The sequence below is a fragment of the Microbacterium sp. zg-B185 genome, assembly GCF_030246885.1.
Lineage (GTDB): Bacteria > Actinomycetota > Actinomycetes > Actinomycetales > Microbacteriaceae > Microbacterium.
The window spans coordinates 2,098,051-2,154,377 of the sequence record NZ_CP126739.1 but is presented as its reverse complement, the minus strand read 5'-3'; the positions used below and the strand labels follow the sequence as shown (position 1 = coordinate 2,154,377).

Below are 56,327 nucleotides of genomic sequence, written 5' to 3'. Positions count from 1 at the left end.
CCAGATCGGACTGCACGTGCTGCGGTGTGAAGGCGAGGAACTGGGCGATCACATCGAACCGGTCCTGGCCGACCGCGCGCTGCACCGCATCGGCATCGCGGATGTCTGCGACCAGTTCCCGCACGCCGTCGGGCACGGGTCTGCGCCCAGAGCCCCGATTCAGCACCGTGACGTCGTGGCCGAGGAGCAGGGAGCGGCGGACGCAGGCCGAGCTGATCGTGCCGGTGCCGCCGAGGAAAAGGATGCGGGTGGCTGCCATGCACTGACCCTAGCGGCCGGCTCCGGCGCTTAAGGTGGCACGCATGGCTCTGATCGATTCCGCGGTGTATGTCGGCAGTACACGCATCGGCGAAGGCGCCCCGCCCGCCGAGGCGATCCGGCAGGCACGCGCGGAGGGCGGCATGGTGTGGATCGGGCTGCGCTCACCGGATGCCGGCGAGCTGGGTGAGCTGCAGACGCTGCTGGATCTGCACCCGCTCGCCGTCAAGGACAGCCTGCGCGGGCACCAGCGTGCGAAGTTCGAACGATTCGGCCGCATGTCGTTCCTCGTGGTGCAGCCGGCCGCGTACGTCGATGAGACCGAGACCGTCGAGTTCGCGGAGGTCGACTTCTTCGTCGGGGACGACTTCATCGTCACGGTGCAGGATGACGACATCGACGTCCGAGGTGTGCGGGCGGAGCTCGAAGAGCATCCGACGATCCTCGCGAAGGGCACGTACGGCATCGTGTGGGCGCTGCTGAGCCGGGTCCTGGACGCGTACGGACCGGTCGTTGACGGCGTGGAGAACGACATCGACGAGATCGAGCAGGAGCTGTTCTCCCAGGTGCCGGACGTGTCCCGGCGCATCTTCGGACTCCAGCGGGAGGTGATCGACCTGCAGCACGCCACCTCGCCGCTACTGGACATCTTCGAGCGGTTGCAAGTGCTGTTCGCCGACGAGGCGGACGGACGCGACGCGCCCGCATTCCGGGAGCTCGGCGATCGGGCCGGGCACATCGTCGACCGCGTCGATGCTTTCCGGCACACCCTCGACAATGCCCTCACCATCCACACCAGCCTGGTGGAGCAGCAGAACAACGAGGCGATGCGGCGCATGACCGAGGCCGGGCTGCAGCAGAACGAACAGGTCAAGAAGGTCTCCGGCTGGGCAGCGATCCTGTTCGCTCCGACTCTGGTCGGCACCATCTACGGCATGAACTTCGACAACATGCCGGAGCTGCACTGGACCTTCGGCTATCCGCTGGCTCTGCTGGCGATGCTGTGCACCAGCGTGACGCTGTACGCGATCTTCAAGCGCCGCGGCTGGCTCTAGCCGTCGACACGGGTCTCGACCCGTGTCGGGCCCCTCCGGTATCGTCTGTGCGATGCGAATCGATGGGCTGATTTCTGAACTGCCCGGACGCGCTCTGGCTCCGGGGGATGACGGTTGGGAGGCGGCGCGGCACTTCCATTCCGGCGTCGGCCAGCCGGATGTGATCGTGCGCGCCGCCTCGGTCGACGACGTGGCGGCGGCGGTGCGCTGGGCCTCAGCGGAGGGCGTCCCGATCGCGGTGCGCGGCGGCGGTCACAGCGCCTGGGGCGCACTCCCCGGCGGGTTGACCCTGGACCTCGCCGCGCTGAGCGAGGTGGAGGTGGACGGCACGCTCGTGCGGGTGGGCGGCGGCGCGGTCTGGGGGCACGTCGCCGGAGTGCTCGCCCAGCACGGGCTCGGTCTCAGCTCGGGCGACACCGCTTCGGTCGGTGTCGGCGGCCTCACCCTCGGCGGAGGCATCGGCTGGATGGTGCGGTCGTGGGGCCTGGCCGCGGACCAGCTTGTCGGGGTCCAGATCGTCAGCGCAGCGGGTGCGCTGATCGAGGCGACCGATGCCTCGCATCCCGAGCTGATGTGGGCGCTGCGGGGTGGGGGAGGCAACTTCGGCGTTGTCACGCGCTTCGACTTCCGCGCGCACGAACTGCCCGCGGTCGTGTTCGCCACGCTGGCCGTGACCGGTCCGGCCGAGCCCATGCTGCGTGCCCTGCGGGAGGTCATGAAGCGGGCCCCACGGGAGCTGACGGTCACGTACATGGACGTCCCGCCGATGGATCCGAACGCTGCAGCCGGCGCGAGCGTTTCGGCATGCTGGGCGGGCGCTGACGAAGCCGCCGCCCGCGCCGCGCTCGCGCCGCTTCTCGCTCTGGACGGCGTGGAAGCGGTCGAATTCGGGGCGCGCTCCTATCCGGGCATCCTGATCGAGGCGCCGCCGGCAGAGGCCGATCAGCCGATGCCCGGCCTGATCGGAGGCAACACGCTCCTGCGTGAACTGAGCGAGGACGCCATCGGGCGGCTTGCGTCCTTCCGAGCGGCGAACCCGGCGTCGGTGCTGCTGCTGCGTTCGCTGGGCGGCGCGTATGGCGATGTCCCACAGGAGGCGACTGCGTTCCCGGCCCGCGACGCCACGTGGTTCGCCATGGCGATGGCCTTCGACATCCCCGGGATGCTCGATGACGCCGGGCGCTCGCGGATCGCTGCGGACTGGGACGCCATCGAGGCGCTCGGCGACGGGTTCTACGGCAACTTCACGATGTCCACCGAGCCCGGCCTGGTCTCGCACATGTTCTCAGCCGACACGATGGCGCGCCTTGCCGCGGTGAAGCGCGAGTGGGACCCCGCGAACGTGTTCCGCCGGAACCACAACATCAGACCGGACTGAGCGGGCGCCGCCGAACGTCAGTGCGTGTCCTCGGCCTCGATCTCGCTGCGGTCGCCGGACCAGAGCGTGTGGAAGGTGCCGGGCTTGTCGATGCGCTTGTAGGTGTGCGCCCCGAAGAAGTCGCGCTGGCCCTGGATCAAGGCCGCCGGCAGGCGCTTCGCGCGCAGCCCGTCGTAGTACGACAGCGAGGAGGAGAACGCGGGGGCGGGGATGCCGGCCGCCGCCGCGGTCGCGACGATCCGGCGCCACGAGTCCTGTGCACGCGTGAGGGCGTCCACGAAGTACGGTGCGGTGAGCAGAACCGGCAGGTCGGGCGTCTGCGCGTACGCGTCGGCGATGCGGTTGAGGAACTGCGCGCGGATGATGCAGCCGCCGCGCCAGATCTTCGAGATGGCCCCCAGGTCGATCGCCCAGTCGTACTCCGCCGCGCCGGCGCGAATCTCGTCGAAACCCTGAGAGTAGGCGACGAACTTGGACGCGTACAGGGCCAGGCGCACGTCCTCGATGAACGCGTCCTGGTCGGCGACGGACAGGGCCTCGGTCGGTCCGGGCAGGTCGGCGGACACGGCGCGCTGCTCGGGGTGGCTGGAGAGCGAACGGGCGAACACCGCTTCGGCGATTCCCGAGACCGGCACGCCGAGGTTCAGCGCGGTCTGCACCGTCCATGCCCCGGTGCCCTTGGCGCCGGCCTGGTCGAGGATGACATCGACCAGCGCCTGCCCGGTCTCCGCGTCGACCTGCCTGAGCACCTCGGCGGTGATCTCGATCAGGTACGACTCCAGTTCGCCCTCGTTCCACGCGGCGAACACCTCCGCGATCTGCGCCGGCGTCCGGCCGGTGCCGCGACGGATCAGATCGTATGCCTCGGCGATCAGCTGCATGTCCGCGTATTCGATGCCGTTGTGCACCATCTTCACGAAGTGGCCGGCGCCGTCGTGTCCGACGTGGGTCACGCACGGCTCGCCCTCGGCGATCGCGGCGATGGACTTCAGGATCGGACCCAGCGTCTGCCAGGACTCGTCCGAACCGCCGGGCATCAGCGACGGGCCCAGCAGCGCACCTTCCTCGCCGCCTGACACGCCCATGCCGACGAAGTTGATGCCGGTCTCGCGGACCGCCTTCTCGCGACGGATCGTGTCCGTGAACAGCGCGTTGCCACCGTCGACGATGATGTCGCCCGGTTCGAACACGCCCACCAGCGCGTCGATGACGGCATCCGTGGCGGCACCGGCCTTGACCATGATGATGGCCGTCCGCGGCTTCTGCAGCGACGCGGCGAACTCCTCGTAGTCGTAGGAGGGCACGAACCCGGCCTCCGGGTGCTCGGCGAGCAGCAGATCGGTCTTTCCGCGGCTGCGGTTGTGGATCGCCACGGTGTTGCCGATGCGGCTGGCGAGGTTGCGGGCGAGGTTCGAGCCCATCACCGCGAGACCGACCACACCGATGTTGGCGGGACCTACGCTCGGCACCCCGGGGCGCTGCGCGTCCCCAATCTCGAGTGGGACGTCCTCCGGCGCCGGTGCCGCGGTGTGCTGCGGCGCGGAGTCGGGGGCGTCCTCACGGTCGTGGGAAATGTTCGTCTCTGCCGACTTCTCGTTCGAGGACACGCCTACTCCTTAGGGGCCAGAGGTTTGTTGCGAAGGTGGGCAGCGGGCCACGCGCCCACCAGATCAGCATAGGGACGTCGGGCGCCCACGGGAGGTTCTCGCGCCGCCGCGACCACGCGGTCCCCGCGGCGGCAGCATCACCGCCGGATAGCATCGGAGGATGCCCGAACCGTGCCACCTCGCCCGTCTCGCGTCGGCGGTGCTCGCCGGAGCGGGCCGGCCGGCTGCCGATGCGATGAGGGAGCAGCGGTGATCCCGGAAACCCCGCTGGTCTGCGTCATGGGGGTATCGGCGGCCGGCAAGTCCACCGTCGGGGCGGCCCTCGCCCGGACGATGCGGGTCCCTTTCGTGGACGCGGACGACCTGCACTCGGACGCGAACCGGGCGAAGATGGCGGCGGGGATCCCGCTGGCCGACATCGACCGCCGGCCGTGGCTGGATGCCGTCGGCGAGCAGTTCGCCGGGCATCGGCGAACGGGTCTGGTGATGGCGTGCAGCGCGCTGCGCCGGGAGTACCGCGACCGGATCCGCGCGGTCGAGCCGACGGTGGTGTTCGTGCACCTCGACGGCTCCCGCGAGCTGCTGCGACAGCGCGCGGACGCGCGAGCCGATCACTTCATGCCGGCTGCCCTGCTGGAGTCGCAGTTCGCCACACTGGAGCCGCTGGCCCAGGACGAGACCGGCCTGCGCGCAGACGTGTCCGCACCGCCCGGGGACCTCGTCGCGGACATCGCGGCGCGGCTGCGTCAGTCCTTGCGGTAGCCGGCGCGCCCCAGCGACCAGAAGGCCAGGACGGTGCCGATCAGGCCCAGTCCGGCGATGGCGGCGACCGTGCCGACGAGGATCGAGGTGGCGAGCTGCGTGTCGAGCATGGATCCTCCGGGTGGCGAAATGGGGCGTCCTCATCGTAGCGGGGCCGCTGATAGACTGGGACCTTGAACTTCGGCGAGGGATGACTCGCGCCGGCCTGACCGGCCGGATGCGGCATCCGTGATCGACGCAGTGATGCAGGCTCACGGCTTTCCTCACGCGCTCGCGTTCGAGTCGAATGCAGACCCCCATACCCGGGCCAGTGGGCCCGACATCAGACCGGGCCGTGTGCCCGCAAGGAGAACCATGTCTACTGACACCAAAGAGATCGACTCCAAGGTTCACGCCGAGGTTCGCGAGAACTTCGGCAAGGGCTTCGCACGTCGCCTGCGCGCCGCCGGCAAGATCCCCGCCGTCATCTACGGGCACGGCACCACCCCGGTGCACGTCGCGCTTCCGGGCCACCAGGTCGCGTTGCTGATCCGTCGCGCCAACGCGTTGCTCGAGCTGGACGTCGAGGGCACGCAGCACCTCACGCTGGTCAAGGACGTGCAGAAGGACCCGGTGCACCAGATCATCGAGCACATCGACCTGCTGGTCGTGCGCAAGGGCGAGAAGATCCAGGTCGACGTGCCCATCTCGGTCATCGGCGAGTCCGCGCCCGGCACCATCGCGGCGCAGGACGCGAACACCGTGCTGCTGGAGGTGGAGGCCACCCACATCCCCGAGCGCATCGAGGTCGACGTCGAGGGCCTGGAGGAGGGCGTTCACATCACGGCGGCCGACCTGAAGCTTCCGAAGGGTGCATCGCTGGCGGTCGACCCCGAGACGCTGATCGTCGCGGTCTCGATCCCGTCGTCCACACTCGCCGCCGAGGACGAGATCGCCGAGGCGGACGCCGCCCTGGCCGCCGAGCAGTCCGAAGAGTCCGAAGAGTCCGGTTCGGCCTCCGAGTAGAACCGATTTCAGGAAGGGGGTGCGGATTCCGTGCCCCCTTTCCTGTTCTGGACGGAACTGACCGCCCGGCGCCGCCGGGCACTCACGCGGCAGGATGAGGTCATGGCAGACACGTGGCTGATCGTCGGTCTGGGCAACCCCGGACCGCGCTACGCGCCGACCCGGCACAACGTGGGGCAGATGGTCCTGGACAAGTTGGCCGCGCGTCGCGGCGAGAGCTTCCGCGTGCATAAGGCCAACGCACGCGTCGCCGAGACCTGGCTGCGCCCCGGCGGTGCGAAGCTCGTGCTGGCCAAGCCGAACACGTTCATGAACGTCTCCGGGGGACCGGTGGCGGGGCTCGCCCGGTTCTACGGTGTGGACCCCGAGCACGTCGTGGTCGTGCACGACGAGCTGGACATCCCGTTCGACGTGATCAAACTCAAGGTCGGTGGCGGACACGGCGGCCACAACGGCGTCCGCGACGTCGCCAAAGCACTCGACACCCCCGATTTCGCCCGCGTGCGCGTGGGCATCGGCCGCCCCGACGGCCGCCAGGATCCCGCGGAGTGGGTGCTGGACCCGTTCGGCGCCGCGGAGCGCAAGAACCTGCCGATCCTGCTGGCGGACGCCGCCGATGCCGTCGAGCAGCTGGTCGATGAGGGATTGCTGGCGGCGCAGCAGAAGCACCACGCGCCGCGCACGTAGCCCCGGGCCGGGGTCAGGACAGCGACGCGCCGGTGGCGAACCCCGCCGCGAGGAGGCCCTGGACGCCGATGCTGAACGCGACCGGGCCGATCGCGGCGATCACGATCGCGGCGATGGCCCATCCTCGTCCGCGGTTCTTGACGGTCGCGACGATGCCCTGCACGAGCGCCCAGATGCCCAGCACCGTGCCGGCCCAGAACGCGAGCTCGCCGATGAGCACCCATTCGCGCACCGGGGTGAGGATGGACCAGTCGAAGTCGATGTCACCGGGACTGAGCGCGAGGTCCCGGCCGGTGCCGAGCCCGATGTTGTAGGCCGCGACGGCGCCGAGCGCGGTCGCCCCCAGGGCCGCGGTCATGGCCAGCCAGAAGGCGACGGTGCCGAGCCAGCGGCGCCCTGCTAGGCGGCGGGGCGCGGGCGGCGCGTACGGGCCGTACCCCTGGAGCGGTGCGGCATAGCCGGGGGGTGGCGCGAAACCTTGCGGCGGCCCGGACACGTGCTCGGGGGCCGCATAGGGCGGGGTGTACGGGCCAGCCGTGGGCGGCAGCGACGGCGCACCGGGGTAGGACGGCGCGTGCGGGATCGGTCGGCTGGGCGTCGCAGGGTCGCTCACGGCACTCATCCTATGAGCCCCGCGCCTTCGATCCGGGCGCTGGCGCCGCCGGGCGGCCCTGTCGCGTCCGCGGGTCGGGGCGGGCCGGATGCCCGGGTCGGCCCGGTGGGCGGCCCCGCGGAAGGCACGGTGTCCGTCATCGGCCGTAGACTCGTCCGGTGACAGTTCCCGGGATCGTGCGCGCCCTCGAGCAGGCGGAGTCGTTCCGGGATGCGGTTGCCGCGGCATCCGTGGATGCCGACTTCTCGCTCGTCGAGGGGCTCGGCGCACCGCTGCTCGCGTCGCTGCTCGAGAAGCGGCGAGCGGGCGGCCGCGTCGGCGCCCTGTTCGTCGTCGCGCCCACCGGCCGCAGGGCGGAATCGCTCGGTCCCGCCCTGGAGGCGCTGCTTCCCGGTGCCGAAGTGCTGCACTTCCCGGCGTGGGAGACATTGCCGCACGAGCGACTGAGCCCCAGCCCGGAGACGGTCGGCCGGCGCCTGGATGTCCTGCGGCGGATCGCGCGCTGGGACGGGAAGACGCCGCTGGTGGTCACCTCGTCCGTGCGCGGGGCATTGCAGCCCCTCGCCGCCGGTCTGGCCGACGCCGGGGAGGTGCACCTGGCCGTCGGCGAGCGCGGGCACGACCTGACCGATGTCTCGGCGCGTCTGGTCGAGCTGGCCTATCACCGGGTGGACATGGTCTCGCGGCGCGGCGAGTTCGCGTTGCGCGGCGGCATCCTCGATGTGTTCCCTCCGATCGCCGACCACCCCTACCGGGTCGAGTTCTTCGGCGACGAGGTCGACCAGATCCGGGCGTTCTCGGTCGCCGACCAGCGTTCGCTGCCCGGGGATGTCCCGGCCGTCGAGCTGCCGGCCAGCCGCGAGCTTCTGCTGACCCAGGCTGTGCGCGATCGCGCCCGTCAGCTCCAAGACGGCTTCCCCGGCATCCGCGGAATGCTCGAGAAGATGGCGGAGGGGATTCCGGCCGAGGGCATGGAGTCGCTGATCCCCGCCCTCGTCGATGACATCGTCACGGTGGTGGACTATCTGCCGGAAGGATCGGCCATCGCCCTGGTGGACCCGGAGCGCTCGGTCACCCGGGCGGTCACGCTGCTGGAGACGAACCGTGAGTTCTTGGAAGCCGCCTGGAGCGCGGCCACGGCCGGCGCGGCCAGCCCTGTCGATATCGGGTCGGGGGACTTCGTCAGCCTGCCGGAGCTGCGCGCCGACGCCGGCCGGCACGGCATCGTCTGGTGGACGCTGAGCGCGTTCGACTCCGGTGCCGCGGATGCCTCGGACGAGGGACTTCTGGAATCCTCCGGCGTCGGTGCCGGGGCGGAGATCCGCGTACGGGGGGCGTCGGTGCCCTCATTCCAGGGCAACGTCGACGGCGCCACCGCACACGTCGGCGCGCTCCTGGCCGATGGCTGGCGGGTCGTGGTCACGGCATCCGGCGCCGGGCTGGTCGAGCGCGCGCGTGACGTGCTGGCCGAACGCGGGATCGCGGCCCGCCGCGTCGATGACGTCCTCGAGCCACCCGAGCCCGGCGTGGCGCACGTGGTGCTGTCCACCTTGGAGCGCGGGTTCGAGTCCGCCGATGCCAACCTCGCGGTGCTGACCGAGTCCGAGTTCTACGGGCGGACCATCGGCAGCGACCAGCGCCTGGTCAAGAAGCTGGCCTCGCGTCGTCGCAATGTGGTCGATCCGCTCCAGCTGAAGGCCGGTGACTACGTCGTGCACGTGACGCACGGCATCGGCCGATTCGTCGAGCTCACCCAGCGGGAGGTCTCCAGCGGCGGACGTAATCCGGTCAAGAGCGTGCGGGAGTATCTGGTGCTCGAGTACGCGCCGGCCAAGCGAGGCTACCCCGGCGACAAGCTGTTCGTGCCGACCGATCAGCTCGATCTGCTCTCCAAATACGTCGGCGGCGAGGCGCCCACCCTGTCGAAGATGGGCGGCAGCGACTGGTCCCAGGCGAAGGGCAAAGCACGCAGGGCGGTCCGTGACATCGCCGTCGAACTCGTCAAGCTCTACTCCGCGCGCATGGCCGCGAAGGGCTACGCATTCGGTCCGGACACGCCCTGGCAGCGCGAGCTCGAGGAGGCGTTCCCGTTCGCCGAGACACCCGATCAGCTGCAGACCATCGACGAGATCAAAGCGGACATGGAAAAGCCCATCCCGATGGACCGGCTGCTGTCCGGCGACGTCGGATTCGGCAAGACGGAGGTGGCGGTCCGCGCCGCCTTCAAGGCGATCCAGGACGGCAAGCAGGTCGCGATGCTGGTGCCCACGACGCTGCTGGTCAAGCAGCACATCGAGACCTTCACCGAGCGCTTCGCCGGGTTCCCGGTGCAGGTGCGCGCACTGTCCCGATTCCAGACCGACAAGGAAGCCCGTGCCACCCTCGCCGGCATCACCGACGGCACGGTGGACATGGTCATCGGAACGCACCGGATCCTCACCGAGGGCGTGATCTTCAAAGACCTCGGGCTGCTGATCATCGACGAGGAGCAGCGGTTCGGCGTCGAGCACAAGGACAAGCTGAAGAAGCTCAAGACCAACGTCGACATCCTCGCGATGAGCGCCACCCCCATCCCGCGCACGCTCGAGATGGCGGTGACCGGCATCCGCGAGATGTCGACCCTGCAGACCCCGCCCGAGGACCGGCATCCGATCCTGACGTACGTCGGGGCGCGCAACGACAAGCAGATCGCCGCCGCGATCCGCCGCGAGCTCCTCCGCGAGGGACAGATCTTCTACGTGCACAACCGGGTCTCCTCGATCCAGCGGGTCGCCGCCCACCTGGCCGAGCTCGTCCCCGAAGCTCGCATCGCGGTGGCGCACGGTCAGATGGGGGAGCACGCCCTCGAGCAGGTCGTGGACGATTTCTGGGAGAGACGCGCCGACGTCCTGGTGTCCACCACGATCATCGAGACCGGGCTGGACATCGCCAACGCCAACACGATCATCATCGACAGGGCCGACAAGTACGGTCTGTCCCAGCTGCACCAGCTGCGCGGACGGGTCGGCCGTGCCCGCGAGCGCGCCTACGCCTACTTCCTGTACGACGAGAACAAGCCGCTGTCCGAGACGGCGGCCGACCGGCTGGAGACCATCGCCGTCAACAACGACCTCGGCAGCGGGATGCAGGTCGCCCTGAAGGATCTCGAGCTGCGCGGCGCGGGCAACCTGCTCGGCGCCGAGCAGGCCGGGCACATCGCCGGCGTCGGCTTCGACCTGTACCTGCGGATGATCGGCGAGGCCGTGGCCACGTTCCGCGGCGAGGACACCGAGGGGCCAACCGAACTGCGCCTGGAGCTGCCCGTGCAGGCCCGTATCCCGGAGTCGTACATCGACAGCGAGCGACTGCGACTGGAGGCTTACCAGAAGCTGTCGGCCGCGGCATCCGCCACCGCCAAGGAAGATGCCCTCGACGAGGTCGTCGACGAGCTGCGCGATCGCTACGGTGAGCTGCCGGCCGAGGCCGAGGGCCTGCTCGCGGTGGCCCGACTGCGACGGCGCGCCGCCCAGTCCGGACTGGCGGACATCGTCGCCATGGGCCCGAACCTGCGGATCGCACCGGCGAACCTTCCCGATTCGATGCGCGTGCGCCTGCAACGGCTGTATCCCAGCTCGAAGGTCATGGCCGGTGGCGAGGCCATCGTCATCCCGATGCCGCGCGCCGGCGGCGAGCGGGTCTCGGATGCGGATCTGATCGCCTGGGTCCGCCAGCTGCTGGACCAGCTGTTCCCGCTGCCCGCGCCCGCGCCGACCGCTGAGAGGAGCGCCGAGGCGATCCGTGGCGCGACGGCGGCCGCGGACGCTCCGGCGGACGCCTGACGCACGGGCGGTACGAGGGTCGCGCTCGCGTCGGAGCGCCTTGGGCTGCAGCGTGGAACTGCCGCTGGCTGTGACGGTCGGGCAGGCCTTAGAGTCTGCCCATGGGCCTTGGGGCGAGCCGCCGCCGGCTCCGTGAGGCCGGCTGCGCCTTCACGAGCAACTGGCGCAACCACAACCTGCGTCGCGCCCAGCTGAGTTTTCTCGGCGCGTGGACCGCGGAGTGGGCCTTCACCGTCGCGCTCGGCATCGTCGCCTACGACGACGGGGGTGCCCTCGCGCTCGGTCTGGTGGGGCTGCTGCGCATGCTCCCCTCGGCACTGCTCGCGCCGCTGCTGTCCCCATTCGCCGATCGCGGACGCCGGGAGCGGGTGCTCGTCGTGGTCTCGACGTTGCGCGGGGTCGCGACGGCTGTCGCGGCAGTCGTGGTCGCCCTGGCCGGCCCGATCCTTCTGGTCTACACGCTGGCGGTGCTCTCCACGATCGCGGCCACTCTGTTCCGCCCCGCACACTCCGCACTCCTGCCGACCCTGTGCCGCACCGGGCACGAGCTGGCCAGCGCCAACGTGGTTCGCGGGATGCTCGACTCGATCGCGACCCTGGTCGGACCCCTGCTGGCCGCGGTGCTGCTGGCGTTCACGGACGTGTCCGTCGTGTTCGCCGTGGCGGCGGCCGCTTCGTTCTGGGCGGCGCTGCTGCTGCTGCGGGTCCGCTACGACGCGCCGCCGCGCCCGGCGGCACCGCGTCGCCCGGATCTGGGTCGCGAAGCGCTCGAGGGCATCCGCGCGGCCGTGCAGAACCGCGATCTGCTGCTGATCCTGGGTCTGGCGGCGGCACAGTCCCTGACGCGGGGGGCGCTGACCGTGTTCTCCGTCGTCGTCGCGATCGAGCTGCTCGGCACCGGAGATCCGGGCGTGGGTGCGCTCATGGCCGCGGTCGGAGCGGGAGCCGTGCTCGGCTCCCTCGGGGCCTCCCTGCTCGTCGGGACGGGGCGGCTGGCCGCCTGGTTCGCAATCGGTGTCGCCCTCTGGGGACTGCCCATCGCTCTCGTGGGTGTCTTTCCGCAGGAGATCGCCGCACTGGGTCTGCTGGCCTTCGTCGGTGTCGGCAACGCCCTGATCGATGTGGCCGGGTTCACGCTGATCGCGCGGCTGGCACCCGACGCGGTGCTGGCCCGAGTGTTCGGCGTGCTGGAGAGCCTCGTCGCCGTGTCCATCGGGCTCGGGGCCATCCTCGCGCCGGCTGTGATCGGGTGGCTCGGGGTAGAAGCCGCCTTGATCGGGATCGGCCTGGTCTGCCCCGTTCTCGCGGTCGCTTCCTGGTGGCGCCTGCGACGGCTGGACCGGTCCGTCGACAACCTCGACGTGGACATCGGGCTGCTGCAGCGGGTGCCGATGCTGGCGCCGCTGCCGCTACCCGCGATCGAGCAGCTGGCGCGTGGACTCGAGACGGTCACGGTGCCCGCCGGCCAGGCGGTCCTCACGCAGGGAGAGGTCGGCGACCGCTACTACGTGATCGAGTCGGGCGAGGCCGAAGTGGTGGGCGACGGGCGGGTCGTGGCGACGCTGGGTCCGGGGGACGGGTTCGGCGAGATCGCGTTGCTGAGGCGCACGCGCCGCACGGCGAGCGTTGTGGCCGCAACCGCGCTCGAGCTGCGCGCACTGGCCGCCGACCGGTTCGTCTCGGTCGTCCTCGGCTATACGCCCAGTGCCCGGGCGGCCGAGGTGGGAGTCCAAGACCGGCTGGACCGTTTCGCTCCGAAGGAGTCGTTCGACGAACCCCCGACCACGTCCTGAATCCCCTGTTGAGATACCCGGGCGTTGATGGGATTGTGAGGCATGACATCCGAGCGCGCGGCGCTGCTGATCGCCGATATCGGCGGGTACACCCAGTACATGGGTTCGCATCGATTGACGCTTGCACACGCCGAGGTCAATACCGCTCGGATGCTGGAACGGATGATCGAGGCAGCGCGCGGCTTCGATCTGGTCGAGATCGAAGGCGACGCCGCGTTCCTCTCGCGCCCGACCGGTGCGCGCGATCCCGACACGACGATCACCGACATCCTTCACGTGGCCGTGGCCATGCATCGAGCCTTCCACCTCGAGCGGCAGTACGTCGCGGCCAACCTGTGCCCCTGCGTGGGCTGCCGCGAGGCGGCCGAACTGAAGCTCAAGTTCGTGGCGCACGTCGGCGAGGTGGCCACCCAGACGATCCGGGGGCGGATCAAACTCGTCGGCATCGACGTGATCCTCGTGCATCGTCTGCTGAAGAACTCGGTCGACATCCCCGAGTACGTTCTGATCTCCGAGGAGCTCTACCGCACGGACGAGGCGTCGTTTCCGGAGCCCGTGCGCGAGATCTCCCCGAACCTCGAAGGGATCGGAACGGTCCGCGCGTACTTCGTCGACGTCGCGGACCTGGACGGAACGCTGCCGCCGCCGCGCGCGGCGTCCTGGCGCGCGCGCCTGGGGAGCACGTTTGCGGCGGTGGGCCAGGGGATGCCGTACATGCTCGGCCTGAAGCAGCCCCGCAAGGTGCGCTGAGATTGAGAGCCGAGCGCGAGCGGGGGTCGCAGGCCGAGGTGCGGCCTGACGCATCCGCTCAGAAGGGCGGTGGGACGCCGTCGGGCGACAGCGCGAAGGCGGATTCCGGTACGAAGCTGACGGTACTCGGTGGCCGGTCGGTGTAGCGACGCAGCGTCGGGCTCGTCCACTCCAGGACGCCGCTACCGACCTGCGTGACCTTCCACTCCGAGGCGTGCTTGAGAGTGTGGTGACGGCGGCACAGGTTCGCCAGGTTCTCATGGCTGGTCACTCCGCCGCGCGCGGCATCGGTCGTGTGATCCAGATCACAGCGCCACACCGGCATCCGGCATCCGGGGAACCGGCAGTGCTCATCGCGCACGGCCAGAAACCGGCGGAGTTCGGCGCTCGGACGGTAGCGGTCGACGGCGAGCGGTATCCCCGTGTGCGGGTGGATCATCACGCGGTCCCAGCCGGGAGCGTCTGCAGCAAGTCGTCGCGCGGTCGCGGAGTCGATGGGCCCCTGACCGGCCAGGAGTGCGGGCTGGTCACTGAGGCCGGCCGCTGTCAGAACGGGGACGATCACCTGAACCCGGCCGCAGATCGCGGCGAGCGCATCCCGGTCGCCGTGGGCGGTCGGCGTCGCGGTCAGGAGGATATCGGCGAGGATGTCGGCCCGCAGCTCGCCTATCGAGCGACAGTCGAGCGGGGGTGGATTCGCGGAAGCGCCCACGGTGCACGGGTCGTCCGCGCAGATATCAGGCGCGGCGAGGCCCGGGTCGCGCACGGTGTGCGCCATCTGGGTGAGCCGGTCCCAGATCGCGTACGCCGGCACCGCCGGGAGATCCGCGATCAGGCGCGCCATGCCGTCCTCAAGACCGATCACGCGCACGTCACGACTCGCCCGCGCCACGCGGTGACGTTCATCGATGGATGCGGGGTCGATGCGTGCCGCCACCACTCGTCCGAGAACACGCAGCCGCCCGGGGCTTTCGTGTGCTGCAGCCTCGAGCATCTGACGTTCGTAACGGGCGCGTTCCGCAGCATCGGCGATCCCTGCTCCCGCGTCGCGAATCGCCGCCACGTGTCCAGCGTCGATCAGGCCGGCCCTCCCCGCATCGTGGGTCGCTCGGAAGGAGGTCAGGAGTGTGGTCGCGTCGCCGATGCGAGCCTGAACGGTTCGATCGCTCATCCGCATGGCGGCGCCGAGCTCCGCGCAGATCTCGCGAAGCGGCAGGTCGCTGTCAGTCCGCGGGCGGCCCTCGACCCGGCGCTCTTCGGTGCGGGAGATCATGAGGTCGACGGCATCTGCCAGGAGTGATGCTTCGTCGGCCTGAAGCGAAGCGATCGCGGCGCGATTCTCGACGACCCGGGTGACGAGGTCGTCGAGTTCTCTCCACGCCCCGGGTCCGTCGCTGCCGACCACGTGCCCCATGGGATCTCCACATCGGTTCTGCCGGTTCTGCGCTGTTGGGCACGTGCGCTTCGTTGCCTCCATAATAGCATAGAGATACGAAGGAATGCGGTCCGATCGGGGAGCTGGGCCTGCTCAGTATCGAACATGCAGGCGAACAGTCACGCCGCAATCCGCGGAGTCGCCGACACGTCGGCGCTACGCTGACCCTGATCGAGGAGGACACGCGTGCAGTTCGAGCATCTCGGGGCCAAGCCCCGCATCCATCCCGACGCGGTGATCGCGCCGACCGCCGTCATCAGCGGCGACGTCCAGATCGGCGCGGACTGCCAGGTGCTGCACGGCGCCGTCATCACAGCCGAGGGAGGCCCGATCACCCTCGCTGCGAACGTCATCGTGATGGAGAACGCCCTGATCCGGGCGAGCGCCACCAACGCGGTCCACATCGGCGCGCACACGCTGGTCGGCCCGATGGCGAGCATCTCGGGCGCGACGATCGGCGAGGAGGTGTTCCTGGCCACCGGCACCCGCGTCTTCAACGGCGCGCGCATCGGCGAGCGCAGCGAGGTGCGCATCAACGCCGTCGTGCATCTGCGCTCCGTGCTGCCGCCGCACAGCGTGGTTCCGATCGGGTGGGTCGCGGTGGGAGATCCGGCGCTGATCCTGCCCCCCGAACGGCACGAGGAGATCTGGGCGGCGCAGAAGGAGCTGGACTTCCCCGGCTACGTGTTCGGCCTCGACCGCGAGACCCCCGACCTGATGATCCAGCTCACCGAGCGCTACGGACGCAGCCTCGCCCGCCACGAGCGCGACATCCGGCTGGACTGACGAGCCGACGCTGCGGCGGTGTCGGATGCCGAGGGCTCAGCGCCAGCGCGATGCACAGGCTGCGCAGCTGAACTCGACATCGACGTCGCTGCTTTCCCTACGCACTTCGTCGCCGCGTTCGAGTTCCAGCACGAACCAGTCATGCTCCCGTTCACGCACCCGGGTCGATTCGCACACCGGGCACGTCTCGGTGAGCTGCGTGGCCACGCCGGTGTCGTCCCATGTCCTGGTCATGGCGCCCAAAGTACCCGCGCCGAGGGAACAGCCCGGCAGCGACGCGCCCGTCAGCCGGTGTTCTGCAGACCGGCGGAAGGATCGCGTCCGCCGCTGGGTAGCATGATGGCGATGCGTCGAGTGCTCGACGCCCGCACCTGGATCGGCGCGGCGGCGGACGAGCTCGCCTCGGACCGGACGGAGAACCATGGCACTGCTGCGGTCCGTGCGCTTTCCCGCGATCCTGTTGCTGCTGGCCGCGATCGCCGGCCTCATCGTCGCCAACTCGCCGATCGGCGCTGCGGTCATCCAGTTCTCGCTGACGCACGTCGGAATCCCCGGAACAGTCGCGGACCTCTCGCTCGCGCACTGGGTGTCGGATGGGCTGCTCGCGATCTTCTTCTTCGCCGTGTCCGTCGAGCTGCAGTACGAGCTGACACGGGGCGAGCTGCGCAGTTTCCGGCGCGCGATACAGCCGGCGATCGCCGCGGCCGGCGGAGTGCTCATTCCGATCGGCATCTATCTGGCGATCGCGGCCGGCAGCGGTGTCGAGGAGGGCTGGCCGATCCCGACGGCCACGGACATCGCCTTCGCCCTCGGCGTGCTGGCTGTCTTCGGACGCGGCCTGCCCTCGACGGTACGGGTGTTCCTGCTCGCGCTTGCAATCCTCGACGACATCGTGGGGATCGTGTTCATAGCGGTGCTGTTCGCGACGGATGTGAATTTCGGCATGCTCGCCTTGGCGCTTCTCGCGGTCGTCGCCTTCGCGATCCTGAGTCGTGTGCTCGACACCCGAGCGCGAGCGCTGGTCGTCGTGCTGCTCGTCCTCCTGGCCGCCGCCACCTGGGTGCTGGTGCTCGCCTCGGGGGTGCACGCCACGATCGCCGGAGTGCTCCTGGGGCTGGCGATGGCGCAGACGCCTGCCCTGCGGGTGCGCCACGCGATCGAGCCGTGGGTGAATGCGCTCGTGCTCCCGATCTTCGCGTTCGCGGCCGCGCTGGTGCCGATCCCGCAGGTGGCGGCCTCCCAGCTGTCCCCGGCGTTCTGGGCGATCCTGGTCGCACTGCCGCTGGGAAAGATCATCGGCATCGTCGGGGCGGGGTGGGCGGCGCAGCGGATCGGGGCGGGCGACCGCGACCAGAAGCTGCCGCTCGGCGACCTGGTCGCTGCGGGAGCGCTGGGCGGCATCGGCTTCACCGTGTCGCTGCTTCTGGCGAACCTGGCCTTCGCCGACTCGCCGCTGGTGCGCGACGAGGCGATCCTGGGCGTCCTGGCCGGGTCGATGGTCGCCCTCGTGCTCTCCGGAGTGCTCGTCTCATGGCGCGCCCGCCACTACCGGCGCCTCGCCGCCGCGACCCCGACGGAGGCTCCCGCGTGACCGATGCTTTCCCCCAGCCCACCATCCCTGAGCCCGGCCGTGGCGACCGCGCGCCGGATCCGCGCCGCGGCGGCGATCCGCTCCGCAATGCGGCGGAGACGATGCACGCGGTGCGCGACCGGTGCGTCTGGACGCAGCAGGTCGATCACCGTGCGCTCGTGCCCTACCTGGTGGAGGAGAGCGCCGAGCTGATCGATGCCGTCGAGAACGGTTCGCGCGCCGAGCTGCGCGAGGAACTGGGCGACCTGCTCTGGCAAGTTCTGTTCCACGCCGAGATCGCCGCACGTCATCCGGAGGATCCGTTCGACATCGACGACGTCGCGCGCAGCCTGACCGAGAAGATGGTGCACCGGCATCCGCATGTGTTCGCCGGCGAGGTGGCGGAGACGCCGGAGCAGGTCCTCGTGCTGTGGAACGCCGCCAAAGCGGCGGAGAAGCACGAGCGCACGAGCGTGCTGGACGGCGTCTCACAGCGGATGCCGTCGCTGGCGCTCGCCCAGAAGCTGATCGGCAAGGCGTCCGCGGTGGGGGTCGGTGTGGGCCTGACGGCAGCGGATGCCGTCGCCGCCGGTCCGCGCTCGGAGGCCGAGCTGGGTGAGGCACTGCTGGGGCTGGTCGCCGTGGCGCGCGCGAACGGGTGGGACGCCGAACGCGCGCTGCGCGAGCGTCTGCGCACGCTGCAGTCCGCGGTGCGGGACGCCGAGGCGGACCTGGGACAATAGGGGCGTGGCATCGGTCAACCCTCCTCGCGGCATGCGCGACTTCCTTCCCGCCGAGAAAGCGCGCCGCGAGCGCGTTCTCTCCGTCATCCGGGAGCGCTATCGCGCGCACGGCTTCGACGAGATCGAGACCCCGGTGATGGAGGAGTACTCCCGTCTGCACGCCGGAATCGGCGGCGATAACGAGAAGCTCGCCTACAACGTGCTCAAGCGCGGGCTGGACGCGGACGCGATCCGCGCCGCGGCCGATGACCCGGCAGCGCTGGCCGACCTCGGCCTCCGCTACGACCTGACGGTGCCGCTGGCCAGGTTCTACGCCAGCCACCGCGCCGAGCTGCCCGCCGTGTTCCGCGCCGTTCAGATCGCGCCGGTGTGGCGGGCCGAACGGCCGCAGAAGGGCCGGTATCGCCAGTTCGTCCAGTGCGACATCGACATCCTGGGCGATGCGTCACCCCGTGCCGAGGCGGAATTGATCGTCGCGACGCTCGACGCGGTCGACGCCCTGGGTCTGGACGGCGCCACCGTGCGGATCAACGACCGCCGGATGCTGGATTGGATGCTCGACGGCTTCGGGTTCACCGCCGAGGAGCGGCCGGGCGTGCTCATCACGATCGACAAGCTGGACAAGATGGGGCCGGGTGGGGTGATCGGGGAGCTCCGGGAGCGCGGCGCGACGCCCGATGCGGTGGAGGAGTTCTCCGGATTCCTGCACCGGCCCCCGCTGGTGGAGTACGACCCGTACGGAGAGCGGCCGATCCGCAGCGTCCTGCCCGACGGTGCACCCGACGCGATCGTGTCGGATCTGGTGGCCATCGGCGACGCGGTGTCGGCCGCCCGCGCGCCAGGCGACGCGCGCATCCCGCTCGTGTTCGATCCTTTCCTCGTGCGCGGGATGGGGTACTACACCGGCACGATCTTCGAGCTCGCGCACCCGTCGGTGGACTATTCGCTCGGCGGGGGCGGGCGCTACGACGGCATGATCGGCCGGTTCCTCGGTCAGGACGTTCCGGCGGTCGGCTTCTCGATCGGCTTCGAGCGGATCGTGGACCTCCTCCAGACCGCCGATGACGCCGCCGGAGTATCCGTCGTGCTCGTCCACGACCGTGACGTGCCCCCGCCGGAGCTGCTCGCCCACAAGGCCGCGCTCGTCGCCGGGGGAGCGCGGGTGCGTCTGGAGCACCGGACCAAGAACCTCAAGGCACTCCTGGACCGCGCGGCATCCGACGGCTACTCCGCCTTCGCGACGGTGCCTGCCGGGGCAGAGGTGGGCACGCTGGAGATCAAACCCCTGACGTGACTCTCACCCCTGACCTTTCACCGCGGCCGCGCCTCACCTATGAGGGCTGCGACCGCCGTATGCCCGCTGGGCGGGGCGTCGGGCTTGGTCGGGACAGGTTGGTAAGCGAACCCGAATGACCCGCGAGGACGCCCCGGGGCGGCTCGCCCCAGATGGTGAAAGACGTGAGGGATGCCGTAGGGAGCGTGGGTGCGGGCTCGCGTACGCCATCCCGTACGGGACCCCTCCCGGGGCGGTTGTCAATCGAAGGTTGACAGCAGGGGATTGTCAAGCGTACCTTGACAACCATGACGGATAACGGAAACCAGAAGTCGGCTGTCTTCGGCCGCATCGTCGTCTGGGCGATCGCGGCGATCATCGCGGGCGCCGCCCTCCTCCTCGTGGCCATAGTGCTCGAGTGGAGCGGATTCTGGGGAGGGCTCGTGCAGGGCGCCGGCATCGGACTGATGGCCGTCGGCGCGTACTTCTGGGGCTTCGGCAACGGCATCCGTCGTGCCGGTCCTCGCGCGTCCTGGCTGCCCAGCCAGGACGCCCACCGATGAGCGAACTCGCGGATGCCGTGGGCCGGGCGATTCTCACCGCCGCGCAGGTCGATGACGAGGGCACGCTGCGCGTAGCGGACCACCTGGCGCTCATCGCGGCGAGCGCTCGCGCCGAGGAGGAGGCGCGGACGCTGCTGCAGCGCTCGGTCAGCGCCGCGCGCGCCGGAGGGGCGAGCTGGGCGCTGATCGGTGCAGAGCTCGGCATGACGCGGCAGGCCGCGCAACAGCGCTTCGGCGCGCAGAGCGAATCGGCGGTCACCGGCGAGACGGAGCGCTGGCTCGGTCCGATCACCGCGTTCGACGAGATGGCTGAGCTCGAGATCGCCGGCCGGACCGGATGGCACACCGTCGAAGCGGGCATGCTGTCGCATCGCATGGTCTTCACCGGCACGCAGTGGGAGCATCGCCGCATCCTGTGGCGCACGTCTCTGGCGGCGGATGAGGCTGCGGGCTGGCAGGTCGGATGCCGGGCATTCCCGTGGATCTACCTCGTCCGCGACACGGGGCTTCCGGTCGAGGGCTGACGCAGCGTGGCGCGACCCGTCATGCAGCCTGGGTGACGCGCTTCTTCTCGCGCACGTAGACCTGGCGCCGTACGCGCGCGACGACATCGCCCGAGGCATCCGTGATCTCGGTCTCGAACCACTCCAGCACCTTGGCGCCGCCCCGCGCGCGCTCGCGCAGCTCGGCGGCCTTGCCCGGTGGCACTCCGAAGTGCGCCGTCAGCACCCCGCGCCCGGGCTTCACGAACTCGATCTCACCACGGCTGTCCCAGACGACGTACTCGCGCCCTAGCTGGTGCATCACGAGCATGAAGAAGTACGGGTCGGTCATCGCCGACATCGAGCCGCCGAAGGCCGTCTTGACGTAGTTGCGGGTCAGGACGTTCACGTGAAGCTCTACGGTGGCGCTCGTCCAGTCGTCGGCGAAGCGCTTGACGCGGATGCCCGAGAACAGGTTCGGCGCCCACAGGCTCATGCCCCAGGCCAGGCGGCGGGGAGTGACTCGCATAGGTGGCAGTGTGCCGGAATTCCGCGCTCCGCCAGCCATCGGCTGTGCGTTCTCTACAACTGTTCTAGTTGTTATAGAATCAGAGCATGCTGCTGAGAGTGGACCCGTCAAGCGAGGAACCCCTGTTCGCGCAGGTCGCCGCGTCTGTCCGAGCGGATGCTGCGGCCGGACGTCTGCTCCCCGGCGACCGCCTGCCCTCTGCTCGGGATGTCGCGGACGCGCTGGGTGTCAACCTCCACACCGTCCTGCACGCATACCAGGATCTGCGCGACGAAGGACTCGTCGATATGCGACGCGGCAGGGGAGCGGTCGTGACCGCCGCCGCCGCCCCGCTCGCGCAGCTCCACGACGACATCGCCTCCCTCGTCGACCGCGCCCGTGCGCTCGGCCTCTCGACCGACACTCTTGCCTCTCTTGTGAAGGAGATCGCCCGTGACCGCTGACGCTGTCCCTGCCATCCGCCGCTTCGTGATCGTCGCGCTCATCGTTCCGGGGGCGATCGCCCTGGTCGGCGTGGTGATTCAGCTGGCGTTGCTTCCGGTGATGCCCGCGACGATCGCGATGCACTGGAACGGCGCAGGCGAGGCCGACGGCTTCGCCCCGGTCTGGACGCAGCCCTTGGTGACGGTCGGATTCGGCATCGGCGTCTCCGCGCTGATCGGCCTGACGACCCTGCCCGGCCTGCGCAGTGGGGGCCGAGGCGCCACCTACCGGCTGATGGGCGCGGTTGCCGCAGGGACATCGGCCTTGGTGGTCACCGCCGCCACCTGGACCTTCGCCATGCAGGCGGGGCCTGCGGGCGGCGCGGAGCCGCCCACCATGGGCTGGAGCATGATCGGGTCCGTCGCCGCAGGAGTCCTCGTGGGTGTGGTCGCGTGGTTCGCACAGCCCGCACAGAGTGACACCCGCGCGGCGGATGAGCCCGCGGCGGCGTTGCCGCTCGAGCAAGATGAGCGCGCGGTGTGGCTGCGGACGACGAGCGTGGCGCCCGGTGTGGTGATCGCCCTCGCCATAGCCGTGGGGGCGGTCGGCGTGAGCGCGCTCGTGGCATGGATCACCGGTGCGTCAGCGGCCACCTGCTGGACGCTGACGATGGTCACGGTGCTGGTGTTCGCGCTCACGGCCGCGAATGTCGCGTTCCGCGTGCGGGTCGACGCGACCGGACTTCGCGTGGACTCGGTGCTCGGCCTCCCAAGGCTGCGCGTGCCGATCCACGAGGTGGCGTCCGTCTCGTGCGTGTTCGTCGATCCGATGGGGGAGTTCGGCGGCTGGGGGCTGCGGCTGAGCCCCGATCGCCGTTTCGGCGTCGTGCAGCGGCGAGGGGCAGCCATCGAGGTCACGCGCCGCAACGGCAAGCGGTTCGTCGTCACGGTCGACGACGCCGAGACAGGGGCGCGATTGCTGCAGGCGCTGGTCGGACGCGTCCATAGCTGACCCGCGCGGACGCCCTTGACGTGCCCGCGGCGGCCAGCGAAAGTGGAGCGGTGTCTGAACCCACTCCCGCCGTCTGGCGGCGCCTGGATGCCTACTTGACCGAGACACTCGTCGGGCGCGACCCAGACCTGGAGGCGGCGATCGCGGAGCAGGAGGCGGCGGGGCTGCCGCCCATCGAGGTGGCGCCGGTCAACGGCAAACTCCTCCACCTGCTCGCGCGAATCGCCGGGGCACGGCGGGTGCTCGAGATCGGCACCCTGGGCGCGTATTCGACGATCTGGCTGGCGCGCGGCATCCCCGATGACGGCCGGGTGGTCACGATCGAGGCCGAGCCCCGGAACGCGGCGATCGCGCGGGCGAATCTGGACCGTGCCGGCGTCGGTCACAAGGTCGACATCCGGATCGGCCGCGGCGAACACGTGCTCCCGATGCTGGACGGCGAGGAGCCGTTCGATCTGGTCTTCATCGACGCCGACAAGGAGTCCAACACGATCTACCTGGACTGGGCGGCACGCCTCGGACACCCCGGCACCGTGGTGGTGGTGGACAACATCGGCCGCGCAGGCGAGGTCGCCGATCCGGCGACCACCAGTTCGCAGGTCATCGGCACCCAGCGCGGGCTGGAGATGCTCGGCCGTGACCCGCGCTTCGATGCGACGGCCATTCAGACGCTGGACCTGAAGGGCTGGGACGGGGTCGCGATCGCTCTCGTGGTCTGAGCCGGAGCGCCGGGGATGACGCGGCCTGTGGCCGCGGCATCCCCGTCACTAGACTCGACTGCGGACCGACGACGCTCCGCCCCGCCCCCTCACGAACCGACAGGGAGTCCTCCGTGGCACTTATCGAGGCAGTCAACGCGCGCGAGATCTTGGATTCGCGCGGAAACCCGACCGTCGAAGTGGAGGTCCTTCTCGATGACGGCATCGTCCAGCGAGCGGCCGTCCCCTCCGGCGCGTCGACCGGCGCATTCGAGGCGTACGAGCTGCGCGACGGAGACAAGACCCGCTACGGCGGCAAAGGCGTGCTGAAGGCGGTCGACGCGGTCATCGATGAGCTCGGCCCGGCCCTGGAAGGTGTGGAAGCCAGCGAGCAGCGCATCGTCGATGAGATCCTCATCGAGGTCGACGGCACCGAGAACAAGAAGCGCGTCGGAGCCAACGCCATCCTCGGCGTGAGCCTCGCGGTGGCCAAGGCGGCTGCAGACTCTGCCGATCTGCCGCTGTTCCGCTACCTCGGCGGACCGAACGCCCACATTCTGCCCGTCCCGCTGTTCAACGTCATCAACGGCGGATCGCACGCCGACAACGGCATCGACATGCAGGAGTTCTTCCTGGCGCCGATCGGCGCCTCGACGTTCGCCGAAGCGCTGCGCTGGGGCACCGAGACCTACCACGTCCTCAAGGGCGAGCTCCTGGCCGCCGGGTACGCCACCGGTCTGGGCGACGAGGGCGGCTTCGCCCCCGACCTGCCCAGCAACCGCGAAGGTCTGGATTTCCTGATCGCCGCCATCGAGAAGGCCGGCTTCACACCCGGCACCGACATCGCCCTCGGCATGGACGTCGCGGCCACCGAGTTCTTCCGGGACGGCGCGTACGCGTTCGAAGGGAAGAACTGGACGGCCGAGCAGCTCACGGAGTACTACATCGAGCTCGCCGACGCCTATCCGATCATCACCATCGAGGACGCGCTCGCCGAAGACGACTGGGACGCCTGGAAGCACCTGACCGACAAGCTGGGCTCGAAGATCCAGCTCGTCGGAGACGACCTGTTCGTCACCAACCCGACCCGTCTCGCGGACGGGATCAAGCGCGGCGTGGCCAACTCGCTGCTGGTGAAGGTCAACCAGATCGGAACCCTCTCGGAGACCCTGGACGCCGTCGACCTGGCGCACCGCTCGGGGTACACCACGATGTTCTCGCACCGTTCCGGCGAGACCGAGGACACCACCATCGCCGATCTCGCCGTCGCCGTGAACTCCGGCCAGATCAAGAGCGGCGCGCCCGCCCGCAGCGAGCGCGTCGCGAAATACAATCAGCTTCTGCGCATCGAAGAGGAACTGGGCGATGCGGCGGAGTTCGCCGGCCGCTCCGCGTTCCCCCGGTACCAGGGATAGCGCACCGCAGACCGAATCGCCGCGTGCCGGCGAGTGAACGAGAGGGGGAGCCGTGGCCAAGATGACGGCTCCCCCCTCTCGCGCCGCCCGCCCGGAACGGGCTCCCCGCCGCACCGCAGCGCGGCAGCCCGTGGACGTGCGGGGCTGGCTCGGCGGCATCCGCCTGTCCGGATTCATGGTCATCATGCTCGGACTCGTGGTCCTGGCCGCGTTCGTCCTCGTGCCGACGATCGGCACGTACGTGGACCAGCGCCAGCAGATCGCGGCGCTGCAGGCCGCGGTGCAGGTCAGCCGGGAGGACGTCGCCGACCTGGAAGCGCAGCGCGACCGCTGGACCGACCCGGCCTACATCACCACGCAGGCGCGGGAGCGGCTCTACTACGTCAAGCCCGGCGAGGTCGTCTACCTGGTGGACAACGACCTTCCCGCGGCGCTGGTCCCACAGGAGCAGGCGGCCGTCAGCGGCGATGTCGAGCAGACCCGCACGGACTGGATGGCGCAGTTCGTCCGCTCCGTGACGGAGGCGGGGATGGCCCAGACCGTCGCGCCGCCCTCCATCGGGGTTCCCGACATCGCGCCGGAAGAGACGCCGGCCGGCACTCCGTGACCTCGGCGGCACCGGCGGCCAGCGTCGTCCCAGCCGCGGAACGGTACCCTGGGCGGCGTGACCACCCCGCCGTTCCCGCCCGTTCGTGAGACTGATCTGCGCGTCCTGCGTGCCCAGCTCGGGCGACCCGCCCGCGGCGTCGTGGGGATCGCCGCGCGCTGCGTGTGCGGCAACCCGACGGTGGCGGCCACGGCACCTCGCCTCGAGGACGGAACGCCGTTTCCGACGTTCTACTACCTGACTCACCCGGCCGCGACCGCCGCCATGTCGGGGCTGGAGGCGGGGCAGGTGATGCGCGCGCTGAGCGACGACCTGGAGGCGGACTCCGACCTCGCCGACGCGTACCAGCGCGCCCACGAGGCGTACCTGCGCGACCGTGCGGGGTTCGGTGCGGTCGAGGAGATCTCCGGGATCTCGGCCGGGGGCATGCCCACCCGGATCAAGTGCCTGCACGCGCTGGTGGCGCATTCGCTCGCGGCGGGACCCGGCGTGAACCCGATCGGCGACCGCGCACTGGCGCTGTCCTCGTGGTCGCCGCTGCGCTGCGTATGCGCCGAACCGGGAGGCGGTGCATGATCCGGCCGTTGCTGGCCGTCTGCGCCTCCGCGCTGGCCGTGGTGCTGCTGACCGGGTCGGCCGTGATCCCGGACGCATCCGCGCAGGATCCGGTGCGCGCCGCGGAGTACTGGCTCGACGACTACGGCGTCAAGGCGGCGTGGGCCACCACTCGGGGCGCGGGAGTGCGGATCGCGATCATCGACACCGGGATCGCTCGCGGTCCGGCGGAGTTCGAGGGCGCGGTGGTCGGCGGGACCGACGTGTCGGGAACGGGCGCACCGGACGGTCGCGCGCCGGTCGGCGCCGTGGACTCCAATCACGGCAGCTGGGTGGCCTCGCTGGCCGCCGCACGCGGCACCGGCCCGTCGACCGGGATGATCGGCGTCGCGCCGCAGGCGGAGCTGCTCTCGGTATCGGTCGGCTTCGGGTCGTCCGCGAAGGTGCCCTTCACGGAGCAGATCGCCGAGGCGATCCGGTGGTCGGTCGACAACGGCGCCGACGTGATCAACCTGTCGCTGACCACCAACACACTGGACTGGGACAAGAGCTGGGACTCCGCGTTCCTGTACGCCCACGAACACGACGTCGTCGTCGTCGTCGCCGCCGGAAACCGGGGCAGCGGCACGTCCCGCGTCGGCGCGCCGGCAACGATCCCCGGCGTGCTGACGGTGGCCGGCGTCGATCCGTCCGGGCGGGCGAGTCTCGAGGCATCCACCCAGGGCATCACCATCGGCGTCTCGGCACCGAGTGAGGATCTCGTCGGGGTGTCTGCCGACGGCCGGCTCGTGCTGTGGAACGGCACCAGCGGCGCCGCGCCGATCGTAGCCGGCGTCGCGGCGCTCGTGCGCGCCGCCCACCCGGATCTGGACGCCGCCAACGTCATCAACCGCATCATCCGCACCGCCCGGCCCGTGGCATCCGCACGGGCGGTGCCAGATCCGCTGTACGGGTACGGACTCGTGGATGCCGCGGCGGCCGTCTCGGCGAACGTGCCCGCGGTCACCGCCAACCCCATGGGCAGCCTGGAGGAGTGGATCCGCCTCTACCGTCGTGCCGAGACCGACCCCGAGCCGGCCCCGACGGTCAAGCCTGTCGAGGTGCCGCCGCTGCCCCCCTCGGATGCCGCACGCCGGGTCTCCACCCCGCTGCTGCCCTCGACGGATTCGCTGCTCTATGGCACGCTGCCGCTGATGGGGGGATCAGCCACCGCTATACTTGTGGCTCTCGGCGTCATCGCAGCTGTCCGACGTATCCGATTGGCGTCACGGGCGCCGAGCCGCTGATCCCCAGGAGTACTCCCCACGTGAGCAACACCGTGCCAAAAATCCTCATAGTCGGTGGCGGCTACGCGGGCTTCTACACTGCCTGGAAGCTCGAGAAGCATCTGCGCAAGGGCGAGGCCGAGGTGACCATCGTCGACCCGTTGCCGTACATGACCTACCAGCCGTTCCTGCCCGAGGTCGCGGCCGGATCCATCGAAGCCCGGCACTCCGTCGTCGCGCTGCGCCGCCACCTCAAGCGCACCACGGTGGTCGCCGCCAAGGTGACCGGGATCAGCCACGCGAACAGAGTCGCCACGATCACCCCGATCGCCGGTGCGCCCTACGAACTCGAGTACGACCAGATCGTGGTCACCGCCGGGGCCGTCTCGCGCACGTTCCCGATCCCGGGCATCGCCGACAACGCGATCGGACTCAAGACGATCGAGGAGGCGGTCGCGATCCGCGACCGCCTGATGTCCAACTTCGACAAGGCCTCCACGCTTCCGCCCGGACCCGAGCGGGACCGTCTGCTGACGGTCGTCGTGGTCGGCGGCGGGTTCGCGGGAATCGAGGTGTTCGCAGAACTGCGTTCCCTGGCGTCGTCGCTGGTGGCGCGCTACCCGGAGATCACCTTCGACGACACGCACTTCCACCTCATCGAGGCGATGGGCCGGATCATGCCCGAGGTGTCGCTGAAGACCAGCGAATGGGTGCTGAAGGATCTCGCCAAGCGCGCCGCCTACGTGCACCTGGACACCCAGGTCACCGGCGCCCTCGGCGGCAACGTCGAGCTGTCCACCGGGGAGGTGATTCCGAGCGACCTGATCATCTGGACTGCCGGCGTCATGGCCAACCCGACCGTCGTCCGCGGCGGAGACCTGCCCGTCGAGGAACGCGGTCGCATCCAGACCCGCGCCGACCTCCGCGTGGGCACCGACGACGAGATCGTCGAGGGCGCCTGGGCAGCAGGGGATGTCTCGGCCGTTCCCGACCTGTCCGGCGGTGGCGTCGGCGGATACTGTGTTCCGAACGCGCAGCACGCCGTCCGCCAGGCAAAGCTGCTCGCCAAGAACCTCGTGGCGGTCCTGCGCGGCGAGCTGCCGCGTGAGTATTTCCACAAGAACCTGGGCGCGGTCGCCGGCCTCGGTCTGTACAACGGCGTCTTCCAATCCGGCAACCTCGCACTCAAGGGGTTCATCGCGTGGGTCGCGCACCGTGGATACCACGGCCTGGCGATGCCGTCGTGGGAGCGCAAGTTCCGGGTCGTGTGGGGCTGGTGGAACAACCTGTGGCTGGGCCGCGACCTGGTCAATCTGCAGGCCGTCCAGGATCCGCGGTACGTCTTCGAAGAATTCGCCGCTCGCCCGCGCACGCCGCAGCCCGTCGAGGCGGCTCCCGTCAAGGCGCCCGTCGTGGCGGATGCACCCAAGCAGGTCTCCGCACGCGGCTGACCGGTACCGTGGAGGCGGGCCCGCGTGCACGCCCCCGTAGCCCAACCGGCAGAGGCAGGCGACTTAAAATCGCCCAAGTGTGGGTTCGAATCCCACCGGGGGTACGGTTCTCCCGCGTGATTCCGCGCAATGCGCCCCAACTGGCTCCGGCCGGATGGGGCGCATTCGCTATTTACTCGCTGTTTTCAGCGAACATCGCGAGCGTTGAAGTCGGTCGGGTCCCTCGTGCAGAATCTGGATGTAGTCGGTCGCTTGTGCCCCCAATCGAACGCTTACTCTGAACGCCCTGACGCCCTCGGGCTCACCCTTCACCGGGTGGGTTCGGGGGCGTCTTTCGTCGTGTGCCCGCCATCGTTGTCCTCATATGCGAATCGGGGTATCTTGCGATCAACCGGGTAGGGTCGGCCGGGAATCTGCTGGAGGATCATGCCCACGAGCGATGCAGACCACCAAGGTCACCCCCGTGCCGTGACATGGGCGTCTGGGTTGTGGATATTGGGCACGGCGGTAGGTCTGGTCAGCGCGGTACTCCTGTTTTCCGCGGTCCCCTCCCCAGGCCATCTGCTCGCGGTGCCGGCCAGCCACAGCGAGAGGGCAGCGGGGATCGGGGTGCTGCTTGCGGCCTGGAGCCTGGCCCGACTGGTGTTCGCGTGGTTCATGCTCCGCGGCCACGTTTGGGCCCGTACAGTCCTCACGGCGCTGGCCGGACTGGGCCTCGCGGTCATCACTTTCCATTTCGGGTATGTGACTGCGCTGAACTGTATCGCTGCGGCCATAAATGTGGTGGCCGTCGTGCTGCAGTTCCTACCTTCTTCCAACGCGTACTTCTCGCGCTGCTATCACCGCACACATGCGCCCTTCGATGCCCCAGAACAGCCGCTGAGGCCGAGCGAGCGACCAGCGCAGATTTAGACGGAGCACCGCATCGGTCAGTTGGGTTCTCCCATCCCCGCCGGCAACTCAGAACATTCAGCGGGTGGACCCGGGTGTGACCCGTCGCTGGCACACTGAGTGCATGACCTGCCCTGAGTGCGGCTCGCACAACATCGAAGCCATGGACGCCCGCGTGGCGGTTCGCGCCGCATTCGAGTGCAAGAAGTGTGACCACTCGTGGGAGGTTCCTTCTCCGCCAGCTCACGATGTCCGCCTGAGCCTCTGAAGGACCAATAGCTCGCTGCCGAATGCATTGAACTGGGGTCCCGATCTAGATCCTCGCCGTCCTCCGTGCCCGGCGAGGCTGGCAACATTGGCTCCTGACGCCCTCGGGCTCACCCCTTATTGGGTGGGTTCGGGGGCGTTATTCGTCGTAGCCGCTATGGGGTCGACCGCCCTACGATTCGACGTGTGCTCGAACGACAAATCCAAACGATGCTGGACGACATCACGTTCCACGCGGAGGTACTGGACGTAGCGACGGATGCTGACAGCCGGCGCCGGGCCGTGGAATCCGCACTGGCGCTGGTGTACCGGGTACAGGATGCCTTGCATAAACGGCTCAAGAACGTCTATTGGGATGCCGTCGACGGAACGCCGGACGGTCAGCTCACTGGTGCGCTGAACCTAGTGCGCAACGTGAATACCCACTCGCTGGTGGTGGAGTCAGCCTTCGGTGAGCTGTCTCCGAGCGATCATCTGCATCCGGGGCTTGCGGTGGTTACCGGCGCGATGATGCGATGGTCGGACTTCGGCGACGTCGAGGAAGAACTCGAGGCGCCACGGAAGAACCAGACTGATCGCAGGCCCTACTACCGTGCACATCTGTCCCAGGCGGCGGTGGTGCCAACCCTCCGAACGGTCGTCGGGTTCTACGAGGGACTCACCGAGGACGATTGAGGCACGCACTGTCGTCGGCTCACCGCGTTCCGCCACGCGACGTTGGTCGGCGGCCACGGCGTCCACTCGACGACGACGACGTATCTCCGCGTACCCCGCACCGCGCATCCCCTACTGTCCGCTTCGGTGCGGAGGGGTTTTCTGGGGAGACGGAGGTATTGAGGTGCAGGAGCGTGGTACCGGATGATCGGAACTCATACGACAACGGTGGGGAGGTCGACATGTTCGCTGAACTCTGGGGGTTCCTACGCTGGCTCATGAGCTGGTGGAGGTGATCACGAGTTTCAACATCAACGCCCCGCGTCCTTCGCCCCCAGGTGAATGGACGCGGGGCGTCAAATGTTGCACGACGCCTGGCGACGCCGACAGGTGTCAGCCTCTCTTCGGGGATTCCCCCGATTCCCGGAGGGGGGCCACCCGTCTTCCTTCCAGCACACCGCGGCGCGTGGTCTCCCGGATGGTCGACAGAGGCGCGTGCGGGCTGCTGTCTTGTGTGCACGGAGCCGTGGCCGCCACGCCACGTAGGGAGAGGGTGTTGCCGAGTGATTCGCAACCCTCTATCGCCCAAGTGTGGGTTCGAATCCCACCGGGGGTACGGTTCCTCGCACCATCCGCAGGACGGTGTGCGGAACCCTTTCCGGCGCAGCCCTAGGCTTACGCCATGTGCTTCCCCTCGCCGGAGAACGTGATGCCGTGACGATCGACCTGCTCTCCACCGCCGGCTCGGGGACGCCCTGGGCGGACCCCGCCGTCTACTGGAGGTCGGTGGACGCTGCCGTCGCGGAGATCTCCGGGCCGGTTGCAGCGCTGAGTCTTCCCGCCCTGCGATACAACGCCCTCGACATGCTGGTGCGGGCCGCCGGGGTACCGATCCGCGTCGCCAGCAAATCGGTCCGCGTGCGGGACGTGCTCGATGCCGTGCTCGCACTGCCCGGATATTCCGGCATCCTCGCCTTCGCCCTTCCCGAGGCGCTCTGGCTCGCTGAAGAGCATGACGACGTGGTGATGGGGTACCCGACGGCGGACCGCGCTGCGATCGCCCGCCTGGCCGCCGATGACCGGGCCGCATCCCGGGTCACCCTGATGGTGGACGACCTCGCGCAGCTGGATCTGGTCGATGCAGTGGCGGCCCCCGCAGCGCGTGCGACGATCCGCGTCGCCATCGACGCCGATGCATCGTGGCGCGCTCCCGGGTTGGGGCACATCGGTGTGCGGCGTTCGCCGCTGCACGAGCCGGGCGAAGTGGCCGGCCTCGCTCGCGCGATCGCTGCTCGGCGCGGCTTCCGCCTGGTCGGTCTCATGATGTACGAGGCGCAGATAGCGGGCCAGGGAGATGCCACCGGCGCCGGGGACGGCATCATCCGCTGGATGCAGCGCCGCTCCGCACAGGAGCTCCTGGAACGGCGGGCCGTCGTCGTGTCGGCGCTGCGGGACATCGCCCCGCTGGAGTTCGTCAACGGCGGGGGAACCGGATCGCTCGAGCTGACCGCATCCGATCTGGCCGTCACCGAGTTGACCGCGGGGAGCGGGCTGCTGGCCGGTCATCTCTTCGACGGCTATCGCGCGTTCGATCCGGCGCCGGCGGCCGCGTTCGGCCTCGAGGTCGTGCGAAAGCCGATGCCGGAGATCGCGACGGTCCTCGGCGGCGGCTGGATCGCGTCCGGCCCGCCGCTGGCCTCGCGCCAGCCGATGCCGGTGTGGCCGGCGGGGTTGACCATGCTGGCGCGCGAAGGGGCCGGCGAGGTGCAGACCCCGCTGCGGGGGGATTCCGCACGATCGCTCGCCGTCGGCGACCGGGTGTGGTTCCGTCATGCCAAGAGCGGAGAGCTGGCCGAGCGGGTGGAGCGCTACCGGTTGGTGGAGGACGGACGAGCGGTCGGCGAAGCGCCCACCTACCGGGGCGAGGGGAAGGCTTTCCTGTGACCCGTCTCGGCGGAACGTGGCACAACTGGAGTCGCACCGAGACCGTCCGGCCGCAGCGGGTCGAAGCGCCCGCCTCGACCGCCGCCGTGCAGCGCTCCGTCCAGGCCGCCGCTGCGCGCGGGATGCCGCTCAAGGCGGTCGGCGCCGGTCACAGCTTCACCGGCATCGCGTTGGCCCCCGGCGTGCTGCTGGATCTGACCGACCTGACCGGGCTCGTCTCAGTGGACCGTGACCGCGCACGGGTCACCCTGCGCGCCGGCACGCGGCTGCATCAGGTGCCGAAGCTGCTGGCGCCGTATGGACTGGCCATGCCCAACCTGGGGGACATCGATCGTCAATCCATCGCCGGGGCGATCTCGACCGGCACGCACGGCACCGGGGCGCGCTTCGGCGGCCTGGCCACGCAGGTGACCGGCGTGACGCTGATCACTGCGGGCGGTGACCTGCTCACGGTGGATGAGAACGAGAACACCGACCTGCTCGGGGCCGTCGCTCTGGGTCTGGGTGCGCTGGGCATCCTGGTGGAAGTGACGCTGCAGTGCGTGCCCGCCTTCCTGCTGCACGCGGTGGAGCGCCCTGAGCCGTTGGATGCGGTCTTGGGCAGTCTGGACTCGCTCGTCGCGGCGTCCGATCACTTCGAGTTCTACTGGTTTCCGCACACCGAGCTGGCGATGACCAAGACCAACACGCGCCTGCCGGAGAGCGCCGTGCGTCACCCGCTGCCGCCGCTGCGCAGATGGGTCGACGACGTCGCCGTCGGTGGCCTGGCCCACCAGCTCGCCTGCAGCATCGCGCGGACGGTCCCGGCCGCGGCGCCGGCGATCAACCGGCTCTCAGCCAGAGTGTGGAGCGATCGCGAATTCACGGATGCCTCGGCCCGCGTCTTCGCGACAGAACGATTCGTCCGCTTCCGCGAGATGGAGTTCGCGGTGCCGGCCGGGAACGTCCGACCCGCGTTCGAGGCCGTGCGCGCGCTGATCGAGGACCGCGGGTGGCGGATCGCCTTCCCGGTCGAGGTGCGCTTCGCCGCAGCCGATGACGTGTGGATGTCGACCGCGCACGGGCGTGCGTCCGGATACATCGCCGTGCACCGCTACTGGCGGGAGGATCACGCGGAGTATTTCGAGGCCGTGGAGCACATCATGATCGGGTTCGAGGGTCGCCCGCACTGGGGCAAGCTGCACTCGCTGGACGCCGGGATGCTGCGGGGCCGATACCCGCGGTTCGACGAGTTCGTCGCCTTGCGCGATCGGCTGGACCCCGACCGGATGTTCGACAACCCCTACCTCCGGCGTGTGCTCGGGTGAGTATGGGCTGGGAGTCGTGAGACGGCTCTCATGAAGCCCGGTGCGCCTCGCTAGGATGAGACAAACCTCGAACGGAGTCGCACGCTATGTGGGAATGGCTTATCCCAGTACTGATCGTTGTGGCGCTGGTCGTCATCGTCGGCATCTACCTGTGGGCGACCTACAACTCGCTCGTCGCGCTGAACGTACGCGTCGACGAGGCGTGGAGCGACATCACAGTCCAGCTGAAACGCAGGGCCGACCTGCTGCCCAACCTGATCGAGGCCGTCAAGGGCTACGCGGCGCATGAGAAGGCCGTCTTCGAGAATGTCACCCGTGCCCGGGCTGAGACGCTGACGGCGGGGGGTCCCGCCGAGGCGGGTGTGGCCGAAGGGCACATGCAGCAGGCGCTGAAGTCGCTTTTCGCAGTCGCCGAAGCGTATCCGCAGCTGCAGGCGAGCCAGAACTTCCTGCAGCTGCAGCAGTCCATCGTCGATACCGAGGACAAGATCCAGGCGTCCCGCCGGTTCTACAACGGCGGCGTGCGGGAGCTGAACACCAAGATCAAGGTGTTCCCGAACAATCTCTTCGCCCGCAACCTGGGCTTCCACGAGCGCGAGTTCTTCGAAGTCGTGGACGGCGCGGCGATCGCGGAGCCGCCGCGGGTTCAGTTCTGACGCCGAGCGGATCACTGTGCGAGGCCACGATGATGCGCTCGAGTGTCAGGCTCGTGTAGCCGCCCCGCGGACGGCGTATCGAGATCCCGTGGGCCTCCGCGGAAACCGCTGATGTACACCGCCATCGCCCGCAACAAGCGCAACACGTGGTTCATCCTGATCGGCTTCGTACTGTTCCTGGGCGGGATCGGTGTCCTCGCCGGCTGGCTGGCCGGCAACAACTGGTGGATCACCGCGTTCATCCTCGTGTTCGCGGCCGGGTACGCGACCTTCCAGTACTTCTTCGCGGACCGCGAGGCTCTGGCGATGGCAGGTGCCGTCCAGGTGGAGCGCAGCGATGCCCCGCGCTACTACCGGATCGTGGAGAACCTGTGCATCACCACCGGCACGGTGATGCCGAAGCTGTACGTCGTGGATGATCCGGCACCGAACGCGTTCGCCACCGGCCGCAAACCCGAAGAGGCCTCGATCACCGTGACGACCGGCCTGTTCGAACTGATGACCGACCGCGAGCTCGAAGGCGTGCTCGGCCACGAGCTCGGACACATCCGCAATTACGACATCCGCGTCTCGCTGATCGTCTTCGGGCTGGTCGTCGCGGTGGGCATCCTGGCCGACCTGTTCCTGCGCCTCGCGTTCTTCGGGGGAGCCCGTCGCAGCGGCAACAACCAGGCGCAGCTGCTCTTCGTGGTCTTCGGTGTGGTGGCCGCCCTGGTCGCCCCGCTGCTGGCAGGCGCTGTCCAGGCGGCCATCTCGCGTCAGCGCGAGTATCTCGCCGACGCCACCAGCGCGATGACCACCCGGGATCCGGACGCGCTCGCATCAGCGCTGGGCAAGCTCGCGGAGTACGGGCGCCCGCTGCAGAAAGCCAGTACGTCGATGGCGCACCTGTGGATCGCGGATCCGCTGAAACCCAATGCGCTGGCCCGGATGTTCTCCACCCACCCGCCGATCCCCGACCGGATCGAACGGCTCAGGACCATGGGCGGGACGTTCTAAGACCCTGGCCCGCTGCCTCCGCCACGTCGTCGCCCACCGCTATCCTCGCCGGTATGCATCGACTCACCCGCGAGGAGGCGCGTCGCATCGCCGTGCGCGCTCAGCTGCTCACGGCAGATCGTCCGGGTGGGATCGTCGAAGCCGTCGACGGCCTGTCTCTGGTGAACATCGACCCGACCGCGGCGGTCGCTCCCAGCGCCGACCACATCCTGTGGAGCCGGATCGGATGGCCCTACCAGGCGGCGGATCTGATGCGCGTCACCGAAGACGACCGCGCGGTGTTCGAGTGGGCGGGCTTCTACCGGCCGATGGCCGACCTGGCGCTCTTCCGGCCGCTGATGCGCGCGTGGCCACCGTACCGTCAGCACCGCGAGTGGCTGGCCGCCAACGACCGCTTCCGCCGCGACGTGCTCGCTCGACTGCGCAGCGAGGGGCCTGTGCGCACGGGCCAGATCCCGGACACCAGTCAGGTCGGCTGGAAGTCCACGGGCTGGACGAACAACAGGAACGTCACCCAGATGCTCGAGTTCCTGGTGCTCCGCGGCGAGGTGGCGATCTCCGGCCGGGAGGGCAAGGAGCGGGTATGGGATGTCGCCGAGCGCGTCTACCCCACCGACACCGTCGAGCTCTCCGCGGAGGAGGCGGGTCGCCTGCGTGCCGAGCGGAGGCTGGGGTACCTCGGGCTGGCCCGCGCGAAGGCGCCACGCCAGCCGGTTGAGCCGCTGGATGTCGGGACGGCGGGGGAGGAGGCCGTGGTGGAGGGAGTCCCGGGCAGTTGGCGCGTTGACCCGACACTGCTGCACCCGCCCGATCCCTTCCAGCCGCGCACCGCACTGCTCTCGCCGTTCGACCGGCTGGTCTTCGACCGTGCCCGCGCTCAGGAGCTGTTCGACTTCGAGTACGTCGTGGAGATGTACAAACCCGCCGCGCAGCGCCGATGGGGGTACTTCGCGCTGCCGATCCTCCACGGCGATCGGCTGATCGGAAAGCTGGATGCCGCGGCAGACCGCAAAGCCGGGGTCTTCCGCGTCTCCGCCATCCATCACGACGAGCCGTTCACGGCCGAGGTCGCGGCGGCGGTGGAGCTGGAGGTGCAGGATCTCGCCGCCTGGCTCGGGCTGGAGGTGACCGGCATCCCGGGATCCTGACTCCGGAGCGGCGGTGGCAGGCCGAGGCGGTCAGTCCAGTGCGAGCACCATCTCGTCGCCGCGGAAAGTCACCGTCCCACGCAATGACCAGTCGTCCGCGCGATAGGTGAAGCTCGTTGCACCGCCGTCAGAGGTCAGCCCGGTGGCGGTGGCCACCACGACGCCACCGGTTGCGGCGAACGTGCGCTGGTCGGGGGCGAAGGCGAGCACGGGCAGCTGTTCGATCCGGAAGGCGATGGACTCCAGTGTGGCCAGGTCGGCCGCCCAGGGCACCCGCAGGCCGCAGTCGGGGGGCACCGCGGACGCCGGCTGCGTGCACGCGTCCGCGTACGCGTTCAGCTGCGCTTGGCCGGCAGCGGTCGCGTCCGGGGCGATGGATGCGTTGATGCGCACAGCGGCGGGCTCGTCGGTGCTGAGCGCGACGGAGGCTTCGCCGGTCAGGAGTCCGCGGGGCGCGGGGCGAACCGGATACTCGGCGGGCAGCAGCAGGATGGGGCGCGCCGTCGGCGCCAGCGCACCGCCCACCCACGCGGAATCCCCGAGCGGCGTGCCCGCGGCGGACACCACGGTCACCTCGAGAGACGCCAGGTAGTCGCCGGTGAGCTCCCACCGGCCGCCGTCGTCTCGGAGTGCGAAGGACACCTCGCGGCGCTCCCCGGCGATCACGGCCGATGCGCGCACAGTCGTCGCATCGGCGCCGGTCGTGATCTCCTCGACTCGGGTTTCCGAGGCGTACGCGTCGGCGCCGGCGAACGAGTCCATCAGAACCCGCTCGGCGTCCTCGTCCACGTCGTTGCCGCGCATGGCGTCGATCGTCGCGAAATCGCCCCCGGCGAGCGCGGTGAGGTAGCTGCGAGCGGCATCCTCCGCGCTGGGCGGCCGGCTGAGCGACCACCAGGCCAGCGCCCCGGCGATCACCAGCAGGACGGCTGCACCCGCGGCGATCCAGACGGTCGCGGTGCGCTTCACGCCTCCACGCTAGCGCCGGCTCGATCCTCCGGCGCCGGTTCGTCCCGCTCCAGCGGGATCGCCGCCGCGGCACCGGCCTCGTGTCGCCGGGCCTCCGGCATCGCGCCGGCCAGATCATCGGCCGCGTCCCCCCACCGCGAGACCGAGACCGCGTTCAGCCCCTGCCAGCGCGCGGCATCCCGGAGCACGTCGGCGAGGCGGGCGGCGGCATCCGTGGGGTGATCAGGCTCCCACCATGCGGACTGGACCAGCAGGGTCGAGGCGCCGCGGTCGGCCTTCAGGTCCACGCGTCCGACGATGTCATCGTCGATCAGCACAGGCAGCGAGTAGTACCCGTAGCGTCGGCGCGGCGCGGGCGTGTAGATCTCGATGCGGTAGTCGAAGTCGAACAGGCGCTGCGCGCGGTCGCGGAACCAGACCACCGGATCGAACGGGGTCAGGATCGCCGCGGCATCCACCCTCCGCGGCACAGAGGCGCTGCTGTGCATCCATGCTTTGGCGGGTCGCCCCGCAGCCTGCCATCCCTGGACGGTGACCGGCCGCAGTACCCCCGAGTCCTCGAGGTTGCGGATGGCGGACACCACCGCGCCGCGGTCTTTCAGGCGCCAGTAGTCGGCGAGATCGGATGCCGTGGCCACCCCGTACGCTTTCGCGGCGCGCGCGATCAGCTCGGCAATGGCGTGATCACGGGGTACCGGTGCGGCGAGCACCTCGGCGGGCACGACATCCTCGGCCAGACCGTAGCGTCGCTCGAAACCGCGGCGCCCGGCGATGGCCACCTCGCCGAAGAGCCAGAGATACTCCAACGCCCGCTTCACGACATCCCAGTCCCACCACGGTCCGCGCGCCGTCGTTCCGGCATCGTGCTCGATCTGCGCCGGACGAAGGGGTCCGCGATCGGCCAGCTCGGCGCGAACCCAATCCACGATCTCGCGGTGAGTCTGGTACCAGCTGTCCGGCTCGCTGCCGTATTTCGCCCGCAGGTCATCCATCCGAAAGCGGAACAGACCCCAGTCGACGGCGGGGATGAACGACGCGACGTGCGCCCAGTATTCGACGTACGGTGCCCGCCGCGAGAACAGGAGCTTGTCCAGCGCCGCGGTGTCGTAGGGCCCCAGCCGCGAGAACAGCGGCATGTAGTGCGATCGAGCGAAGACGTTGACCGAGTCGATCTGCAGGGTCGCCATCCGCGTGAGGGCGAGATTCAGCTGCCGCGTTCCGGCAACCGTCGGGGCGGGCTGCGCGAAACCCTGAGCGGCCAGGGCGATCCGGCGCGCCTCCGGCAGGCTCAGCGACTCCTTCACGGCGGCAAGCCTAGTGGCTGAGTCCGACACGCCCGCGGCGTGGATCCGGCCGGCGGGGGAGTGGATCTCGATGCGGCCGCTGCGCGGCCTACTCGATCTAGAGTCGAGCCGCCTCAACGCCGCTTCGCGGCATTGACCCGGCTCGACTCTAGACTGGCGGGATGAGCAGTGGCCCCGACAACCAGCCTCGAAGCTCCCTCTTCGATGCACTCCGGGACCGCAATCGGGTGGTCACCTCCGAGTTGTCGGGAACCATTCCGCGCGGGCTTCGGGTTGCGACCGCGTACGCGTGGCGTTTTCTGGTGGTGGCAGCGGCCGTCGGCGTCGCGATCTGGCTCGTCATCCAGCTGAAGCTGCTGGTCATCCCGCTGCTGATCTCCATCCTGGTGACCGCGTTGCTGTGGCCGGCCTTCGCGTGGATGCTGCGACACCGGGTGCCGCGCTGGCTTGCGATCGCGATATCGATCCTCGGCACCCTGGCCATCGTCGCCGGCCTGCTGTGGCTGGTGATCTGGCAGGTGACCCGCGAGTGGTCCTCCGTGCAGACCCGCACGGTCGAGGCCCTCGAGCAGTTCCGTCAGTACCTGATCGATGGGCCGCTGCACCTGACCGCGAGTCAGATCGATGACCTGCTGGGCCAGTCGCTGACGCTTGTGCAGGAGCAGGCGGAACTCCTGCTGTCCGGGGCTCTCGCGCTCGGGACCACGCTCGGTCACGTCGCCGTCGGAGCACTGCTGTCCCTGTTCATCCTGCTGTGCCTGCTCGCCGACGGCGGGGGCATCTGGCGATGGACCACGCGGCTGTTCCCGCAGCGTGCCCGACCCGCCGTGGACGGAGCCGCGCGCGCCGGCTGGGTCATGGTGGTCAACTACTCGCGCACCCAGCTGCTGGTGGCCACCATCGACGCGGTCGGCATCGGGCTCGGCGCCTTCCTGCTGGGGGTTCCGCTGGCGATCCCCGTCGCGGTGCTGGTCTTCCTCGGCGCGTTCGTCCCCATCGTCGGCGCGGTGGTCACCGGTGCCCTGGCGGTGTTCTTGGCGCTGGTGTACAACGGCGCCTGGATCGCGCTGTGGATGCTGGTCGTCGTCCTGGCGGTGCAGCAGATCGAGGGGCACGTCCTGCAGCCGCTGCTCATGGGCTCGGCCGTCAAGGTCCACCCCCTCGCCGTCGTCCTGGTGGTGGCCGGCGGCGCTCTGATCGCCGGCATCCCCGGGGCCCTGTTCGCCGTGCCGCTGGCCGCCTTCGTCAATGTCTTCGCCGTCTACATCACCGGTCGAACGTGGGAGGGCGGCGGGCGGGCGTCCTCGCGCGACCTGATCTGGACGACCGTGCCCCGCCCAAGGAAGGTTCGTTCTTGAGTATCCCGACCCTGGCGGAGTTCGAGGACGCCGCTGCCTTCCTCGACGGCGTGATCACACGCACGCCCATCGACCAGTCGCTGCACCTGTCCGAGCTGATGGGCGTGCCCGTGCATCTCAAGCTGGAGAATCTGCAGCGGACCGGGTCCTTCAAGATCCGTGGGGCGACCTATCGGCTGTCCCGTCTGACCGCCGAGGAGCGCGCGCGCGGGGTCGTGGCAGCGTCGGCGGGCAACCACGCACAGGGCGTCGCGCTGGCGGCGCAGGCTCTGGGCATCGCGGCCACGATCTTCATGCCGCTCGGCGTCCCGGTACCCAAGCTGCTGGCCACCCGCGGGTACGGTGCCGACGTCATCCTGGACGGCGCCACCGTGGAGACCCCGCTGCGCCTGGCAGCGGAGTTCGCCGAACGGACGGGTGCCGTCCTGATCCCGCCGTACGACCATCGCGACATCATCGTCGGTCAGGGCACGCTGGGCCTGGAGCTGTTCGATGCGGTGCCGGATCTGGACACGGTGCTGCTCGGGATCGGCGGAGGAGGCCTCATCGCCGGTGTCGCGGCCGCGGTCAAGGCGCGCGCTGCCGCGGTCGGGCGGACCGTGCGGATCATCGGAGTGCAGGCCGAGAACTCCGCGGCCTACCCGTCCTCGCTCGCAGCCGGGCATCCGCTCCAGGTCGACACGCTGCCGACGATCGCGGACGGGATCGCGGTGGCCCGACCGGGGGACATCCCGTTCGAGATCATCCGCCAGCTCGTGGACGAGGTCGTCACCGTCACCGACGATGACATCGCCCGCGCCCTCCTGGTGCTGCTCGAGCGTGCCAAGCAGGTGGTCGAGCCCGCCGGCGCGGTGGGGGTCGCGGCAATCCTGGCGGGCAAGGTGACACCGACCGGTCCGACCGTGTCGGTGCTGTCCGGCGGCAACATCGACCCCCTGCTGCTGCAGCGGGTCGTCTCACACGGGCTGGCGGCATCAGGTCGCTACATGAGCCTGCGGATCCCGCTGCCGGATCGCCCGGGACAGCTCGCGCGAGTGTCGGAACTGCTCGCGCAGGCCGGGGCCAACGTGATCGAAGTCATGCACACGCGTCACGGTCAGGGACTGCAGATCAGCGAGGTCATCCTGCAGCTGAGCGTGGAGACGCGGGGCGAGGAGCACCGGGCTCACGTCATCGCCGTCCTGTCGGCGGCCGGTTTCAGTCCGGTCGTCGTACCCGACTGAGGTCGGTCCGGCGCGACGGACTCACTGGCCCGAGTACGTCTCGACCTTCACGACCTCGACCGCGATGCTGCGGCCGTTGGGCGCGGTGTACGAGGTCTTCTCGCCCTCCTTGAGTCCGAGGATCGCCGCGCCGAGCGGCGACGCCTCGCTGTAGACATCGAGCTCCGAGTCGACCGCGATCTCGCGGTTGCCCAGCAGGAAGACCTCTTCGCCGCCGGCGACCACGGCCGTGACGACCGTCCCGGGTTCGACCACACCGTTGCTCTCCGGCGCCTCGCTGACGGTGGCCGTCTTGAGCAGGTGCTGAAGCGTGCGGATGCGGGCTTCCTGCTTGCCCTGCTCGTCCTTGGCGGCGTGATAGCCGCCGTTCTCCTTGAGGTCGCCCTCTTCGCGCGCGGACTCGATGCGCTTGGCGATCTCTTCGCGACCCGTCGTCGAGAGTCGCTCGAGTTCGGCGACGAGGCGGTCGTACGCGTCCTGGGTCAGGAACGTCACCGGTGCGTCGTTGGACACGTGTGTCTCCTTCGGTCAGAGGGGCCGGTATGGCAAAACGCCCCGGCTCCGGCCAGGGCGTATGTCAACTTCGGTCGAATCAGACTACGTCACCCAGCAGGCGTTGACCAAACCTGTCGTCGACGGAGCGGTCGTCGGGATCTTCTCGCGGAAAGCGCGTGAGCGCAGCTCGGAGGCCGGGTATTCCACGATCTTCCACCCCACCACGCCGTGCTCCTCGTCCTGCGCCTCCAGCGCGCAGGCGACCGAGCGACCCTCCGGCGCGGTGATCTGGAACGAGATCTCGACCGCATGCGGATCCAGCACGGTGAAGCCGGTGGCGTCCGCGCGCACATCATCGAGGGTGCCGGCCACCGTCATCCACGCGAACAGCCCGACCAGAATGACGGCGATCGCGGCGACGATGCCGATGGTCCACGACCTGCGAGGTGATCGCGTGCGCCCGTAGCGCTCGTCGAGCATGTCCTGCGTGGTCATGGGGCCCTGTCGAAAGAATGGTGCGTCGCCGTGAAGATTAGGCTGGAGTCTCCAGGCTATGCGCTCTCGCGCGGAACGAGGACACACCCATGCTGAATGCGTTCACCGCCCTCGCCTCCGGGGCCACGCCGACGCCCGAGCCGACCGTGGACCCTGCGCTCGTCACCCCCGGGCCGTGGGGTTTCGTCGTGATCGCGCTGCTCGCGTTCGCGGTGGTGGCGCTCATCTGGGACATGATGCGGCGCATCCGCCGGGGCCGGGTGCGCGCCGACATCAATGCCGAGTTGGATGCCGAGGAGCAGGCCGCTGCGGCGGTCCGCGCCACCGACGTCGACGACCAGGACGTCGACTTCGGCGCACCGGGGGAGGACCCCGGCCAAGGACCGTCGAGCCCGAAGCCGCCGCACGCCTGAGTCGCCGTCACGGTGGTGGACTCCGGCCGCAATCAGCCGTGGTAGGCCGGTGCCAGTGCGATCAGCAGGCAGGCGGTCCAGTGGCAGAGGAAGGCCAGCACCGTGCAGAGGTGGAAGATCTCGTGGAAGCCGAAGTGCCCTGGCCACGGATTCGGGCGTTTGAGCGCGTAGACGACCGCCCCGCCGGTGTACAACACGCCGCCCGCCAGGACCAGCGTCATCATGGTCGAATTGGCCTGGAACAGGTCGATCATGTACATCACCGCCGCCCAGCCGAGCACCAGGTACAGGGCCACGTACAGCCACCGGGGGGCGTCGATCCAGAAGACCCGGAACAGGATGCCGACGATCGCCCCGCCCCACACCAGCGACAGCAGGATGATCGCCTTGTCCGTGGGCAGCGCGAGGACGGCGATCGGCGTGTACGTGCCGGCGATCAGCAGCAGGATGTTGGCGTGATCGATCCGCTTGAGGACGGCCTTGGTCCTGGGGCCCCAGTCGAAGCGGTGGTACAGCGCCGAATTGCCGAACAGCAGCAACGACGTCACCATGAACACGGCGCACGCCCACTTCGCCGGCGCACCCTGCGCGAGGACGATCAGGAGGATGCCGGCGACGATCGCGACGGGGAACGTCGCCGCGTGGATCCAGCCGCGCCACGTCGGACGGATCTCCATCGTCGCGTCGACCTCGGCCGCCTCCAGAAGGGGGAGCTGCGGCATGTCAGCGCCCTCGTCCGCCGGTTCGATCACGCCGGCGTCGGATCTTGTGCTTCGGGCCACATTCCGAGCCTACGCGGCGCCGCATGCCCCGCTGGGCACGTGCGCGGCACGCGGCAGGTAGCGTAGGCGTGTGACCGCGTCGAGCGAAGGCAGAGGGCCTCTCTACCGGCTGTACATCAATCGTCTGCGTCGACAGCTTGCCGCCGCCCCCGTTCCCCGGCACGTGGCCATGATGATCGACGGCAACCGCCGCTGGGCGCGGCAGCTCGGCTACGACTCCGCCGCGCACGGCCACCGCGCGGGCGCCGCGAAGATGCGCGACTTCTTGAAATGGTGCGACGACGTCGGCGTCCAGGTGGTCTCGCTGTATCTGCTCTCCACCGACAACCTGAGCAAGCGGGACAGCCAGGAACTCGCCGACCTGATCGAGATCATCGCGGAACTGGCGGACGGGCTCTCTCACGAGCGGGACTGGCGCGTGCAGCACGTGGGCCGGTCGCAGGTTCTGCCGCCGGATCTGGCGAGGGTGCTCGCCACAGCCGAGGAGCGGACGAAGGATCACACCGGTCTGCATGTCAACCTGGCGGTGGGCTACGGCGGGCGCGGCGAGATCGTGGACGCCGTCCGCAGCATCATCGCCAAGCACGACGAGGACGGCGGGTCGCTGGAGCAACTCGCCGCCAGCCTGACCCCTGAGCAGATCGGCGAGCACCTGTACACGGGCGGCCAGCCCGACCCCGACCTCGTGATCCGCACGTCCGGCGAGCAGCGCTTGAGCGACTTCCTGCTGTGGCAGTCCGCGCACAGCGAGTTCTACTTCGTCGAAGCTCTCGGGCCGGACCTGCGGGAAGTCGACTTTCTCCGGGCGATCCGCGACTACGCGACGCGGGATCGGCGCTACGGCAGCTGACCGGAGGCGTCCCGGTGCCAGCGGCAGCGTCCGCACGTGGCAGAATGTGACGGTGACGGTGACGGACCTGGAATCTTTCGTGGCCTCGTTCGACGCCGAACCCGGTTATCTGGACTGGGCCGCGTACGGGCCGCTGTCGCCGGCGGTGCGCGACGAGGTCCGAGCCGATGCCGAGCTGCTCGGCTCGGGTCGACGCGCCGGCTTCGATCTGGTCGGCGAGCACCTGCTGCAGGCACGAGAGCTGGCCGCGGGGCTGCTCGCTGCGGACGCGGAGCAGGTCGTGCTCCAACCGTCCACCACGCACGGTCTGATGCACGCCATCTACGGGCTCTCCGGTGCGCTGATGCTCTCGCGAGCGGAGTTCCCGAGCCTCACCGTCACCGCCACGCGGGCCGCGGACGCGCTCGGCTTGCTCGACCTGCAGTGGCTTGAGCCGGCCGACGGGTTCGTCACGCCCGATCTCGTCCGCGACGCGCTCACCGACGACACGCGCGCTCTGGCGGTGAGCCTGGTCGACTTCCGCACCGGTTACCGCACCGACCTCACCGCGCTGCGCGAGGTGCTCGGCGACCGGCTCCTCATCGTCGACGCGATGCAGGGTTTCGGCGCCGTCGATGCGGACTACGCGGCCGCCGACGTGGTCTGCGTCAACGGCTACAAGTGGCTGCGAGCCGGCCGCGGCGCCTCGTTCGCCTGGTACGGCGAACGGGCACTCGAACGGATCACCCCCGTCCTGTCCGGCTGGGCCGGAGTGGACGGCGACCTGCCGCTGGACATCGTGCCTCAGCCTGCGGCATCCGCCCAGGCGTTCGCGGTGAGCAGACCCGACGCGCTCGCGGCATCGCGGCTGGCGACCGCGCTGCGTCACGTCAGCGGCGTGGGCATCGCACGCATCGACGCAGAGCTGTCCGAGCGCGCCGCCGACGTCATCTTCTTCGCCGACCGCTACGACATCCCGGTCGTCACGCCGCGCGATCCGCAGCGTCGCGCTGGCATCGTCACCCTCGCACCCGCACCGCAGGATGTCGGTCCGCTGGCGGCGTCCCTGGCCAACCACGGCATCACCGTCACCGTCCGCTCCGGCCAGATCCGCGTCTCGCCGCACGTCGGCACCGGTGCGGACACACTCCGCCTGTTCGGTGACGCGCTGGCTGCGTTCTCGTCCGCTCGGGCGTGGTGAGCACTCCCCGGCCACACGGAATTCATCCGGCCGCAACATCGCGCAGCGTGTCGGTGACGGGACTGTCGTTTCGCCGGTCGTAGCGTTCAGTCATCGGGCAAGGTGCCCGGTCGGGTCGGCCTCACGGATCGCGACTCGTGACCCCTGGTCGACTCGTGACTGCCGGGTGATCCCACCCGGGTCGGGAGTGGGTTGTGACCACACGAGCACCAGAGCAGCAGCACCGTCAGGATTTCGACGAGGTCGGCGAGCAGTCGGAAGACCTGCGCACGTACGTCCTGGACACCTCCGTGCTCTTGAGCGATCCGCGGGCGTTCTTCCGCTTCGCCGAGCACGATGTCGTGATTCCGGTCGTGGTGGTCACCGAACTCGAGGGCAAGCGGCACGACCCGGAGATCGGGTACTTCGCGCGACAGGCGCTCCGACACCTGGACGAACTGCGCGTGGAGCACGGCAGGCTCGACTTCCCCGTCCCGGTGGGCGAAGACGGCACGCTGCGCGTCGAACTGAACAACACCGACGCCGGTGTGCTGCCCTCCGGCATGCGGCTGGGCGACAACGACAGTCGCATACTCGCCGTCGCCATGCATCTGGCCCAGGACGGGCAGCAGGTCACGATCGTGTCCAAGGACCTGCCCATGCGTGTGAAAGCCGCCTCACTCGGGATCACCGCCGAGGAGTATCTGGCCGAGCAGGCGGTGGACTCCGGGTGGACCGGAATCGCCACCATCGACGTCACCGGGGACGACATCAGCGACCTGTACGAGAGCGAGATCGCATCGGGCGACGAGGTACGCGGCCTTCCGGTCAACACCGGTCTGATCATCCACTCCGAACGCGGCTCCGCGCTGGGCCGTGTCACGGGCGAGGGCCAGTACCGCCTCGTGCGCGGCGACCGGGACGTGTTCGGGTTGCATGGGCGTTCGGCCGAGCAGCGCATCGCGATCGACCTGCTGCTGGATCCCGACGTGGGGATCGTGTCGCTGGGCGGCCGGGCCGGAACCGGCAAGTCCGCGCTCGCACTGTGCGCGGGACTGGAATCGGTCCTGGAGCGCCAGCAGCAACGCAAGATCATCGTGTTCCGCCCCCTGTACGCCGTCGGCGGTCAGGAACTCGGGTACCTGCCGGGTGATCAGGGGGAGAAGATGAACCCGTGGGGTCAGGCCGTGTTCGACACCCTGGGGTCGGTGGTCTCCGGCAACGTCGTCGAAGAGGTCATCCAGCGCGGCCTGCTCGAGGTCATGCCGCTGACGCACATCCGCGGACGTTCGCTGCACGATTCCTTCGTGATCGTCGATGAGGCGCAATCGCTCGAGCGCAACGTGCTCCTGACGGTTCTGAGCCGGATGGGTCAGAACTCGCGGGTCGTGCTGACGCACGATGTCGGCCAGCGCGACAACCTGCGCGTGGGCCGCCACGACGGCGTCGCGTCGGTGATCGAAACGCTCAAGGGCCACGACCTGTTCGGGCACGTCACGCTCGTCCGCTCGGAGCGCTCCGCCATCGCCGCTCTGGTCACCGACCTGCTCGAGGCCGGGGAACTGGCCTGACGCGCTGACCGAGACTCTCCTGTGCGGGGCCGGGACCCCACGTCCCGACCCCGCACATGAGAAGAGTCTCATGCGTATCTCCTCTTCTGCTCATCACGGTCTGACACCATGGATAGTGCGCGAGAACCGCGCGCGAACAGAGGATGGCACGTGGACGGTCTGACGCGTCTTGCGATCGGTGGCATGGCCACGGTCGCTGCGAGCGTTGCCGTGGTGTGCCTGGTGGCCATCAGTACCACGGTCGCCCTCGCCGATTCCGCCGGCGCCCCCATCGGCGCCCGTCCGGTCATCGTGCCCCTGCCCGCGGCTGTGCCGACGCCGGCACCCAGCGCGTCCACGGCGGCGCCGGTGGTGACGCTGCCCGCCGAGCCGGAGACGGTTCCTGCGCCGGACCCCCAGGAGGTCGCGGCCCCCGTGATTCCGCAGACACCCGCGGGCGAGCCTTCCGCGCAGCTGGAGGCCGAACTGGCCGCAGCAGTGGCGGCATCCGGATCGTGGGATGCCGTGCGCGCCTGGGCGGAGCAGCGGGGATGGACGCCCGCACGCACCGAGGCGTGGATCGCGCAGCTCACGATCAGGCTCGAGAACGAGCGCGGAACCGCACCGGATCGTCACGACCGTCCGGAGCCGCGCGTCGGCACTCGCCCGGACCCACAGATTCCCGCCCGATCGGGTAACCCGTCCGGAGACGACCTTTCTGGGTCGATGTCCGGATTGAAGAGAGAGCAATCGCGCGTTCCCCCAGGCTGACGCGATTGCCTGGTCGGCTTCCCCCAAGCCGGTCTCTCCTCCCAGCCCCCGGTGTCCCCCAACACCGGGGGCTTCTTCGTCCCGGAGGGGGAGTCACTCCCAACGGTAGCCGGCGCCGCGCACCGTGACGATGTGGGCCGCGCCGAGCTTGCCCCGCAGGTATCGCACGTACACGTCCACGACGTTGGAGCCGGGGTCGAAATCCAGGCCCCACACGCTGCTGAGCAGCTGCTCACGGCTGAGCACGCGGCCGGGGCTGCGCAGGAACTGCTCCGCCAGCGCGAACTCCCGCGCAGACAGCTCGACCTCGCGGTCCCCGACCGTGGCACGGCGCGACAGGATGTCCAGCGCGACGTCGCCGTGCGAGACGGCCACGCCGACGCTGGTCGTGCTCTCGCGCAGACGTGAGCGGACCCGTGCGAGCAACTCCTCGAACGGGAACGGTTTGGACACGTAGTCGTTCGCTCCGGCATCCAATCCCTCGACCGTGTCGCGGGTGCTGGAGCGGGCCGTCAGCATGATCACCGGAACGTTGGAGCCCTGCGCGCGCATCTGACGGAGGACTTCGAAACCGTCCATCGTGGGCAGGCCGACATCCAGAAGCACCAGGTCGATATCGTCGCCGAGGCCGCGCTCGAGCGCCTCTGCGCCGTCCTCGACGATCACCGTGATGTAGCCGGCCGCTTCCAGACCACGACTGACGAAATCGGCGATCCGCGGCTCGTCTTCGACGATGAGGATCTTCGTCATCCTGCCGCCTCCCTCTGCAGAACCACATCTCCGGCGCGGATCGGCGCCGGCAGCTCGCTCGTGGGCAGCGGAAGGGAGATCGTGAAGGTCGCGCCGCCGCCGGGAGTGTCCGTGACCGTGCAGAGCCCGCCATGTCCCTTCGCGATCGCGTCGACGATGGCCAGTCCGAGGCCGGAGCCGCCCACCGACCGTTTGCCGTGGGCCCGATCGAAACGGCGGAAGATGCGGTGGCGCAGCGCGGGCGGGATGCCGGGGCCGTGGTCGGTGACCCACAGCTGAGCACCGGACTGGTCCAGCCGACTGCCCAGCTGGATGGCGGAGCCGGTCGGGGTGTATTTCGCCGCGTTGTCTGCCAGCTGCAGCCATGCCTGCAGAAGACGATCCTCGTCGCCGTGGATGTGCCCCTCGGCCCGCGCCTCCACGCTCCACTCGTGGTCGGGGATGACGGAGACCAGCTCCCCGATGCGGGCGGTGAGGGCGGCCAGATCCACATCGGTCATGGTGAAACCGTCGCCCTCGACGGTGGCGAGCAGATCGATGTCATCGACCAGCCGCGTCAGCCGGTCCAGCTCGGCCATGCTGATCTGGCGGGTGCTGGCGACGTCGGCCGCGTCACCGGGGTTCATCAGCTCGAGGTGCCCTCGCACGATCGTGATGGGTGTCTTCAGCTCGTGGCGCACGTCGTCCAGCAGCTGGCGCTGCACGTCGACCGAGCCTTCCAGCCGGTCCAGCATGGAGTTGACGGTGCGGGTGAGGTCGGAGATGTCGTCGTTGCCCTGGGGCGACAGCCGCGCGGACAGGTCATCGAGCGTCACCGCGTCGGCCGCATCCCGCAGATCGCGGATCGGGGAGAGCAGGCGGCCCGCGACGAACCAGCCGACGACCCCGATCGCGATGAGCACGGCGACAGCCGCGATCGAATACGTCGTGATCGCCGCCGTCACCGGCGCCAGCTCGGCTCCGAGGTCCACGGCGCGGACGTAGATGCCGGTCTCCGCGTCGCCTGCCATCGTCACCGGGATCGCGATGTACCGCAGTGATCCCTGGTCGGTGGCGACGGTGCCGATGACCGTCTCGCCCTCGCGTTCGATGTCGTCGATCACCCGCTGGATCAGCTGGTCGTTCGTGGAGATGTCGAAGCCCGACAGGGTCGACGGCCGGAAGCGCGCCTTGCCATCCACGATCGCCACCGCGCCCTCGTTGCGGGCGGGGACCAGGCGCGCGACGGCCGCGTGCAGATACTCCTCGACCGATGTGAAGGCGTCGATATCGAGTGGCTCGCTGGCCGTCGCGGTGCCCGAGCCGCCGGCATCCGCTGCGCCCGCATCGTCATCGGCGACCGTATGCAGTCGGGCCACCTGCGCGGTGAGGCGGTCTTGGACCTCCGCCAGCACCCGCTCGCGCTGCACCATGAACGTCACACTGCCCACGACGGCCAGGCCGACGCAGGCGACAGCGAGGATCGCACCCAGAATCCGAGTGCGGGCCGAAAGCGGTCGGGTCGCGCGAGCCACCCCCCGATTATCGCGCTGAAGCGACACCAGCGGGGGTCTTCGGCTGATCAGCCCGGGTGGGTCATCGAGAGCAGGTCGAGCTTGTCGTCCAGCTGCTGCAGGGTCAGCTCACCGCGATCGACATAGCCCAGCTCGATGACGGCCTCACGCACCGTGATGCCCTTCGCCACGGAATGCTTGGCGATCTTCGCGGCGGCCTCGTAGCCGATCAGCTTGTTGAGCGGGGTCACGATCGACGGGGACATGCCCGCGTACGCGGCGGCGCGCTCCACATTGGCTTCGAGCCCGTCAATCGTCTTGTCCGCGAGCACCCGCATGGTGTTGGCGAGCAGGCGGATGGACTCCAGCAGGGCGGTGCCCATCACCGGGATCGCGACATTCAGCTCGAACGATCCGGAGGCGCCGGCCCACGCCACCGTGGCGTCGTTTCCGATCACGCGCGCGCAGACCATCAACGCCGCCTCGGGGACCACCGGGTTGACCTTGCCGGGCATGATCGAGGAGCCCGGCTGCAGATCCGGGATGTGCAGCTCGCCCAGGCCGGTGTTCGGTCCCGAACCCATCCAGCGGATGTCGTTGTTGATCTTGGTCAGCGAGACGGCGATCGTGCGCAGCGCGCCGGATGCCTCGACCAGGCCGTCACGGTTGGCCTGCGCCTCGAAGTGATCCTTCGCCTCCGTGATGGGCAGTTCCGTGTCGGCCACGATGAGCTCGATCACGCGCTGCGGAAAGCCGAGCGGGGTGTTGATGCCGGTCCCTACGGCGGTGCCGCCCAGCGGCACCTCTGCGACGCGGGGGAGGACGGACTGGACGCGTTCGATCCCGAGACGCATCTGGCGTGCGTATCCGCCGAACTCCTGACCGAGCGTGACCGGGGTCGCGTCCATCAGGTGGGTGCGCCCGGACTTCACGACATCGCTCCAGGCCGCGGCCTTCGTCTCGAACGCGACCGCGAGGTGGTCCAGGGCGGGGATCAGGTCATCGATCAGCTCCTGCGTCACCGCCAGGTGCACCGACGTCGGGAAGACGTCGTTGGAGGACTGCGACGCGTTCACGTGATCGTTGGGGTGCACGGGCGAACCGAGGTCGCCGGTGGCGAGGGTGGCCAGCACCTCGTTCATGTTCATGTTCGAGGACGTGCCGCTGCCGGTCTGGTACACGTCGATCGGGAACTGGTCGGCGTACTCGCCCGCGATGATGCGGTCCGCCGCGCGTGCGATCGCGTCGGCGATGGTCGGGTCGAGGGTGCCCAGCTCCTTGTTGGCCAGCGCCGCCGCCTTCTTGATCCGGGCGAGCGCGACGATCTGCGCCGGGTCGAGCGCGTCTCCGGAGATCGGGAAGTTCTCGACGGCACGCTGCGTCTGTGCCGCATACAGGGCATCCTTGGGCACGCGCACTTCGCCCATGGTGTCGTGCTCGATGCGGTACTCGATGTCGGTCACGTCGTCGTTCCTCCAGATCGGACTGTGTTCAGGCCTCGTCGGCGACGATGCCCATGGTGATGGAAGGCACGGCGGTGCCCTCGGCCAGACGGTAGTTCGCGCCGACGATGGCCAGCCGTCCGTCGGCGACGGCCTCGCTGATCAGTTCGGACGAATGCAGCAGCTCGGCCACCGTGTCGCGCAGATGCTCACGGCCGACCAGTTCGGCGTCGAGTGGCCCTGCGAACCCGGGTTGGCGTTCGCGCGCGTCACGCTGGACGCGACGAACAGCCGGGACGATCGGTGCGATCTGACGCCAGATCCGCGGTGGCAGCGCAGGAGCATCCGCGTCGACGCTGTGGATCGCGGCATCCACCGCTCCGCACTCGTCGTGACCGAGCACGACGATCAGGGGCACGTGCAGCACGGCGACGGCATACTCCAGGCTGCCGACCACCGAGTCGGAGATGACCTGCCCGGCGTTGCGCACGACGAACAGGTCGCCGAGTCCCTTGTCGAAGATGATCTCGGCCGACAGCCGGGAGTCGGAACAGCCGAAGAGGGCGGCGCGGGGGCGCTGGCCGGCGGCCAGCTCGGTGCGTCGCTCGACGTCCTGCCGTGGGTGGCGCGGCTCCCCGGCCACGAAGCGCTCGTTGCCGCGCTGCATTTCCTGCCAGGCCTTCAGCGGCGTGGGATCGCTCACGACGCGTCCTTTCCGGCGGTGTCTGCGCGGAGGGCGCGGATCTGGTCGGCGACGGAGGCGGCGGCCAGTTCGAGATGCTCGTCGTCGGTCGAGCCGTAGATCAGGATGGTGTCCTCGCCGGCCTGGGTGCTCAGCGCGGCGGAGATGTTGCCCGCACGGGCGGGGTCGGGAATACGGTACCGGTCCCACTCGATGCCTTCGATCGACACCGTCGAGTCGACCGATGCTCCGCTCAGAACGCGCGTGGGCCACGCCGGGTCGGCGTCGAATCCCTGGGCGACGCGCAGGAAGCCGGACGCCTCGTCGGGCACATAGACGATCGTCCAGGCCGCCGTGGAATCACCCTCGATGGACGCGCGGTTCACGAGCCATCCCTCGGGCACGTCGGGCACGATCACGCTGCGGCCCTCGGACGATTCGATGTTCTGCGCGATCGCCGCGACGTCGATGGGTCGCGGCGGAGGCAGCTCGCCGCGGGGAACGGCGAAGATGATGACCGCGACCACGGCGAGCGTGGCGAGCAGGGCGGCGATCAGATTACGGGTGTTCTGGCTCGCCCGGTACACGCGGGATGACTCCGCTTTGCGGGCGGCTGCCTCGTCGGGGGTCTCCGGGCGCCCGAGCTCGGCGACGACTTTCGGATCGTGGGCCATCAGCTGCGCCCCATCAGGCGTCCGCGTTCTCGACGGGGCCGGATCGAGCGGCCTCCAGCCGCCGCTTCGCGCCGAGGAGCCACTCTTCGCAGCGTGCGGCGAGCGCCTCACCGCGCTCCCACAGCGCCAGGGAGTGCTCGAGGGTCGGAGCGCCCTGCTCGAGCTCGGCGACCACGCGCACCAGTTCGTCGCGGGCCTGCTCGAACGTGAGGCTCGCGACGTCGGCGATGCCTTCGCTCGGTGCGTTCATGCTTCCATCCTAGAGTCGGGCCGGGGGAGTGCTCGCGGGTGCGGTTCGGTGCCGCGGCGGGTCAGGGCTCCTCGACGGGACCCTCCGAACGAGCGGCGAACGAGCCGCGCCCCACCGTGACCACCACCTGGGCGCCCGGCTGGGCCTGTGCCGAGTCACGGACGATCACACCGTCGGTGAGGTGTGCGATCGCGTAGCCGCGGGCGAGCGTGGACGCCGGCGACAGCGTGCGCAGCGCCGCGCGCAACTCGGCGGCCCGGCGCGCCTGCGCCTCCAGCCGTCGCTCGACCGTGTCACGCCCGCGGCCCGCCAGCAGCCACAGGTGCTGGGAGCGGGCGTCGATCATCGATTCCGGAGAGCGCAGCACCGGGCGGGAGCGCAGCTGCTCCAGCTGCGCGATGTCATGGCCGACGCGCTGCGACAGCCGCATGGTCAACCGGGAGCGCAGCTGGGCGACGGCGGCGCGCTGCTCGACGACATCCGGAACGATGCGCTTGGCGGCATCCGTCGGCGTGCTCGCGCGCAGGTCGGCGACGTCATCCAGCAGCGGGTGATCGTTCTCGTGGCCGATCGCGCTGACGACGGGCGTGGATGCCGCGGCCACCGCCCGCAGCAGGCGCTCGTCACTGAACCCGAGCAGGTGCTGCGGGTCGCCGCCCCCGCGCGCGATGACGATGACATCGACGGCGGGATCGGCATCCAGGGCCTTCAGCGCGCCGATCGTCTCGGGAACGCACCGGTCGCCCTGCACCGCGGCGTACGCCATGCGGAAGCGCACCTGCGGCCAGCGCATCTCCGCGTTGTGACGGACGTCCTTCTCGGCGTCGGACTTCTCGCCGGTGATGAGCCCGATGACATGGGGAAGGAACGGGATGGGCTTCTTGCGGGCGGGGTCGAAGAGCCCTTCGGTGCGCAGCGTCGCCCGGAGCCGCTCCAGCTTCTCGAGCTGATCGCCGAGGCCGACGTGCCGCATGGAGGACACCGAGAAGCTGAAGTCCCCGGTCTTGGAGAAGTAGTCCGCCTTGACGCACGCGACGACGTGATCGCCGACGGCCAGGTCGGCGGGCAGTCGCTGACGGGTGCTGGACCAGATGCGGAACGAGATGGTGGCATCCGTCGCGAGATCCTTCATGCGCCCGAACACGTTGCCGGTGCGGACGTTCCACGAGGTGATCTCGCCCTCGACCCAGACCGAACCCCAGGTTTCGATAAACCCGCGAATCGTGTCGTTCAGGCGTGCGACGGAGGTGGGCGCATCGGCCGTGGACTCCCGCGGACGCACCGAGTCGGGCGGCGGGGGCTCACCGGGGATCGGCGCAGCCTGGAACGTCGTCATCCGGACCTTTCGTGTTCGGGTGGTGCGGTCTGCTCGGCGGGTCAGTCCCGGGCGCACGGCCGTCCCCCAGGGGGCATCCCCGTAGACTCGAGGCGTGAGCACCCCGCTTGTCCGCATGCCCGTCCCCCGCGTTCCGCGGCGGCGCGAGCGCCTCCAGGATATCCCCGTCCCCGGACACAAGAGGGTCCTGCTCGCCGCCCCCCGCGGATACTGCGCCGGGGTGGACCGCGCCGTCATCGCGGTCGAGAAGGCGCTGGAGCGCTTCGGAGCGCCGGTGTACGTGCGCAAGCAGATCGTCCACAACATCCACGTGGTGACCGAGCTCGAGGCGGCCGGCGCGATCTTCGTCGACGAGGTCGATGAGGTCCCCGAGGGCGCGCACGTCGTCTTCAGCGCACACGGCGTCTCACCGGCGGTGGTGGCCGCGGCATCCGACCGTCAGCTCCAGGCGATCGACGCGACCTGCCCCCTGGTGACCAAGGTCCATCGCGAGGCCGTGAGATTCGCCCGCGACGACTTCGAGATCCTCCTGATCGGCCACGAGGGCCACGAGGAGGTCGAGGGCACCGCCGGAGAGGCTCCCGATCACGTCACCATCGTCAACTCGCCGGACCACGCCGACACGGTTCTGGTGCGTGACCCGTCGAAGGTCGTGTGGCTTTCGCAGACCACGCTCTCGGTCGACGAGACGATGGAGACGGTGCGGCGACTTCGCGTGCGCTTCCCGCAGCTGCAGGATCCGCCCTCGGATGACATCTGCTACGCCACCCAGAACCGTCAGGTCGCGATCAAGAAGGTCGCCGCGGACGCCGACCTGGTGATCGTCGTCGGCTCGGCGAACTCTTCCAACAGTGTGCGTCTGGTCGAAGTGGCCCTCGAATACGGTGCGAAAGCCGCCTACCGCGTGGACTACGCCGACGAGGTCAAACAGGAGTGGCTGGAGGGCGCGGAGACCGTGGGCGTCACCAGCGGCGCGTCGGTGCCCGAGGTGCTGGTGCAGGAAGTCCTCGCCGACCTCTCCGACGCCGGCTACCGCGACGTGCGGGAGATCAGGACGGCCGAAGAGGACCTGCTGTTCTCCCTCCCGAAGGAACTGCGCCAGGACGCCGACGGGCGCCGCGACGCGCGCGCCCTCGGGGGGCGGGTCAGCGCATGAGCGGACCCGACGATCGGCCCGGCACGCACGGCGCCCCGGACGTGCGCCCGCGACCGCAGTATGGCGAGTACGCGACCCCGGAGGAGCAGCGCGCGCGGATCCAGCGGCCCGACATGACGCAGCTTCTGGATGCCGGGCAGGACCCGGATGCCGTCACGGCGGTTCCCGCAGGCGCTGCGGTGGCGCCTGCGGCGAAGGCCGGGGCGCCGGTTCGGCGTGGCCGGTTCGCCGACCTCGTCGCCACGACCGCGCTGCTGGTCTACGGGCTGGTCAACGTGGTCAGCGGCATCCCCGGAATGATCGACTACGAGTCGTACGTCGGCACGGTCTTCGGCCTGCTCGGCGTCGATGCCGAGCTTGCCGACCCGGCCGCCGGACGCCCCTGGGGCCTGGCCGCTGCGCTGATCCTGGCCATCGGCTGGCTGGCGACCGCGTACCTGTCCTGGCGCAGCCTGAGGCGGGGCCGGATCACCTGGTGGATCCCGCTGGTCGCGGGGATCGTCTTCACATTCGTCAGCGGCACCCTGCTGATGGTGCCGATCGTCTCGGACCCCACCGTGTGGAACGCCATCCTCGATACCGCGCGCTGAGCGCCCGCGGCGTGAGCCGCGATGACGCAGTCGCCGTTAGGATGACCGGATGCCTCGCCTCGTCGCCGTCTGCGTCGTCCACCAGCTGCGCCCCGACCCGGGGAACGGCGTCACGGCGATCGACAAACGCCCCGTGGACGGGCGCGTCCGGGTCGGTCGCTACGGTGTGCGCGCCGACGTGCAGGCC

58 protein-coding genes and 1 tRNA gene (2 of these 59 only partly in view) are annotated in these 56,327 nt (G+C 69.6%); 40 read left to right on the top strand and 19 right to left on the bottom strand.

Annotation, left to right across the window (positions count from 1 at the left end):
* Positions 1-259, bottom strand: partial view of an SDR family oxidoreductase gene (locus QNO12_RS10380; RefSeq protein ID WP_257502328.1) — the 5' portion only. Its footprint begins 731 nt before the window's first position; 259 of the gene's 990 nt are visible here — the first part of the coding sequence; it begins with the start codon at positions 257-259; its stop codon lies beyond the left edge, outside the window.
* 43 nt (positions 260-302) lie between these two features.
* Between QNO12_RS10380 and QNO12_RS10375 the strand changes: the two genes are divergently transcribed.
* Both QNO12_RS10375 and QNO12_RS10370 read left to right on the top strand, forming a co-directional pair.
* On the top strand, positions 303-1,313 hold the full coding sequence (locus tag QNO12_RS10375; protein WP_257502329.1) for a magnesium and cobalt transport protein CorA: 1,011 nt from the start codon (positions 303-305) through the stop codon (positions 1,311-1,313).
* Positions 1,314-1,365: 52 nt separating this feature from the next.
* Positions 1,366-2,691 (top strand): FAD-binding oxidoreductase, encoded by a 1,326-nt coding sequence (locus tag QNO12_RS10370; protein WP_257502330.1) that lies wholly within the window; start codon positions 1,366-1,368, stop codon positions 2,689-2,691.
* Between the two features lie 17 nt (positions 2,692-2,708).
* On the opposite strand, the gene gnd is transcribed toward QNO12_RS10370, so the two are convergent.
* On the bottom strand, positions 2,709-4,184 hold the full coding sequence (gene gnd, locus QNO12_RS10365) for an NADP-dependent phosphogluconate dehydrogenase (protein WP_374113552.1): 1,476 nt from the start codon (positions 4,182-4,184) through the stop codon (positions 2,709-2,711).
* Positions 4,185-4,547: 363 nt separating this feature from the next.
* Between gnd and QNO12_RS10360 the strand changes: the two genes are divergently transcribed.
* Positions 4,548-5,060, top strand: coding sequence for a gluconokinase (locus tag QNO12_RS10360; RefSeq protein ID WP_257502332.1), 513 nt, complete (start codon positions 4,548-4,550; stop codon positions 5,058-5,060).
* Here the strand turns inward: QNO12_RS10360 and QNO12_RS10355 are convergent.
* Complete coding sequence (locus QNO12_RS10355; RefSeq protein ID WP_257502333.1) at positions 5,045-5,170, bottom strand: hypothetical protein; 126 nt, start codon at positions 5,168-5,170, stop codon at positions 5,045-5,047. The genes QNO12_RS10360 and QNO12_RS10355 overlap by 16 nt on opposite strands.
* A gap of 244 nt (positions 5,171-5,414) precedes the next feature.
* Between QNO12_RS10355 and QNO12_RS10350 the strand changes: the two genes are divergently transcribed.
* Together QNO12_RS10350 and pth are read left to right on the top strand one after the other, a co-directional pair.
* Positions 5,415-6,065 (top strand): 50S ribosomal protein L25/general stress protein Ctc, encoded by a 651-nt coding sequence (locus QNO12_RS10350; RefSeq protein ID WP_257502334.1) that lies wholly within the window; start codon positions 5,415-5,417, stop codon positions 6,063-6,065.
* Positions 6,066-6,167: 102 nt separating this feature from the next.
* Complete coding sequence (gene pth, locus QNO12_RS10345) at positions 6,168-6,752, top strand: aminoacyl-tRNA hydrolase (protein WP_257502335.1); 585 nt, start codon at positions 6,168-6,170, stop codon at positions 6,750-6,752.
* A gap of 13 nt (positions 6,753-6,765) precedes the next feature.
* Here pth and QNO12_RS10340 read toward each other — a convergent pair whose 3' ends face one another.
* Complete coding sequence (locus tag QNO12_RS10340) at positions 6,766-7,365, bottom strand: DUF3824 domain-containing protein (RefSeq protein ID WP_257502336.1); 600 nt, start codon at positions 7,363-7,365, stop codon at positions 6,766-6,768.
* 158 nt (positions 7,366-7,523) lie between these two features.
* Here QNO12_RS10340 and mfd point away from each other — a divergent pair, with 158 nt between their 5' ends.
* The 3 genes from mfd to QNO12_RS10325 all read left to right on the top strand — a co-directional run bounded on the left by mfd (position 7,524) and on the right by QNO12_RS10325 (position 13,726).
* On the top strand, positions 7,524-11,183 hold the full coding sequence (mfd, locus tag QNO12_RS10335; protein ID WP_257502337.1) for a transcription-repair coupling factor: 3,660 nt from the start codon (positions 7,524-7,526) through the stop codon (positions 11,181-11,183).
* Positions 11,184-11,284: 101 nt separating this feature from the next.
* A complete protein-coding gene (locus QNO12_RS10330; protein WP_257502338.1) occupies positions 11,285-12,976 on the top strand; it encodes an MFS transporter in 1,692 nt (563 codons plus the stop codon).
* A gap of 42 nt (positions 12,977-13,018) precedes the next feature.
* The gene (locus QNO12_RS10325) at positions 13,019-13,726 is read left to right on the top strand and encodes a DUF2652 domain-containing protein (RefSeq protein WP_257502339.1); all 708 of its coding nucleotides are present in this window, start codon (positions 13,019-13,021) and stop codon (positions 13,724-13,726) included.
* A 58-nt stretch (positions 13,727-13,784) separates the two neighbouring features.
* On the opposite strand, the gene QNO12_RS10320 is transcribed toward QNO12_RS10325, so the two are convergent.
* A complete protein-coding gene (locus QNO12_RS10320) occupies positions 13,785-15,140 on the bottom strand; it encodes an HNH endonuclease signature motif containing protein (protein ID WP_257502340.1) in 1,356 nt (451 codons plus the stop codon).
* Between the two features lie 207 nt (positions 15,141-15,347).
* On the opposite strand from QNO12_RS10320, the gene QNO12_RS10315 reads away from it, so the two are divergent.
* Positions 15,348-15,947 carry a gamma carbonic anhydrase family protein gene (locus tag QNO12_RS10315; RefSeq protein WP_257502341.1) on the top strand — a complete coding sequence of 200 codons (600 nt, stop codon included), beginning with the start codon at positions 15,348-15,350 and terminating at the stop codon, positions 15,945-15,947.
* 36 nt (positions 15,948-15,983) lie between these two features.
* Here the strand turns inward: QNO12_RS10315 and QNO12_RS10310 are convergent, their stop codons facing one another.
* Positions 15,984-16,181, bottom strand: a complete 198-nt coding sequence (locus tag QNO12_RS10310) for a hypothetical protein (protein WP_285177917.1) — start codon at positions 16,179-16,181, stop codon at positions 15,984-15,986.
* A 187-nt stretch (positions 16,182-16,368) separates the two neighbouring features.
* Here QNO12_RS10310 and QNO12_RS10305 point away from each other — a divergent pair, with 187 nt between their 5' ends.
* From QNO12_RS10305 to QNO12_RS10285, 5 genes are all read left to right on the top strand, one after another.
* Positions 16,369-17,538 carry a Na+/H+ antiporter NhaA gene (locus QNO12_RS10305; protein WP_257502343.1) on the top strand — a complete coding sequence of 390 codons (1,170 nt, stop codon included), beginning with the start codon at positions 16,369-16,371 and terminating at the stop codon, positions 17,536-17,538.
* Between the two features lie 101 nt (positions 17,539-17,639).
* Positions 17,640-18,260: a nucleoside triphosphate pyrophosphohydrolase gene (locus tag QNO12_RS10300; RefSeq protein WP_257502625.1), complete on the top strand. Its 621-nt coding sequence runs from the start codon at positions 17,640-17,642 to the stop codon at positions 18,258-18,260.
* Positions 18,261-18,291: 31 nt separating this feature from the next.
* On the top strand, positions 18,292-19,554 hold the full coding sequence (locus tag QNO12_RS10295) for a histidine--tRNA ligase (RefSeq protein ID WP_257502626.1): 1,263 nt from the start codon (positions 18,292-18,294) through the stop codon (positions 19,552-19,554).
* 287 nt (positions 19,555-19,841) lie between these two features.
* Positions 19,842-20,096 carry a hypothetical protein gene (locus tag QNO12_RS10290; RefSeq protein WP_257502344.1) on the top strand — a complete coding sequence of 85 codons (255 nt, stop codon included), beginning with the start codon at positions 19,842-19,844 and terminating at the stop codon, positions 20,094-20,096.
* Positions 20,093-20,620 carry a hypothetical protein gene (locus QNO12_RS10285; protein ID WP_257502345.1) on the top strand — a complete coding sequence of 176 codons (528 nt, stop codon included), beginning with the start codon at positions 20,093-20,095 and terminating at the stop codon, positions 20,618-20,620. Before QNO12_RS10290 ends, QNO12_RS10285 begins: the two co-directional genes overlap by 4 nt.
* A 19-nt stretch (positions 20,621-20,639) precedes the next feature.
* Here the strand turns inward: QNO12_RS10285 and QNO12_RS10280 are convergent, their stop codons facing one another.
* Positions 20,640-21,107, bottom strand: a complete 468-nt coding sequence (locus tag QNO12_RS10280; RefSeq protein ID WP_257502346.1) for a DUF4442 domain-containing protein — start codon at positions 21,105-21,107, stop codon at positions 20,640-20,642.
* Positions 21,108-21,193: 86 nt separating this feature from the next.
* Here QNO12_RS10280 and QNO12_RS10275 point away from each other — a divergent pair, with 86 nt between their 5' ends.
* From QNO12_RS10275 to QNO12_RS10200, 16 genes are all read left to right on the top strand, one after another.
* Complete coding sequence (locus tag QNO12_RS10275) at positions 21,194-21,550, top strand: GntR family transcriptional regulator (protein WP_257502347.1); 357 nt, start codon at positions 21,194-21,196, stop codon at positions 21,548-21,550.
* Positions 21,540-22,541 (top strand): DUF1648 domain-containing protein, encoded by a 1,002-nt coding sequence (locus QNO12_RS10270; protein ID WP_257502348.1) that lies wholly within the window; start codon positions 21,540-21,542, stop codon positions 22,539-22,541. Before QNO12_RS10275 ends, QNO12_RS10270 begins: the two co-directional genes overlap by 11 nt.
* 50 nt (positions 22,542-22,591) lie before the next feature.
* On the top strand, positions 22,592-23,260 hold the full coding sequence (locus tag QNO12_RS10265; protein ID WP_257502349.1) for an O-methyltransferase: 669 nt from the start codon (positions 22,592-22,594) through the stop codon (positions 23,258-23,260).
* A gap of 113 nt (positions 23,261-23,373) precedes the next feature.
* Entirely contained in the window at positions 23,374-24,654 is a 1,281-nt protein-coding gene (eno, locus tag QNO12_RS10260) for a phosphopyruvate hydratase (protein WP_257502350.1), read from the top strand.
* Positions 24,655-24,715: 61 nt separating this feature from the next.
* Positions 24,716-25,261 (top strand): FtsB family cell division protein, encoded by a 546-nt coding sequence (locus QNO12_RS10255; RefSeq protein ID WP_257502627.1) that lies wholly within the window; start codon positions 24,716-24,718, stop codon positions 25,259-25,261.
* A gap of 57 nt (positions 25,262-25,318) precedes the next feature.
* The gene (locus QNO12_RS10250) at positions 25,319-25,837 is read left to right on the top strand and encodes a DUF501 domain-containing protein (protein ID WP_257502351.1); all 519 of its coding nucleotides are present in this window, start codon (positions 25,319-25,321) and stop codon (positions 25,835-25,837) included.
* Positions 25,837-27,102, top strand: a complete 1,266-nt coding sequence (locus tag QNO12_RS10245; protein ID WP_374113551.1) for a S8 family serine peptidase — start codon at positions 25,837-25,839, stop codon at positions 27,100-27,102. The genes QNO12_RS10250 and QNO12_RS10245 overlap by 1 nt, the downstream gene beginning before the upstream one ends.
* A 32-nt stretch (positions 27,103-27,134) precedes the next feature.
* On the top strand, positions 27,135-28,532 hold the full coding sequence (locus tag QNO12_RS10240; protein ID WP_257502628.1) for an NAD(P)/FAD-dependent oxidoreductase: 1,398 nt from the start codon (positions 27,135-27,137) through the stop codon (positions 28,530-28,532).
* A gap of 30 nt (positions 28,533-28,562) precedes the next feature.
* Positions 28,563-28,636 (top strand) — tRNA-Leu (locus tag QNO12_RS10235).
* A gap of 322 nt (positions 28,637-28,958) precedes the next feature.
* The gene (locus tag QNO12_RS10230; protein WP_257502353.1) at positions 28,959-29,444 is read left to right on the top strand and encodes a hypothetical protein; all 486 of its coding nucleotides are present in this window, start codon (positions 28,959-28,961) and stop codon (positions 29,442-29,444) included.
* Positions 29,445-29,900: 456 nt separating this feature from the next.
* Positions 29,901-30,365, top strand: coding sequence for a hypothetical protein (locus tag QNO12_RS10225; protein WP_257502354.1), 465 nt, complete (start codon positions 29,901-29,903; stop codon positions 30,363-30,365).
* Positions 30,366-31,058: 693 nt separating this feature from the next.
* Complete coding sequence (locus QNO12_RS10220) at positions 31,059-32,288, top strand: type III PLP-dependent enzyme domain-containing protein (protein ID WP_257502355.1); 1,230 nt, start codon at positions 31,059-31,061, stop codon at positions 32,286-32,288.
* The gene (locus QNO12_RS10215) at positions 32,285-33,595 is read left to right on the top strand and encodes a D-arabinono-1,4-lactone oxidase (protein WP_257502356.1); all 1,311 of its coding nucleotides are present in this window, start codon (positions 32,285-32,287) and stop codon (positions 33,593-33,595) included. The genes QNO12_RS10220 and QNO12_RS10215 overlap by 4 nt, the downstream gene beginning before the upstream one ends.
* 86 nt (positions 33,596-33,681) lie before the next feature.
* Positions 33,682-34,251 (top strand): LemA family protein, encoded by a 570-nt coding sequence (locus QNO12_RS10210; RefSeq protein WP_257502357.1) that lies wholly within the window; start codon positions 33,682-33,684, stop codon positions 34,249-34,251.
* A gap of 111 nt (positions 34,252-34,362) precedes the next feature.
* Positions 34,363-35,250: a M48 family metalloprotease gene (locus tag QNO12_RS10205; protein WP_257502358.1), complete on the top strand. Its 888-nt coding sequence runs from the start codon at positions 34,363-34,365 to the stop codon at positions 35,248-35,250.
* Between the two features lie 53 nt (positions 35,251-35,303).
* Entirely contained in the window at positions 35,304-36,398 is a 1,095-nt protein-coding gene (locus QNO12_RS10200) for a DNA glycosylase AlkZ-like family protein (protein WP_257502359.1), read from the top strand.
* Between the two features lie 30 nt (positions 36,399-36,428).
* Here the strand turns inward: QNO12_RS10200 and QNO12_RS10195 are convergent, their stop codons facing one another.
* Entirely contained in the window at positions 36,429-37,367 is a 939-nt protein-coding gene (locus tag QNO12_RS10195; RefSeq protein WP_257502360.1) for a hypothetical protein, read from the bottom strand.
* On the bottom strand, positions 37,364-38,671 hold the full coding sequence (locus QNO12_RS10190; protein ID WP_257502361.1) for a winged helix-turn-helix domain-containing protein: 1,308 nt from the start codon (positions 38,669-38,671) through the stop codon (positions 37,364-37,366). The genes QNO12_RS10195 and QNO12_RS10190 overlap by 4 nt, the downstream gene beginning before the upstream one ends.
* Positions 38,672-38,832: 161 nt before the next feature.
* Here QNO12_RS10190 and QNO12_RS10185 point away from each other — a divergent pair, with 161 nt between their 5' ends.
* Both QNO12_RS10185 and ilvA read left to right on the top strand, forming a co-directional pair.
* On the top strand, positions 38,833-40,029 hold the full coding sequence (locus QNO12_RS10185) for an AI-2E family transporter (protein WP_257502362.1): 1,197 nt from the start codon (positions 38,833-38,835) through the stop codon (positions 40,027-40,029).
* The gene (gene ilvA, locus QNO12_RS10180) at positions 40,026-41,252 is read left to right on the top strand and encodes a threonine ammonia-lyase (RefSeq protein WP_257502363.1); all 1,227 of its coding nucleotides are present in this window, start codon (positions 40,026-40,028) and stop codon (positions 41,250-41,252) included. The genes QNO12_RS10185 and ilvA overlap by 4 nt, the downstream gene beginning before the upstream one ends.
* Before the next feature lie 21 nt (positions 41,253-41,273).
* Here the strand turns inward: ilvA and greA are convergent, their stop codons facing one another.
* A complete protein-coding gene (gene greA / locus QNO12_RS10175) occupies positions 41,274-41,765 on the bottom strand; it encodes a transcription elongation factor GreA (protein WP_257502364.1) in 492 nt (163 codons plus the stop codon).
* Between the two features lie 84 nt (positions 41,766-41,849).
* Complete coding sequence (locus QNO12_RS10170) at positions 41,850-42,242, bottom strand: DUF4307 domain-containing protein (RefSeq protein ID WP_257502365.1); 393 nt, start codon at positions 42,240-42,242, stop codon at positions 41,850-41,852.
* Between the two features lie 89 nt (positions 42,243-42,331).
* On the opposite strand from QNO12_RS10170, the gene QNO12_RS10165 reads away from it, so the two are divergent.
* Positions 42,332-42,655 (top strand): hypothetical protein, encoded by a 324-nt coding sequence (locus QNO12_RS10165; RefSeq protein WP_257502366.1) that lies wholly within the window; start codon positions 42,332-42,334, stop codon positions 42,653-42,655.
* 32 nt (positions 42,656-42,687) lie between these two features.
* On the opposite strand, the gene trhA is transcribed toward QNO12_RS10165, so the two are convergent.
* Positions 42,688-43,377: a PAQR family membrane homeostasis protein TrhA gene (gene trhA, locus QNO12_RS10160; RefSeq protein WP_257502629.1), complete on the bottom strand. Its 690-nt coding sequence runs from the start codon at positions 43,375-43,377 to the stop codon at positions 42,688-42,690.
* 130 nt (positions 43,378-43,507) lie between these two features.
* On the opposite strand from trhA, the gene QNO12_RS10155 reads away from it, so the two are divergent.
* The 4 genes from QNO12_RS10155 (at position 43,508) to QNO12_RS10140 (ending at position 47,767) form a co-directional block, all read left to right on the top strand.
* Positions 43,508-44,287, top strand: coding sequence for an isoprenyl transferase (locus tag QNO12_RS10155; protein WP_257502367.1), 780 nt, complete (start codon positions 43,508-43,510; stop codon positions 44,285-44,287).
* Between the two features lie 52 nt (positions 44,288-44,339).
* Positions 44,340-45,467, top strand: a complete 1,128-nt coding sequence (locus tag QNO12_RS10150) for an aminotransferase class V-fold PLP-dependent enzyme (protein WP_257502368.1) — start codon at positions 44,340-44,342, stop codon at positions 45,465-45,467.
* 194 nt (positions 45,468-45,661) lie between these two features.
* Positions 45,662-47,017: an RNA 5'-3' helicase PhoH2 gene (phoH2, locus tag QNO12_RS10145; RefSeq protein WP_257502369.1), complete on the top strand. Its 1,356-nt coding sequence runs from the start codon at positions 45,662-45,664 to the stop codon at positions 47,015-47,017.
* 150 nt (positions 47,018-47,167) lie between these two features.
* Positions 47,168-47,767, top strand: a complete 600-nt coding sequence (locus QNO12_RS10140; RefSeq protein WP_257502370.1) for a hypothetical protein — start codon at positions 47,168-47,170, stop codon at positions 47,765-47,767.
* Positions 47,768-47,860: 93 nt separating this feature from the next.
* Here QNO12_RS10140 and QNO12_RS10135 read toward each other — a convergent pair whose 3' ends face one another.
* The 7 genes from QNO12_RS10135 to xseA form a co-directional block, all read right to left on the bottom strand.
* Positions 47,861-48,517 (bottom strand): response regulator transcription factor, encoded by a 657-nt coding sequence (locus QNO12_RS10135; protein WP_257502371.1) that lies wholly within the window; start codon positions 48,515-48,517, stop codon positions 47,861-47,863.
* Complete coding sequence (locus QNO12_RS10130) at positions 48,514-50,031, bottom strand: sensor histidine kinase (protein WP_257502372.1); 1,518 nt, start codon at positions 50,029-50,031, stop codon at positions 48,514-48,516. Before QNO12_RS10130 ends, QNO12_RS10135 begins: the two co-directional genes overlap by 4 nt.
* A gap of 47 nt (positions 50,032-50,078) precedes the next feature.
* On the bottom strand, positions 50,079-51,473 hold the full coding sequence (locus QNO12_RS10125; protein WP_257502373.1) for a class II fumarate hydratase: 1,395 nt from the start codon (positions 51,471-51,473) through the stop codon (positions 50,079-50,081).
* Positions 51,474-51,501: 28 nt separating this feature from the next.
* Positions 51,502-52,155 (bottom strand): carbonic anhydrase, encoded by a 654-nt coding sequence (locus tag QNO12_RS10120; RefSeq protein WP_257502374.1) that lies wholly within the window; start codon positions 52,153-52,155, stop codon positions 51,502-51,504.
* On the bottom strand, positions 52,152-52,808 hold the full coding sequence (locus QNO12_RS10115) for a DUF4245 family protein (RefSeq protein WP_257502375.1): 657 nt from the start codon (positions 52,806-52,808) through the stop codon (positions 52,152-52,154). Before QNO12_RS10115 ends, QNO12_RS10120 begins: the two co-directional genes overlap by 4 nt.
* A gap of 13 nt (positions 52,809-52,821) precedes the next feature.
* Positions 52,822-53,058, bottom strand: a complete 237-nt coding sequence (locus tag QNO12_RS10110) for an exodeoxyribonuclease VII small subunit (protein WP_257502376.1) — start codon at positions 53,056-53,058, stop codon at positions 52,822-52,824.
* A 61-nt stretch (positions 53,059-53,119) separates the two neighbouring features.
* The gene (gene xseA / locus QNO12_RS10105) at positions 53,120-54,394 is read right to left on the bottom strand and encodes an exodeoxyribonuclease VII large subunit (RefSeq protein ID WP_257502377.1); all 1,275 of its coding nucleotides are present in this window, start codon (positions 54,392-54,394) and stop codon (positions 53,120-53,122) included.
* A gap of 115 nt (positions 54,395-54,509) precedes the next feature.
* Between xseA and QNO12_RS10100 the strand changes: the two genes are divergently transcribed.
* The 3 genes in view from QNO12_RS10100 to QNO12_RS10090 are tightly spaced (at most 49 nt apart) and all read left to right on the top strand, a layout consistent with a single transcriptional unit that may run on beyond the window.
* Positions 54,510-55,550, top strand: a complete 1,041-nt coding sequence (locus QNO12_RS10100) for a 4-hydroxy-3-methylbut-2-enyl diphosphate reductase (RefSeq protein WP_257502630.1) — start codon at positions 54,510-54,512, stop codon at positions 55,548-55,550.
* Positions 55,547-56,140: a DUF6264 family protein gene (locus QNO12_RS10095; RefSeq protein ID WP_257502378.1), complete on the top strand. Its 594-nt coding sequence runs from the start codon at positions 55,547-55,549 to the stop codon at positions 56,138-56,140. Before QNO12_RS10100 ends, QNO12_RS10095 begins: the two co-directional genes overlap by 4 nt.
* A 49-nt stretch (positions 56,141-56,189) precedes the next feature.
* On the top strand, positions 56,190-56,327 hold the 5' end (the start) of the coding sequence (locus tag QNO12_RS10090; RefSeq protein WP_257502379.1) for an MOSC domain-containing protein. The gene runs 411 nt beyond the window's last position; the window shows 138 of its 549 coding nt (coding positions 1-138); the start codon lies at positions 56,190-56,192; its stop codon lies off the right edge, out of view.

Bases quoted from the DNA above. Each gene is read 5' to 3' on its own strand.
- QNO12_RS10375 (WP_257502329.1), top strand. From the start codon at position 303: ATGGCTCTGATCGATTCCGCGGTGTATGTCGGCAGTACACGCATCGGC.
- QNO12_RS10370 (WP_257502330.1), top strand. From the start codon at position 1,366: ATGCGAATCGATGGGCTGATTTCTGAACTGCCCGGACGCGCTCTGGCT.
- QNO12_RS10355 (WP_257502333.1), bottom strand. From the start codon at position 5,170: ATGCTCGACACGCAGCTCGCCACCTCGATCCTCGTCGGCACGGTCGCC.
- QNO12_RS10350 (WP_257502334.1), top strand. From the start codon at position 5,415: ATGTCTACTGACACCAAAGAGATCGACTCCAAGGTTCACGCCGAGGTT.
- pth (WP_257502335.1), top strand. From the start codon at position 6,168: ATGGCAGACACGTGGCTGATCGTCGGTCTGGGCAACCCCGGACCGCGC.
- QNO12_RS10330 (WP_257502338.1), top strand. From the start codon at position 11,285: ATGGGCCTTGGGGCGAGCCGCCGCCGGCTCCGTGAGGCCGGCTGCGCC.
- QNO12_RS10325 (WP_257502339.1), top strand. From the start codon at position 13,019: ATGACATCCGAGCGCGCGGCGCTGCTGATCGCCGATATCGGCGGGTAC.
- QNO12_RS10320 (WP_257502340.1), bottom strand. From the start codon at position 15,140: ATGGGGCACGTGGTCGGCAGCGACGGACCCGGGGCGTGGAGAGAACTC.
- QNO12_RS10310 (WP_285177917.1), bottom strand. From the start codon at position 16,181: ATGACCAGGACATGGGACGACACCGGCGTGGCCACGCAGCTCACCGAG.
- QNO12_RS10305 (WP_257502343.1), top strand. From the start codon at position 16,369: ATGGCACTGCTGCGGTCCGTGCGCTTTCCCGCGATCCTGTTGCTGCTG.
- QNO12_RS10300 (WP_257502625.1), top strand. From the start codon at position 17,640: ATGCACGCGGTGCGCGACCGGTGCGTCTGGACGCAGCAGGTCGATCAC.
- QNO12_RS10295 (WP_257502626.1), top strand. From the start codon at position 18,292: ATGCGCGACTTCCTTCCCGCCGAGAAAGCGCGCCGCGAGCGCGTTCTC.
- QNO12_RS10290 (WP_257502344.1), top strand. From the start codon at position 19,842: ATGACGGATAACGGAAACCAGAAGTCGGCTGTCTTCGGCCGCATCGTC.
- QNO12_RS10285 (WP_257502345.1), top strand. From the start codon at position 20,093: ATGAGCGAACTCGCGGATGCCGTGGGCCGGGCGATTCTCACCGCCGCG.
- QNO12_RS10280 (WP_257502346.1), bottom strand. From the start codon at position 21,107: ATGCGAGTCACTCCCCGCCGCCTGGCCTGGGGCATGAGCCTGTGGGCG.
- QNO12_RS10275 (WP_257502347.1), top strand. From the start codon at position 21,194: ATGCTGCTGAGAGTGGACCCGTCAAGCGAGGAACCCCTGTTCGCGCAG.
- QNO12_RS10255 (WP_257502627.1), top strand. From the start codon at position 24,716: ATGACGGCTCCCCCCTCTCGCGCCGCCCGCCCGGAACGGGCTCCCCGC.
- QNO12_RS10230 (WP_257502353.1), top strand. From the start codon at position 28,959: ATGCCCACGAGCGATGCAGACCACCAAGGTCACCCCCGTGCCGTGACA.
- QNO12_RS10225 (WP_257502354.1), top strand. From the start codon at position 29,901: ATGCTGGACGACATCACGTTCCACGCGGAGGTACTGGACGTAGCGACG.
- QNO12_RS10210 (WP_257502357.1), top strand. From the start codon at position 33,682: ATGTGGGAATGGCTTATCCCAGTACTGATCGTTGTGGCGCTGGTCGTC.
- QNO12_RS10205 (WP_257502358.1), top strand. From the start codon at position 34,363: ATGTACACCGCCATCGCCCGCAACAAGCGCAACACGTGGTTCATCCTG.
- QNO12_RS10200 (WP_257502359.1), top strand. From the start codon at position 35,304: ATGCATCGACTCACCCGCGAGGAGGCGCGTCGCATCGCCGTGCGCGCT.
- QNO12_RS10185 (WP_257502362.1), top strand. From the start codon at position 38,833: ATGAGCAGTGGCCCCGACAACCAGCCTCGAAGCTCCCTCTTCGATGCA.
- QNO12_RS10170 (WP_257502365.1), bottom strand. From the start codon at position 42,242: ATGACCACGCAGGACATGCTCGACGAGCGCTACGGGCGCACGCGATCA.
- QNO12_RS10165 (WP_257502366.1), top strand. From the start codon at position 42,332: ATGCTGAATGCGTTCACCGCCCTCGCCTCCGGGGCCACGCCGACGCCC.
- trhA (WP_257502629.1), bottom strand. From the start codon at position 43,377: ATGCCGCAGCTCCCCCTTCTGGAGGCGGCCGAGGTCGACGCGACGATG.
- QNO12_RS10135 (WP_257502371.1), bottom strand. From the start codon at position 48,517: ATGACGAAGATCCTCATCGTCGAAGACGAGCCGCGGATCGCCGATTTC.
- QNO12_RS10115 (WP_257502375.1), bottom strand. From the start codon at position 52,808: ATGGCCCACGATCCGAAAGTCGTCGCCGAGCTCGGGCGCCCGGAGACC.
- QNO12_RS10110 (WP_257502376.1), bottom strand. From the start codon at position 53,058: ATGAACGCACCGAGCGAAGGCATCGCCGACGTCGCGAGCCTCACGTTC.
- xseA (WP_257502377.1), bottom strand. From the start codon at position 54,394: ATGACGACGTTCCAGGCTGCGCCGATCCCCGGTGAGCCCCCGCCGCCC.
- QNO12_RS10100 (WP_257502630.1), top strand. From the start codon at position 54,510: ATGCCCGTCCCCCGCGTTCCGCGGCGGCGCGAGCGCCTCCAGGATATC.
- QNO12_RS10095 (WP_257502378.1), top strand. From the start codon at position 55,547: ATGAGCGGACCCGACGATCGGCCCGGCACGCACGGCGCCCCGGACGTG.